Below are 55773 nucleotides of genomic sequence, written 5' to 3' on the forward strand. Positions count from 1 at the left end.
CGGCGGGGGCAACCGGATGTCGGCGCCCGGGACTGGAATACCGAAGTGGAAGGGTGTGAACTTCACGCTGACGTCCGGGATGTTCAGCACGCTCGACAGGTTTCCCGGGGCCTGGTCGGTATCGTCCGTGAGGTCGGGGCACGGATCGGTGCACGTGTCGGCGGGCAGCGCCTGCGAGACGCGGACGGGCTCCGTGACGGGAGCGGGATACGGCACCGTCGTGATCTTCGGGTACGGGATCGGGATCTCGAGCTTCTCCGGTATCAGCGAGTGCGTCTCGTTCGACACCTCGCTGGCGCAGGGACCGCTGCCGGGTATGCCGTTGGATACCGGTTCGGGTTCCGCGACGGCAGCGTTCTGGTTCGAATAGGCGATCATGCCCGAGCCGATCGCCACTGCCGCGACCGACGCGACCCACCTCTTCGACATCCCCGACCCCTCCATCAACTCCGGCCACTCCCGGCGAGGGGAACATAGCATCGGCCTTCTACGCTCGCCGGTTACCACACGCCATACCTGGCGGTAACATTTCCGTCCCGATCCGGAACCGGGGCTGTGACTCCTGCCACGCGACAGCGGAGTTACTCGTACGCGGAGTCACCGATACCGCAGGTCAACGACTTTCGACAGACGCGTTCGCCTGCCGAACATCGTCACGGGATCGGTGAACACCGGATTACATCTGTTGACGCTCCGGATCGCCCGGTATTCACTGATCGTGCGCATCCACCGGGATCGCCGGCCCGCGACGAGACCCCGAGCTCCTCGCCCTCTGCGCTGCGGGCTCGCCCGCGTTCTTCCGATCCAGCGCGAACCACCGTTCTGCACGGGTCCCGCATTCCACTGATCACCGCCGTCGTCGTCCGGCGGCGTCGACCCGTGCGAATTCCGCTGTCAACGAAAGGAATCGACATGACCGCCGTCCTGGAGCCGACCCTGTCCTATTCGTCGTCCATCCCCCGCGCGCACGTGCACCGCGCCGCGATCTGCGAGGTCTTCCTCACCGACATCATCTGCGAGAGCTACCCACAATTCCGTCTCGGCGTGCAGCTCCCCAGGGTCCACAGCTACTACAGCGATCACAATATCGTTGTACGACAGTATGATCCGCTGCTTCTGCTCGAAACGTTCCGGCAGGCGTCCATCCTGATCTCGCATCGGCACGTCGACGCTCCACTCGACGCCAAGTTCGTGTTCAACGCCGGAGCGCTCGAGGTCGTCGACCTCGACGCCGTGAGAGTGGGCCCCGCACCCGCCGCGGGGGTTCTGGATGCCACGATCACCGCCGACAAGAGGCGGGGCGCCGACATCGTCGGAACCACGCTCGCGATGACACTCGCGCTGGACGGGTCTGCCGCGGCCACCATGAGCATGACCATCCAGTGGATGCCCGGCGACGCGTGGGACCGCCTCCGGCAGAAGGGTCGAGCACCGCTGCAGCTCGATCCTGCCCGTCCGCATCCGTTGCACGAGCGGGTCGAGCCTCGGGAGGTGGCTCGACATTCGTTCGACAACGTGGTGCTGAGCCGGATCGGGGTCGACGGCGACACCGTGCGCAGCCAGGTGCTGGTCGATCAGGCCCACCCGGGCCTGTTCGATCACCCGCTCGACCACGTACCGGGCGCACTGATCTTCGAGGCGATGCGTCAGACCGCCCTCGTCGCCGCACACGAATTGTTCGGCCTGTCGCCACGAATGCTCGTGCTCGTGGGATGCGACGCCGTCTTCGAGAGCTTCGGTGAGCTGGAGTTGCCGACTGATTGCGCGGCCGTCGCGGAGGCGGAAATCTGCGCCCGCCAGGTCGTCCTGTCCGTCACTCTCGCGCAGGAGGGCCGGCAGATCGCACACGGCCGGGTCACCCTGCAACGAGTGAGCGCCTCGACCGCCGCCCTCGATCGGATCGTCCGATGACGACGCGGGACGACACCATGGTCTGGTTCGACTTCGGTGGTGTGCTCTCGCCCCCGCTCGCCGACCTCTTCACGGCGTACGAAACGAAGACGGGCATCGCCCCAGCAGCCCTGCAGGCGGCGATGCGGGCCGTCGGCGACGACCTCGGGGCGCCTCCTCTCGCCCCGATCGAATTGGCCCAGATCACCGAGCGTGATTGGGGTACGAGGCTGAGGGAGCACCTCGCCACCGCCGACCCCGGCCTGGACCTCACCCGGGCGCGGCTGGAGACGTTCGGCGAGCAGTGGTTCGACGGGATCACCGTCAACACGGCGATGGCCGCGGCGCTGCGCGGCCTGAAGGCTCACGGTCTGCGCGTCGGGGTCCTGTCGAACAACGTAGTCGAGTGGGAGCGATTCTGGAGACCGATCATCGAACCCGCCGGCCCGCTCGATGCTCTCGTCGACTCGTGCCTGGTCGGCGCGCGCAAACCGGACCCCCAGATCTTCGCGATCGCGGAGAAGACGGCGGGCGTCGACGCCGGCCAGTGCATCCTGATCGACGACCTCGAGCAGAACGTGCTTGCGGCACGCAAGAGCGGTTGGCGTGCCGTCCATTTCCGCACCAACGCCCAGGCGTCGAGTGAACTGTCCCGGCTGACCGGCGTCGCCGCCGTCCTGTGAATCCCACCAACAGAAGGAGTACGACGTGACGACCCAGATTTCGACACTCGCTCCACCCAGCCGTCGGCGCGGTGTCGCGGTGTCCATCGGCGACATTCCCCACCTCGACCCACCGGTCGCGTACACGGCGGTGACCGCGGAGGGGCCCACCGGACTACCGGAGATCACCCTGCCGAGCGGGCACACCGCCCTGCACGTCACACGATATGACGACGTCCTGAAGGTGCTGACGGATCCGACCTTCGGCCGGAAGGACACCAACGTCGAAGGCGGACCGAGTTTTCAGCCCACCACGATGCCCCCGGACCTTCTGCTGAATCTGGACACCCCGGATCACGCGCGGATGAAGAGTTTCGTCAACGCCGACTACAGTCCCGCCGGCGTCGAGAAGCTGAAGGATTCGGTCCATCGCATCCTCGACCGACGGATCGCGTTGCTGCGCAGTGAGGAAACCCCCGACCTGTTCGCCACGGTGCTCGACCGCGTGCCGGTCGAGGTGAATGCCGGCTTCCTCGGGATACCGGAATCGGACATCGACTACTTCCGCCCGTCGTCGCGGGTGGTGCAGTTGTCGCATGACACGGACATTCCCGGCCTGTTGGAGAACTTCTGGCTCGTCTACCACTACGTGACCGATCTCGTGCACGGGACGCGGCCCGTCGAACCGGGCGGGCTGATCGACCGCTTCCTCGCGGCGCGGGACGAGGCGGAACCGCCGCTGAGCGACGACGAACTCGTCGCGATCCTGCTCGGCTCCGTGCTCGGCGCCGACCAGAACGTGCTGTCCGTGCTCGCGAAGGCCGTGTACGTGCTGTTGCAGGCACCTTCGCTGTGGACGCTGATGGTGGAGGAACCGGCCGCTGCGCCGCAATTGGTCGAGGAACTGCTGCGGGTGCTTCCGCTGGGAAACATTTCGATGTTTCCCCGGATCGCCACCCGTGAAGTTCGGCTGCGGGACTCCGTGATCCCCGCGGGCGCCCTCGTCTACGCCGACGCGTTCGCCGCGAACCGGGACGCCGACACGTTTCCACACCCGGAACTCGTCGACCCGTTCCGGGACGGGAAACGCCATCTGCAGTTCGGGTACGGCATGCATCACTGCATGGGCGCGTCGCTGGCCCGGATGGAGATCACCACGACACTGGTCCGGCTGGCAGAGGAGTTCCCGACCCTCGTTCTCGCCACTGCACCGGCTGCGGTGCCGTGGGATTCGGGAGTGCTCCTTCGTCGTCCGACGTCCCTACCCGTCCGCTGGTAGGCGCTTCGCGCCCGTGCGCGGTTGACGAGTCCCTGCACTCGTCAACCGCGCACGGGCGGCGGAGCCGCCGAACGTCTCCGCGAGCCGGGTGACGAGTTCGCCGCCGTCTCCCAGCTCCCCCGACCAGGCCACTTCACCGTCCGGGCGCACGAGCACGGTGGTGGCCCCGAGGTTCCGCGCCCGAATCACCCGCACCCGTTCGGCCCAGAAGGGTTCGACGAGTGCCCGGACGGACTCCGATGCGTCCCCGCACAGGAGGAGGCCCCGGTTCCCCGCCGCGACGTGCAACCGGATCAGGTCGGAGACTCCGGTGTCCGTCTCGATCACGGTGTTCGCGGCGAAGTCGCCGCGCGCCGCGTCCTGGAGAGCGCTGGGCGCCGGCTGGCTCTGCACACTGATCGCCGAACCCAGCGCCCGGTTGCGGTCGCGATCCTCCAGCAGGACACCGAGTTCGTGTCGCAGGCGGTCCCCGTCGACGCCGATTCGCATACGTTCACGCTGATCCGCGACGTTGGCGATCACCCCGGCGGCACACGCGTGCCGCTCCCGCGAGTACACGTCCAACACCGACGGGTCGGCCTGTCCCCGCGCGACGAGGGCGAGGCGCCAGCCGAGGCCGATCGCATCGCCGATACCGAGGTTCAGACCCTGCCCGCCGAGCGGAAAGTGCACGTGCGCAGCGTCACCGACGAGAAGGACCCGGCCGAGCCGGTAGTCGTCGACCAGCCGCGAATAGTCGCTGAACCGGGACAACGACCGCGCGTTGCGGAACGGGACGGGACGGCCCGCGAATCTGTCGACCGTCACCTGCAGTTCCTCCGCAGTGAGGGGCCGGCGATGATCCTCGTGCGGACCACCGAGGTCGAACGTGATGATGCGACTGAAGCCGGTGTGATCGACGTTGAGGACGGTCCAGCCCCGTTCGGTGCGCACCCACCCCCTGGGGGCGTTCGCGGGGTCGTCGAGGACGGCGAAGCCCAGGAGTGCCGCGGCGGTCGGGGCAGTCTCCGTCGCCGTGAAACCGGCGCTGCGCCGCACGATGCTGCGGGCGCCGTCCGCGCCGACCACCCAGTCGGCCGTCACCACCCGGGTGCGTCCCTCGTGGGTGAAGGTCACCGTCGCCCCGCCGTCGTCCTGGTGGACCTCCGTGACCACCGCGGCCTTCAGCACCGGGGTGCCGAGGCCGATCAGCCGTGCGGTGAAGAGCCTTTCGAGATCGCTCTGCCCGATACCGGCGATGGCCGGTCCCTCGCCTGGTGGTGCCGTGATCTCCAGACCCCAGACCCCGGCGTAGTGAAAGGTGGTCGACGCCGCTTCGGCGTCGACGTCCGGCGCCGCGAAATACCCTCGACGAGTGAGCAGCTGAATACTGCGCGCGTGGATCGTCCCCGCCTTCGGAACGTCCGTGGTGTGCGGAGCCGCCTCGAGGACGAGGACGTCGATTCCGCCGCGCGCCAGCTCGAGTGCCGTCAGCGATCCCACCGGGCCGCCGCCGACCACCACGACCTGATGGTGCTGTCGCAGGTCGCCCGCCTCCGTCATCGCGCGCCCGCCCCGCGTCGCAACAGCACCGCGATGACACCCGACAATCCGGCGACGACAACCGCCAGAACGACCAGCGTCGTGTGGAACGCACTGTCGTAGGCATCGATCACGAGCGGCGCCACCTGGTCCCGGACGCCAGGTCCGGCCGCCGCCAGGGCCTGCTCGAGGTCACCGCTCGCGGCCCTGCCGATGACGTCCGCCGCATTGCCCACGCCGTCGACGCCGGCCAGCGCTTCCTCGCCCCTGCGGGTGACGAGACCGGTGAGCAGCGCCGCGTACACCGCGACCGCGATGGCCTCGCTGCCCAGTCGCATCGTGTTCACCACTCCCGCAGCCATACCCGCCTTCTCCTCGGGGACGAGGGCGAGCGCCTGACCGTCGACGAGACCGGCGGACAGTCCCATTCCGCAGCCCGCAAGGAGCAGCGGCACCGCGATGACCGCGACCACCGTGTCGGGGCCCGCCAGCAGAAGTCCCCAGGTCACCGGCGATCAACGCTCCCAGGCTGATCCAGATGACCACGAGCGGATTCACCCCGGCGCCGACGGCGCGGCCTGCGGCGAGCGGTCCCACCACGACCGGAATCGTGAGGAGCACGATCACCAGGCCCGCCTTCGCCGAAGACTGGCCGGCCACGAACTGGAGAAACGTCGGGAAGTAGGTGAGCAACGTGACGAAGCCGAACGACGCCGCCACCGGAACGAGGCACAGGGCCATGAACCGTGCGTGCGTGAGCAGTTCGAGGTCCAGCAGCGGAGCCGGACGTCGCGATTCGACGCGGGCGAACGCGACCAGCAGCGCGACCGCGAGGACGAAGGACGCCACGACCGCCGGGCTCCCCCAGCCCCAGGGTTCGCCCTGAACGATGCCGACCATCGCCGCGAGCAGACCCAGAACCAGGAGGACGGTGCCGAGGAGGTCGAACTTCGCGGCCGCGTCGCCCGCCGGTCGTCCCAGTCCGATCGCCGGGGTCGCCGCGAGCACCACGAGCAGCACGGCGGCCTGGACCGCGAAGATGGGTCGCCAGCCGGCGGTGTCGACGAGGAGCCCGGACAGCGTCGGTCCGAGCGCCACACCGATGCCCGCGGTCGTCCCGAACAGGGCGAACGCGCGCAATCGGGCGGGCCCGTCGAAGGCGGAGGACAGGATCGCTGCGCCGCACGAGAAGATGGCGGCGCCACCGAGACCGGCGACTCCGCGGGCGACGTCGAGGACCACGATGTTCGGGGCCAGCGTGCTGGCGACGCTCCCGACCGTGAACGTGGCGGCTCCGGCGGCGAACAGGCGGCCGCGGCCGAAACGGTCGGACAGGGACCCCCAGACCAGGGTGAAGCACGCGAACGACAGATTGAACGCGTTCACCACCCACTGCTGACCCGATGCGCCGCCGCCGATGTCGGAGGAGATGGCGGGCAGCGCCACCGCGGTTCCGGAGATCGACATCGGGACGACGAGAACGGCCAGCAGTACGGCGGCGAGAGTGAGGTTCCCGCGTCGCGGGTCGGACGGTGTTGCTTCGGGTGGTGACGTCGGTGTCGCGGCTTCCGACGTGCTCAGCTCCGAGGTCATGTCGATCCTTCCTGAAGAGTGCGGCCCCCGTGCACCAGAGGTTCGATACAATACGAACCATGCACCAGAGTTAGGTTCGATGCAAGACGAACCTTCACTCTCTGGTAGTCGACGACCCGAACCTGGAGGTGTGCCGTGCCCGACGCCGAGGGACATCCCGCGGTCGACGAGATCGAATTGGTCTCCGTCCTGGCCGCACTCGCCGATCCCCTGCGACTGGAGGTCGTGCAGAAGCTCATGGTCGAGGCGGACGGCGCGGAACGTCACTGCACGTCGTTCGGGCTGCCGGTGTCCAAATCGACCCGCAGCCACCACTTCAAGGTCCTGCGCGAAGCCGGGCTGATCACACAGGTCGACCGCGGCAATTCGCGGATGGCTCAGCTGCGCAGATCCGACATCGACTCCCGCTTCCCAGGACTCCTGGACGCCGTCGCGACCGCACCGGCCTGAACGCCGTCGCGGCGACCGTCTCGCCGAGCATCCGGATCACCGCCGTGCGATGATCGGGCGCCATGAGGGGGGGCAGTACCAGTGGAACAACGGGGAAGCGGCGACGGCTGGATTCTGGTCGAAATCCTGGGGGACGCACCGACGGTGATCGCCGAGGGCATCGAGCAACGGCAGTGCCGGCCACTCGGCAACGTCTACCGCGGCAGAATGCTGACGCTGGTGGCGGGCGCCATCGACACGGTGAAGTCGTCGGGACAACCGGTGCAGGTGACACTCGGCGAGCCGGTCGGCGATATCGATTTCGTCGTGGCGAAATCGGTACTCGGTCCGGGTGGGGACGTCCTCGCGGTGCAGATCTTCACCGGTCGTGCGGACTGTCCGGTGCCACCGCCGCACCGGGTAGCGGGATGGGAATGGAACCTGTCCGTGTCGGCGGGTCCGCGACGCACTCGATGGACCCGTGAGTTCCGGAATCTGTACGGAGTCGCGGACACCCGGCCGGAACACGGCTATTTCGGTCTCGCCGACCTGTATCGGAGGGTGCCGCGGATCTCCGACATCGCGGTGCTGATGGAACGCGTCGACAACGCGCGGGACGGCGAGTTCCTGTCCGGCGAACTCATCGCCCGCCACGACGACGGAACGCTGCGCCTCGTCCGGTTCGTGCGCCGCGCCGTCGAGACACCCGAGGGGGTGGTGCTGCGGGGCGTCGATCACGACGTCACGCACAAGACCGACGTCGGCGAACTGGCGATCCGGGTGATGGATTCGGACATCGCGTCGACCATGCACGCGGTCGCCGGGGTTCATGCGGCACTGGTCGATTCACAGCACGGGTACGCCATCAAATGGATCACGGCACCGCTGGCGGGTCTGTCTGCGGCGGCGGAGGGCGGGCAGATCGGGCTGCTGCACGGCGACGACCTCGCGGCGGTGCGGCAACGGATCCCGGCGCGTCTTCCCGGAGTCGCCCGCGTCGCCCTGTCGGACGGGTCCTGGTCCCGGCACACGGTGCGCACGTTTGCCGTCCCCGGCTACGGTTCCACACCCGTGGTGATGATGACGTTCTCAGGCGCCTGTCCCGAACAGCATGCCCAGCAGGTAGGTGGCGGCGGCTGCGCCGTACCCGATTGCCAGCTGGCGTAACGCGCGCTTTACCGGGGGTCCACCCGACAGCAACCCCACCACCAGACCGGTCCCGAGCAACGCGACGCCGACCAGCGCAGCAGCGACCACGAGCGCGGCGGTGCCTTCCATACCGAAGAGATACGGCAGCACCGGGATCACCGCACCGGACGCGAAGAAGCAGAAACTCGCGGCAGCCGCACCGAGCCCGGTGCCGATGGCCTCGTGCTCGTCGGCGTCCTCCGTACCCGAAACAGGCTCGGGCTGAACGGCTCTCCGCAGCACGTCGGCCGCACGTTTCTCGGCGTCCTCCGCGGGCATGCCCCGCGCCCGGTACACGAGTGCGAGTTCGTTCGCGTCGACGTCGAGGAGCGGCACCGCCTCACGGGCGCCCTGCCCCGGCGCCGATGCCTCGAGCAGTTCACGCTGCGACCGCACGGACACATACTCGCCCGCACCCATCGACAACGCGCCCGCGAGCAAACCGGCGAGACCGGTCAGCAGGACGATGTGATTGTCGACGCCGCTGCCACTGATGCCGAGCACGAGGGCGAGGTTGCTGACCAGGCCGTCGTTGGCACCGAACACGGCGGCACGAAACGTGCCGGACAGCCGATTTCGCCCGCGCGCCGCCAGCGCCCGCACCACCTCTTCGTGGATCCGCTCGTCCGCGCTCATGGCGTCGGTGGCGTCGACGTCGGTCGGGTACGGCGACCGGGTCTCCGCGCGCTGCGCGAGGGCGAGCACGAACACCGATCCGAACCGCCGGGCCAGCACACCGAGGATGCGTGTGCGGAGATCACCGCGCACGGGCTTGCCGACGTGTTCGCCGAGCAGCCCGCGCCAGTGCGCCTCGTGCCGCCCCTCGGCGTCGGCGAGTGCCAGCAGAATCTCGCGTTCCTCACCGGTCCGGCGTTTGGCGAGGTCGCGGTAGACGGCCGCCTCGGCGCGTTCGTCGGCGAGGTAGCGACGCCATTTCCGGATTTCACGCGGACCGGGATCCGGTCGTGCACCAACCATCGTCAGCCTCCCGATCGTCGACGGGAGAAGCGTACCGACCAGCCACTCCCCGCGCGGCGGTTCGAGGTCAGCCCTCGGCGGCGAGCGCCTTCCCGAGTGAGTCTTCAGGTTCGGAGACCACCACAGGATCGCGCCCGGACAGCAGGTCGAGGACGGCCTTCGGCCGGGCCAGCGATTCGCGCACGGTGTTCCTGGCCATCGTGATCGGGCGGCATTCGCATCCGGCGTTGACACCGGCGACGTCGATCCCGGCACCGCGGCACAGCGCGACCGCGCGGGGAACGTGGAAACCCTGCGTGACGATCAGAGCTTTGGTCACACCGTACGTCTGGACGGCGCGAGCGCACGTGTCGTAGGTGTCGAGCCCGTAGCGATCGCCGACGATCTTGCTGGGGTCGATGCCCCTCTCGACCAGGTAGTCCGTCATCGCCGCGATCTCGTCGCCGGATCTGCCCGCGCCGTCGCCGGAGACGAGGACCGCCCGAGCGCGGCCGTCCTGCACGAGACGGACGGCGACGTCGAGGCGTCCGGCCAGGTACTCCCGGGGTTTGCCGTCGCGCACCTGCGCACCGAGGACGATGACCACCGGTGCTTCGGGTGCGTCGTCGACGTCGTAGACGTGGCCGGAGGCCTCGCGCGATATCCACACCGTCGAGGCCGCGACCACGAGGACCGCGAGCGCGCCGAGGCCCGCGCCGATGCCGACCAGTCGGCGGACGATCCGTCGTTCCCCCATGCCGCCATCAAACCACAGCCTCAGGCGACGGCCGGTTCTTCCCCGGCGCGCCGCTCACGCAGTCCGGATACCAGGCACAGGCCGAGCGCGAACAGAATCCAGCAGGTCAGCACGAGCACTGCCGCACCGGCTCCGTGTCCGTCGAAGAACGCCGTCGACCGCACCATGGTTCCCGCCGCTCCGGGTGGCAGCAGCTGACCGAATGCGCCCCACCCCGACGGCAGCCACGCCGCGGACGTCGCCAGGCCGGACAGCGGATTGGCGAAGAAGATCATCGTCACCGCGCCGAGCGCGAACCCGCTGTGCCCAGCACTGATTCGAGCCCGAGAACGGTCAGCGAGATGGCGGCGATGCCGAGCACGACGGCGCCGGTGGTCGTCCAGTAGTCGCCGTCGACGCTTCCGAGACCGAACTGCAGGATTGCCGTCAGCACCACCCCGGCGCTCACGGCGAACAGCACCGCCCCGGCCACCCGCCGACCGACACTGCGCGGAAACAGCCGCACGAGCGCGAGCGCGGGGATCATGCCGCCGAAGACCAGGGGAAGCGCCAAGGCGCCGAGACCGACGCCGGCGGGGTCGTCGGCCGTCAGCGGAACGACGTCCTCGACCGGAACGGTGTGTCCCGCAGTCTTGCTCATGCCCGCCGCGATACCGTTCATCGTCTGCGCGATGGGTGCCCCGCCGGCGCCCGCGGACAGGACCTTCATGCCGTCCGGTGTCGCGACGATTCCGCCGACCACCTCCCGGTGTTCGATCGCCGTCCGGACCGCACCGGCGTCGGGAAAGCGCTCGGTGACGAACGCGCCGGGGTGCCCCGCAGCGAGCGCGGAGTCGATCCGGGTGACGGCTGCGTCGGGTCCGGCGACGCCCAGCCGGAGGTCGTGCGGGCCGCTGTTGACGGCGGGCAACGCGAACGCCAGCAGCATCAGCGCGATCACCGCGGTGAGTCCCAGCACCACAGCGGCCAATTTCACGGGATCGGACGGACCGTGTGCCGACCGCGCGGTCGGCTTCGTGCGCGCCGCGAGTGTCCCGGTATCCGAAGTGCTCATCGGACTCCCCTTCCACTAAGTGGAGGAAATCCCTCCGTTACTTGTGGATAATATTCCTCCGGTTATGCTGGGTTGTCAACGGAAGAGGTGGAACGTGCGGGCAGACGCGCTGGAACGACGCAGCACGCTGATCAAGGCTGCCCGCGCGGTGTTCGCCGACCGCGGGCACGACGCACCGCTCGACGCCATCGCCGCGAAGGCCGGCGTCGGGATCGCCACCCTCTACCGGAATTTTCCGAGTCGGGACGAACTCGCCCATGCCGTTGCCCGGACGACGCTCGCCGAAGTCCGCGAACTCGCTGTCCGGGGACTGGACGAATGCTCGGACGACCCGGAGGGAGCGTGGCGGCGGTTCGTCGACGCCGTGGTCGAACTGCGCATGGGAGCATTGGTTCCCGCGCTGGTCAACAGCCTCGACGAGCTGCCACCCGACGTCCGCGAGTCGAGGGAGCTCACGAAGTCGACGGTCACCGACTTCATTCGCCGGCTCCAGGACGGCGGGCTGGTCCGCGAGGACGTCGTGCCGCTCGAGATCATCATGGGGATCGCCATGCTCACCCGGCCCCACGTGCTGATGTTCGACGGCGCGACGGCCAATCTCGTTCCGCGGCTGATCACGGTGTTCCTCGCCGGGTTGCGCCCGGACGGGGCTCCGCTGCCGCCGCCGATCCTCCCGGATACCGCTGTACTGTGACGAGAATGCAGCCAGGGGGGCCTCTGCCACAGCCATGTAATCACCCGCGTGCGGGTGACGATCAGCCGCCGCTGAACGGCTGGGACGTGGCGGTGTCGGCGGCCGCGCTCGTCGTCGCGGTTGCCGTCGCCAGCATCTCCGCGGTCGCGGGGCTGTTCTGGCTGCTGTTCCTGGACTACTGCCCGCCCGAGACGTGCAGCGCCGAGAACGCGTGGATCGCGGTGTGTGTGGCGCTCGCGGTCGCCGCACTCGCGACCGTGATCGGCGGCCTGGTCACGATCGCACGCATCGCGCGGCGCACGATCGCGTGGCCGGTGGCGTGCGGAACCCTGATCCTCTGCGCGGGCGCGTGCGCCATCGGATTCGCCGGTTACGTCTCCGCGACGGGGATCTGAGCAGCCTCAGTCCACGTGGTGGTGGTCGGTCCGGCTGATCGCGACAGCCGAGACGATCACCCCGACCACCACACCGATGAGCGTGTCGACGATGCGGCTCACCGCGATGTCCGGGGCGACCGCCGAGCCGAGGCCCGTGAGCAGCAGAGCCATGGGTGTGATGGCGACGGACGCGAACGCGTAGTTCTTGATGACCACCAGTTCGGTCACGGTCTGCAGCACCACGATGACCACGACGGTCTGCCAGTACCCCATCGCTGCGGCGATCAGCCCGGCGGCGAGGACGGCGCCTGCCACGTTTCCGACGAGGCGTTGAATTCCCCGCTGCACGGTCTGACTGAAGTTGAAACCCTGCATCGCGGCCATCGCACCCATCGACGCCCACAGCGGGTGCTCCAATCCCAGTGCCACACAGATCCATCCGGCCAGCGCGGCCGCAGCGGCGATACGGGCCGCGTTGACGATCCCCTCTCGCGACCGCGACGCCTGGAGACCGTCCGCGAAGAAGCCGCCTGGCTTCGGGAGTACCGCGATCTCGGCTCCGAACGCCGAAAGGTCGCTGCGGCGCTTCACCTTACGCAGTTCGGACTCGTGATCGACGAGCGCGCGCAGGGTGTCGCGGTCACGTTCGTGCGCCCACCGATCGACGACCGTGTCCGCTTCGGCGAGAAGCGCGAACAATTGGTGGGAGTGCCCGTCCCGGCCCCGCCCGCTGTGTGCGATCACGTCACGCGCGTTGTCGATGGCCTTGCGTGCGGCCGCGATCGCGGAGACGTCGTGTGCATGCTCCAGTTCCGCGGTCGCGGCGAGTGCCCGCGCCACCGCCAGCCGGGCGGGACCGAGGGGAACGAACAGGCAGGGCGTCATGGCGGCGAGCCAGCCCACGACGACACCGATCGCCACGGCCACGACGGCCGGTCCGAGATCGGAGAGCCGGGTCGCGTACCCGACCGCCGCGGTCGCCGCGAAGACCAGGATGACCGGTCCGGGACCGGCGATGCGGAACGCCGCCAGCAGCCACGCGGCGACCCCCGACGCCACGGACATGACCGCTATCTGCAGCCAGAGTGACAGTCCCGCTGCACCGAGGAGCGCTCCGCCGGCGACGAAGGCGATGAGCGCGACACCGACGAGACCCGCCTTGCGGGCGAGCCGCGGGTACGGCTCGTATCGGCCGAACGCGGCGGTCAGCGCACCGAGTGCCGCGAAACCCGCGAGGTTGCCGTGCCCGAGCAGGCCACCGATGACCAGCACCAGGGCCGTCGCCGCACCCACCCGCAGTGCAGGAGCGATGGTGGCATCGGCGTTCCGGACCTCGAACGCACGACGCCACGTCGACGGCGCCACCGAATAGGCCAAAGCCCCACGGGAGTGATGGAGCCGGCTGAGGTCGGGTGCGTATCGAGGGGAAGCCTGCATGACCTCAGCGTACCGTATACTTCACTAGTAAAATAGTTCTGAATTAATGTGAAGTTGGTCGCTACGATGGATTTCATGAGCACTGCCCCACGTCCGGATGAGGATTTCACCGATCGCGTTCGACGCGAATGGGCCGAGACCCATCCCGAAGTGGACACGTCACCGATCGAAGTGATGGGTCGCATCACCCGGATCGGATCCCAGGCCCTGCAGCAACTCGACCGCGCCCTGGACGCGAGCGGGGTCTCGCGCGCCGAGTTCGACGTCCTGTGTGTACTCGCCCGCAGCGATCGGCCACTGCGAGCCAGCGAGGTCACCGCCGTGACGATGCTCAGCGGCGCATCCACCACCAAACACGTCGACCGCCTGGCCCGGCTGGGACTCGTGGAACGGCTACCGTTCGAACGCGACGGGCGCGTCGTATTGCTTCATCTGACCGAGTCCGGGCGGAAACTCGTCGACACCGAGTTCCCGCAGCGTGTCGAACGGGACCGGCAATTCCTCGCCGGACTCGACGAGGACGAATGCGCCGTCCTGGCCGGGCTGCTCCGGCGGATCGCCGCCAACGTCGAATCCGGGATTCGCCGGTAGCCCCCTCCCCCTCAGGGGATGATCTTCCGGGCTCGAAGGTCGCGGAAGATGTCGAGGAACATCCGCTCGGTCTCGACGTGACGGTGGAAACCCAGCCGGCGCGCCTTGGAACCGTCGGCGATGACGTCGTAGTCCCAGCCGAAGACGAAATCGCCGAACGCCCACGACGAGACGTCCGAGTACGGCGTGGTCTCCAGTCCGTGTTTCGCGACGAGGTCGTTCCACACCGGCTCCTTGTCGGCCATGACGACCTCCATCGACATCGGCAGCGGTGGTGCGACATCCAGCTCGAAGAAATTCGCGATCTTCGGCAGCATCTCGTCCCAGCGGAACAGATCCCCGTTGTTGATGTTGAACGCCTGATTCGCGCACTCGGGGGTGGTCGCGGCCCAGACGGTCGCCTCCGCCAGCAGTCCGGCGTCGGTCATCTCGATCAGACTCGTGTACGCGCCCGGCTTACCCGGAAACCGCAGCGGCACTCCGAGTTCCTTCGACATCGTGGCGTAGACGGCAATCACCAGTGCGAGATTCATCGGATTGCCGAGAGCGAATCCGCACACGACCGAGGGGCGGATCGCGGACCACGTCCAGCGCTTGCCGCGCTGACGGTCTTCGAGGAACCGCTGCTGGTCCACGTTGAACTCGGGCGGCATGTGGGGCGGGTCGCTCTCGCGCGCCGGCGTCTTGAACGGTCCGAGGTGGGCGCCGTAGACCTTGTAGCCCTGCATCAGACTGATGTGCTCGAGCCCGGCAGCCACGGGTTCGAGCGCGTTCACCGTGTTGACGAGCATCGCGACGTTGGGCGCGACGAGCTCCGCCCACGACGGACGGTCCTGGTAGGCGGCGTAGAAGATGTGAGTCACGTCGTGCAGTTCACCCAGCTTGTCGGCGGCGTCGCGCTCGTCGAGCAGATCGACCGCGATGTGCCGCACCCTGCCGGTGTCGGGTCCGCCCCGTCGCGACAGCCCGATGACCTCCCACTCCCCGGTCGCCTCGAGGTGGTCGATCAGATTGCCGCCGATCACCCCGCGCGCACCGACGACCACTGCCACTCTGCGTTTCGCCATCACTCACCCCTATCGACATATCGCGAAGTTGCGATATACCGAGTCAAGCACACATATCGTAAAATCGCGATATAGCGGTACGATGAGTCTGTGAGTGAGCTTCCGGACGCGACCGACCTGGCCCTGGTCTTCAAAGCGCTGTCGAACCCGACCCGCGTGCGCATCCTGCAGTGGCTGAAGGACCCCGACAGCTTTCCTCCGCAGCTCGAACCCGCCGACGAGGTGGGCGTGTGCCTGAAGCACATTCAGGCGAGGGCCGAGGTCTCCCAGTCGACGGCCTCGCAGTACATGGCCGCGCTACAGAGCGCCGGACTGGTCACCAGCCATCGGATCGGCCAGTGGACCCACTACCGCCGCAACGAGGACCGGATCACCCGGCTGGCCGATCACATCCGCACCGAACTCTGAACGAATCAGGGCATCTCGACGGTTTCGGCGCGCGCGATCTCGTCGAGAGCCCGGCGGACGTAACCGTCGGCGGGAACCTCCGCCGCACTCAGCAGATCGGCGATGACCAGGATCGCGGCCTCCACGGCACGCTCCGGTCTGCGCGGGTTCTCCTCGACATCGGCCACGCCGAGTGCACCGGTCAGCACGGTCACCAGCGAATCGACATCGACGACCGGAAACCAGAGTGCCGCCGCCCGCGCGCAGCGGGTGAGAACGTCCTGCACGTCCTCGCCCGTCAGACCGTCCGGGTGCAGCGTCTCGAGCAATTCCCGGACCACCCCCGCCAGCACCGCACCGACCTGCTCCGCGGGCAGGGCCGCCAGTTCCTCCGTCGCCTCGGTCAGCGCCGCCGAATCCGACGCACGCGCCGCGACGATGGCGGCGTCGAGCGCTTCGGCGATGTCACGCGCGACAGCAGGCCAGTGAGTGGGCCACATCCGTAGATCCTCTTCTCGTCTTCGTCGAACCGACGCTCACTGTGCCATGGGACACCGACAGTCAACGCAGCCGCTCGATCAGCCGCAGCGCGTCGAACGGCGCGTACCCCTTCATGTCGTTGTCGAAGTACGCGAAGCAGTCGAGGCCCTCCCCGAGCCACCGGTCCAGCTTGCGGGCCCACTCGTCCAGCGCCTCGTCCGTGTAGCCGCTGGCATAGAGCTCCTTGTCGCCGTGCAACCGGGCGTAGACGAAATCGCTCGTCGCCGCCTCGACGTACGGGTACCGGCCTGCCGTGTCGGCGACGACGAACGCGACGTCGTGTGCGCGGAGCAACTTCCTCGCCTCCTCCGTATCGAAACTGGGGTGCCGGACCTCGAGGGCGTGGCGGACGGGCCGATCGGCGTCCGTCTCCGTCCACGCCCTATCGTCGGTGAGCTTGTCGTCGTGTCGAGACGCGAGGGCCGCGGCGTCGGTGGTCGTCCTCGGCAGCTGGTCGAAGAATGCTGCGAGACTCGTCGAATCGAACGCGAGTGTCGGGGGCAGTTGCCACAGCAGCGGTCCGAGTTTGGGGCCCAACGCGAGCACCCCGGATGCGAAGAAGTTCGCCAGCGCCGTCTCCGCGCCGACCAGCCTCTTCATGTGCGTGATGTAGCGACCGCCCTTCACGGCGAACACGAAACCCTCCGGTGTTTCGTCACGCCACTTCGCGTAACTCGTCGGTCGCTGCAACGAATAGAAGGACCCGTTGATCTCGATCGACGTCAATCGCCCCGCGGCGTAGGCCAACTCCTTGCGATGGGCCAGACCGTCCGGGTAGAAGTCACCGCGCCAACCGGGATACGTCCAGCCGGAGATACCTACGCGGGCCTCAGCCATCTCACGACCCTAGCGCCGGAACCTATTGCATGTGGCCCGTCCCGGGAGAACCATGAGAGGACCCCACAATCGAGGAGGCACTGATGCCGAGATATCTCTGGCAGGTCACGTACTCACCCGAAGGCGCGAAGGGACTACTCGCCGAAGGCGGCACCGCACGACGCGACGCGATCACCCAGATGGTCGAAAGCGTCGGGGGCACAGTCGAATCCTGCTACTTCGCACTGGGTGGCCGGGATCTGTTCGTGATCGGTGAGGTGCCGGACGACGTCGCGGCCGCCGCGCTCGGCATCCGCACCACCGCCTCCGGTGCGGCGCGGTCCGAATCGGTGGCGCTGCTGACGCCGGAGCAGGTGGACGACGCGGTTCGCCGGGACGCCGAGTACCGGGCGCCCGGCAGTTGATCGACTACCCCTGCGGTAGCGAATATCGTTCTGCAGGATGATGTGCGGCGGCGGAGTCGGTCGATAGCGTCGAGCCATGTCAACTGACCAGGCCGACTCGACGTCGGTGAACCCGTTCACCACCGAGTCCGCTCGCCGTGCCCTGTTCGCGCTGAGGGCGTTTCCCGCCGGCCTCGTCTCGCTCGGCGCCGCGATGACCGGACGGCACCGCTGGGCCGGGCGGTGGCAACTCGCTGCCGCCGACTCGAGCGCGTCGGAGCGGATCGACGTGCGTTCGCCGTCGTGGCCGAGCGTTTTCGCCCACTCGGTGCTGTCGCTGCTGATCGGGATGGTGGCCTGGTTTTTCGCGTTCCTCAGCGGGATCGCCGCGTTCCGGGGCCTGTTCTACGGGCTGATCACCGACGGTTCCTACGAGTACAGCTGGGGTGGTCCGACGCTCGCCGGCGCCTGGCTGGTGCATCTCGTCCTCGGACTCCTGCTCGTGCCGGTCGCCGTGTGGATCCTGAAGGCCATCGCCTCTCTGCTGGCCGGACTCACTCGGCGTCTACTCGGCGACGGTGGTCCGGCGTGGGTCGTTCACGTCGCGCTCGTGCTCGCCGCCGCGGGCGCGCTACTGTTCCGCTCCTGGCTGCACCAGGCCTGAGACCACGTAGTCGAGAACACCGGAATGAATGACAACGACGGAAGGTTGCACGCCACATGACGGAGACCACAGCACCAACCCCGCAGCTCGGACAGTTCGGCGTCTGGCGTCACGCCGGCGGATTGGCGCCCGAGGTGGGTGCGGCGATCGAATCGGCAGGCTACGGCGCGATCTGGATCGGCGGCTCCCCGCCTGCCGACCTCGAGATCGCCGAACGCCTGCTCGACGCGACGTCCACGATCACCGTCGCGACCGGAATCGTGAATATCTGGACCGCGCCCGCCGACGAGATCGCGACCTCGTTCCATCGGCTCGAAGCTCGTCATCCGGGGCGCTTCCTCCTCGGCATCGGTGTCGGCCATCCCGAACAGCCCGGGCTGAACTACAGCAAGCCGTACGCCGCGCTCGTGGAGTATCTCGACGCCCTCGATGCTGCCGGTGTCCCAGCGGGACGACGCGTCCTCGCCGCACTCGGTCCGAAGGTTCTGGAATTGTCCGCAGCCCGCGCCGCCGGCGCCCATCCGTACCTGACCACTCCGCAGCACACCCGTGAAGCGCGTGAGCTGCTGGGCCCGGGTCCGGTGATCGCGCCGGAGCAGAAGGTCGTGCTGGACACCGATCCGGAACGCGCCCGCCCCATCGGACGTTCGGCTGTCGAGAATCCGTACCTGCACCTGCGCAATTACGTCAACAACCTGAAACGGCTCGGGTACACCGACGAGCAGATCGAGAACGGCGGCAGCGACGACCTGATCGACGCGCTCGTCGCCCACGGCGACACGCAGTACGTCGCCGGCCGCCTCCGGGAACACCTGGACGCGGGCGCCGATCACGTGGCCATCCAGGTACTCCCCGCCGGCGACGATCCGGTGCCTGCCCTGCGGGAACTCGCAGGCGCGCTGGGACTCTGAGTTCTGCTAACGAAATGGTGTGATGGCGGGTACCGCATACTGAAAGGGGTTCGCCGAAACGGTCGGGGTATGGTCCCCTTCTGAACGGCAGGCAGCACTGAACGCAAGGTAGGAACTGTGCAAGAGCCAACGGCACGTCCGGTCGGCCCGTACGCTTCGGGGCCGCCACCTGCAGCCCTGACCGTGCACTCCGCGAGCCTCGATCATTTCCGCGCCGCGGAGCTGTGGCGGGCGCTGGTCATCGGCGTGGTCGTCGTCGCCTACACCCTGTTCGCGCTGGTCACCTGGCCTGTCCGACGTCGCGGCCGCACCCTTGCGGACGCGGCGTCGGAGGGCCTGGTCAACGGTTTCGAGGTGCTGGGCCCGACGTTCGTCAAGGTCGGGCAGCTGATGGCGTCGTCTTCCGGCGTGTTCCCCGCCCCGTTGGCCAACGCCTGTCTGCGCTGTCTCGACGACGTGCCGCCGGTGCCCGCCGAGGAGGCCCGCCGGGTCATCGAAGCCGACCTGGGGCATCCCGTCGACGCGCTGTTCGCGTCCTTCGACGACGTCCCCCTCGCAGCCGCCTCCGTCGCGCAGGTACACGGCTGCGTTCTCCCCGACGGCAGGGAAGCCGTCATCAAGGTCCAACGCCCCGACATCTTCCGCCGCATGGTGGTGGACCTGCGCACCGCGTACTGGGGCGCGCGGATCCTCGAGAAACTGTTCGAGTTCTTCCGCATCGCCAACGCCACCGCCATCATCCGCGACCTCCACGCCGCCACGATGACCGAACTCAACAGTGCGGTCGAGGCCGACCGCCAGGCCCGGTTCCGGACGAACATCGGGGCGTTCGGCGACAACAAGGGCGTCACCACCCCCGAGGTGTACTGGGACTACTGCGGTCCGCACGTCATCTGTATGGAACGCATGTACGGGCTGCCGCTCGACCGGTTCCCCGACCTCGTCCACATGGACACCCGGATGCTGATCCGCCGCGGCGTCAAGGTGTGGATCGAGTCCGTCATCCTGCACGGCCCGTTCCACGGCGATGTGCACGCCGGGAACCTGTGGGTCCTCGACGACGGACGCATCGCGATGCTCGACTTCGGCATCGTCGGTGAGCTCCCCGAGTCGTGGCGGCAGATCCTGCGCGACATGTTCTACGCGACTCTGATCGACGGCGACTTCTCCCGGATGGCCCGCGGAATCCGGAGCCTCGGCTATGCGACCGACAACGACGCCACCGACGACGAGATCGGACTCCAGGTGGCCGCCGCGCTCGCACCCCTACTGGGCCGGGACCTCGGCGAGCTGCGGCTCAGCGAACTCATCATGGCGCTGATCGGCATCGGCAAGAAATGGGGCGTCGCCAGCCCTGAGGAACTTGTCCTGTTCGGAAAGCAACTCGGCTACTTCGAGCGCTACGCCACGGAACTCGCCCCCGGCTGGGTGATCGGGCAGGACCTGTTCCTGTTCCGCAACGTCTTCCCGGACGCCGTCGCCACGAAGGCCCTCGAACTCGGGGTCGAACTGCCCGACGAGTGACGCCAGCTCGCGGCGAGGGTTTTATCGCCCGGTCAGTGAATCCAGCACCGAGGCTCGGTGGAGGGTGTGGTCCGGGAGCCGGTCGGGTGTCAGGATCCAGTCGTTGCCCGTCCACGGGTCGGAGACGGTGAGGACCCCGGACGTCGGAACCTGCTGCGCGATGCGTTCGAGCACCGCGACTCCCGGATCCGAATCGGCGGAGGCGCTGTCGCCGACGATGATCAGCGACGTCCCGACCGCGGGACCGTGATCGGCGAGGTGCACGATCCGGGCGGCGTCCTCGGCGCCGTACCCGTGCGGGAAGTCGCCCAGGATCACCAGCCGCGGCTCCGGCAGGCTGTCGCGGATTCCGCTGCGGGCCGCCATTTCTGCGAGGTCGACGCTCTCGGACAGCGCGGTGAGGCGGGCGGTGATGTCGGAAGCGGACGACACGACGGGCGAAGCCAGCAGAGCACCGAGGGGTTGGGTGAACGTGCGCAACGAGCCGCTGAGGTCGACCACCTCCAACCGCTGTGCCGCCGCAGGGGACGCCACCAGCATGCGCGCCGCCAGCGCCGCGACCACCGGTGCGGCCTCGGCCGGATCGCCGACGATCCAGAGCGGACGCCCCAACGGGTAATGAACGCAGAACGGCACCCGCAGCTCACCGAGGTCGGGTGCGGACAACTCGCCGAGCCTCAGCCCGTCCGTCACGGCGCTGCCGGTGATCGGGCTCGTCCACGCGGCGGACTCGAAGGTGGCCAGCGACCGCGGCAGCAGCGGGTCGATGGCGCGGAGTTCGTCGGCCAATTGCGAAGTCTCGCCGTCGAATTTGCGCTGCGCCTCGGCGACAAGGGCATCACACCGATCCTGCGCCCTGGCCTGCGATTGCACGACCGCCGGACTGTTGCGTGTGGACGGGTCGGCCACCGACTCGGACAGTTCGTCGTCCAGCCGGGCCTGCGCGTAGTCGCGGGAGGATCGGAACGAGGCCGCGGACCGAGCGGCGTCCTCGAAGATCATCCACGCCCTCTCGAACGAGTGCGCCGGGTCGAGCGGGATGCCCGCAGGACCGGGTGTCGCCGGAACCTCCTCGGCGACAGGGTGCGTGGGTTCGTCCACCTCGACCCCGTGCCGGGTGACGAGCTCGGCGAGGCCGCCGTCGTATCCCTGCCCGACGGCCCGCACCTTCCACTCGGTGCCGCGGCGATAGATTTCGAGGCAGATCGCGGCCACCTCGGAACCGACCAGCGGCACGTCGAAAACGACCAGGGGAAAACCATTTTCGTCGGCGAGCGTGGCCGACAGCCCCTCGCGGGCCAGCGTCGCCGGACCGTTCGGGGACGCCGGATCGACACTGACCACGCAGAGCACGGCCACCGCAGCGGCGTCCACCGCGTCCAGCTGCAGCCGGACCGTTCCGTCCGCGTCGAGTTCCACCCCGGCGGCGCGGCGCTGGTTGTAGAACACGAAATGGTCCGAGGACAGCACGCGGAGATCGCCGTCCACGATCAGCGCGGAGACGTCGATCGGCGTCGCATCGACCGCGCGGAAACGCAGTTCGCGCGACGGCAGCGGGGCGTTCTGCCCCGGAACGAGGTGGACCGTCACCGCCGCCCCTACACGCCGAGGAAGCGGCCGAGTTGAGGCGCGGCCTCACCGGCATGCTTGGCCTGAATGCCCTCACCGATGGCCTGCAGCTTCCACTCGCCGCCCACCCGGTACACCTTGGCCATCACCATTCCCGTGAACGGCATCCCGCCCTGCAGCGTGAACCGGGCGAGTTCGGCCGACGACGTGGTGTCCACCAGGCGGCAGAAGGCGTTCTTCACCTGCTCGAACGTGTGCCCGCGGTACGACGTCACGATGAACACGATGGTCGAGATGTGCGGCGGAATGCGGGTGAGATCCACGAGGATCACCTCGTCGTCTCCGGCGCCCTCGCCGGTGAGGTTGTCGCCCTGATGCCGGATCGACCCGTCCTTCGACGTCAGCTGCCCGTAGTAGGCGACGTCGACCATGTTGTTGTCCGCGAACAGGACCGCCGACGCGTCGAGGTCGACGTTGGCGGAACGGTTCCCGAACATGCCGCGCTTCTCGATCGGATCCCAGCCGAGCCCCATCTGGATGTACGTCAGTGCGACGCCACCGTCCTTGCGGAGCGTCACCTTCTGGCCCTTGGAGAGGCTGACCGGTCGCGACTTGGTGAGACTGACCTCGGCCGGGGCGGACGGGGCGGCGGGCGCGGGGGGTGCAGCGGGAGCCGGGGTCGCAACCGGTGCGACCGGCGGCGGGTAGGCGGCTTGCGGTGCCGGTGCCGGTGCCGGTGCGGGCGGTTGCTGGACGGGGGCGGCGGCGGGTGCGGGAGCGTCGTCGACGGACACGCCGTGATCGGTGACGAGTGCGGCGAACCCGCCGGCGTATCCCTGCCCGACGGCCCGCACCTTCCAGGCGCCCTGGCGTCGGTACAGCTCGAGCGCGATAACGATCGACTCGGAGTTCAGTCCCTCGATCTTGTACTCGTACAGCGAGTTTCCGGTGCCGTCCGAGACCCGGGCGGTCGGCGGCGCCGAGCGGCCGAAGTTACTGGTGGCGTCGTCGAGGGTGATGACCGCGCGCACCTGGGCGATGTCGGCAGGCACCGCGCCGAGAGACACCTTCAGCGAGGCCGCCTGTCCGGTGGCTCCGGGGACGAGTTGCACGCCGGGACCGGCCGGCTGGTTGAAGAAGACGAAGTCGGCGTCCGAGCGGACCTTCCCCGAGTCCGTGACGAGCAGCGCGGACAGGTCGGCGGCGGCCGTCAGTTCGAGGGAGACGATGACGTCGTCGACGCTCAGCGGGCCGTTCTGACCCTTGGCTAGCGGAGTGGACACTGCGGTGGTTCCTTCACTGTGGGAGCGTCGGGTTTGTCCCGTTTGGTCTGTTTGCCTACAACCTACAAAAGAGAGCCGACGGCCGTCGTCCCCGCACCCCGCGCGACCCGGTCCGCGAACCAGCGCAGGATCTCCTCACCAGCGGCGATACCGCTGCTTCCGGTGACCGACAGGGTCGGGTGCTGCCAGTCGAGGGTTTCGAGTTCGCCGTGCCGGGGGCGGATGGCGGCGTCGGCCGCACTGAGCATGCTGGCGTCGAGAGCCCCGTCCCCGGCCGCCAGCACGGGCGCTTCCGGCTCGAGCACTCCGTCGTCGACGAGCCTTGCACGGACCTCCGCGACCGCGCGGCTCTTGCACACCGCGTCGGGCATCGTGTAGATCTTGCGGCCCTGCCGGGACACTCCCCATCCCCGATCCGCGCACCAGTCGTTCCACTCCTCGACGAAGCCGGCCGGCATCGCGTCGAGGTCCACGACCAGGTAGGAGAACAACTCGTCGGCCACCCGGGACGAACGCACCCAGCCGTCGTCGATCCGTCGGCTCAGCTCGGCGCCGACCTCCACCAGCGAGGCTCCACCGTCGGCCATCGCGATGTCGACACCCGACCGCCACCGCGCATCGGGCACCCCGTCGACGAGGATATTGCCGCCGTTGGTCGTGATCGCGTACCGCCACGGCGCCCCCGGCAGGTCGATGCGCTGGAACTGGGCGACGGTGCGCGTCGTGGTGGGCACGACCACGGCGGACGCGGTGAGCCGGCGCAGCATGGCCTCGGCGGCCGAGGTGACGTAGGACAGCGGTTTGCCGTCGTACACCTCGACGCACAGCAGGTCCTCGTCGCCAGGCCGCTCGGCCACGTCGCTCTCGGTGACGGCGAGTTCCATGGCCCCGCGCGAGTAGATCATGGTCCGGTCGAGGTCGGTCGCGATCAGCGCGGTCATGTCACATCCTTGATCAGGCCCATGCACGAATAGGCCAGGCCGGGAACCTCTTCGACGGGGACCGCACGCGCGGCGGCGAGGAGCCGGATGTGCGCGTGCTCCGGGGCGTCGAGGTCGCGGACGAGCACCCGCCACGGCACCCGGCGCAGCAGCACCCGGGTGGTCTCTCCGACACCCGGCTTCACGAAGTTCACACTCGAGATTCCGTACTGCTCCCGAACCGCCTCGACGGACTTCCAGCCGTCCCAGGTGGGGGTGCGGTCCGACCGCAGCAAGTCCTCGACGTCGCTGGGAACGTGCTCACGCACATCCCCGAAGGAGGCGCTGACGGAATCGAGGAGGTGATTGGACACGTCCTCGTCCGCCAGGTGCGCGTAGAACTTGGCGCCGTGGAAGTCGCCGGGGCCGATCAGCGTGTCGTTGAGGACGGTCCGCGACACCAGGCCCGACACAGTCGAGTTCAGACACGCCGAGGCGATCAGGAAGTCGTCGCGGGTGCCGAACGTGCGAACGCAGTGCCCGGGATCGGCGAGGACGGCGAGGTCGTCGTCGAACTCGGCGCCCCCGGCTTCGCGGTACTCGACCAGTGCCTGCGACAACTCGCGGGCGATGGCACCCTTGCCCGTCCAGCCGTCGACGAACACCACGTTCCCCGGGTCGTGATGCTGTGCAAGGTAGTCGAGCGCGACGGCGTCGATCCCCCGGTCCCGGACGATGGAGACGGCGTAGTGCGGCAGCGTCAACCCGTGGACGTCGCGCGCCCAGCGGCGCATGAGCACACCCACCGGGGTTCCCGCCCGCGCCAGGGACACGAGGGTGACGTCGCGGCCGCGCTCGGCGAGCACGAGGTCGGTGACCGTCCCCACGGCACGCGCCAGCCGGATGGAACTGTCCTGCAGCACCTTCTCGAACAGCTCGCGGTACTCCGCATCGGGCTGGTATTCGATGGGCAGCGTTTCCGCGTAGTGGGCTTCACCCGACTGGATGCGGCGCTCCCGCTCGGCGACATCGGCTTCGAGGTCGAGGTGCGACAGGTCTTTGAGCAGCCAGCCCACCTCGTCGGCGGCGTACGAACCGAACGCCGGGCCGGTCAGCGGCGCGGTCACGTCGACGCTCCCGCACGCGCGGCGCGCAGCGACCGCGGGTCGGCGCCGGACACGACGGCCAGGAGCACATCCGTTCCCGACGCGGTGAGGACGTCGAGGAGTCCGCCGGCTTCCGTGAGCCGGTCGGTGTCGGCCGCGGCGTCGATCACCGCGACCACGACGGCGTCCTCGTCCGGCCACTGCGCGTTGTAGACGAAACGCGGCTGCTCTTCCCCGATCTCGGGGGCCGTGAAGCGGAATCCGCGGCGCAGCGGGTACCCCGGCTGGTCGAGCACGTAGGCGGGCGACCGCGTGGTCGTCTGGAAACGAACCCGGACACCGGACGTGGCGAGCGCGTCCGCGATTCGCAGAGGGAGGTACATCAGCTCCTCGTGTCCGACGACGATCACCGGGCGCTGCGGGTCGAGCCGGTCACGGAGCACCGCGGCCGCCGACGCGACGGCCGCATCGAACTCCTTGGTGTCTTCCTGCAGGAACCCGTGACGCCCGCCCTCCGGAACTGTTGCGGGCCAAGGTATGTCGGCGCGCTCGACGGTCCCGGTTCGCTCACCGACGGGGTTGAGCACCGGATCAGGGAGGGCACCGACGGAGTCGATCAGTCCGTCGGGAAGCTCGGTGCGTCCCACCGCCAGACTGACGCTGTCGATCTGGACCCCCAATTCGGCGGCGGCGGCGTCGACAGCGTCCCGGTGGTCCTGCTCGCGCATGTCGACGAGCGACGCCACGACGTAACGGCTGCGCGGGTTCTGCCGGTGCAGCGCTCGGATCGCGTCGACCGCGGTGGCGCCGGTGGAGATCTCGTCGTCCACGAGGACGAGTGGACGATCGCCCGTGAACAACTCGACGGATGTCGGCTGCAGCTGGTGACTGGTCGCGTGCGAGTGCCCCTCCTCGAACCCGGCGGACGTCCCGATCTCGGGGACGCCCCGGCGCGTGGAGTGCAGGTAACACCGGGCGCGCAGCCGGGCCGCGACGCAATGCCCCAGACCTGTTGCGGTCTCGGCGAATCCGAGCACGACGGGATCTGCATCGGGGGCGAGGACGTCGGCGACCAGATCGCCGAGCCGGTCGCCTGCGCCGATCACGGCAGCCGGGTCGGTGGGCACGTGCTTGCCGAGGACCGTCGAGACGAGCAGATGGGCACGCCGCGGGTTGCGCCGCAGGCCGGGCTCGACGAGTTCGGGGATGGTCAGCCCCGTGTCCGAACCCACGTGGGCGAGCGTCAGCCCCAGGTGTTCCGTGGCCCAGGGCACCGCGCGCACGGCGGTGGGTGAGCTCATCGGACGGCCAATGCGGTCAGTAGATCCACGAACGTGATTCCCTCGTTTGTCACGCCGAACACCTTCGCCCGGACGAGTGTCTTCTCGGCCCAGCTGCGGTGCGGGCGCATTTCGTTCATCTTGTTGCGATACCCCGACGCCTGGACGCCGCCGACATTCTCGGCGCCGAGAATGTCGAGCGCATCGTGGTACTCCTCGTGCGTCACCGCGGACAGCGCGTGCACGGCCGCGACGTGCGTCGGATGGATGACGGTTTTGCCCTGGATACCGTTGGCGCGGTCGAGGGCGATCTCCCGCAGCAGGCCGTCCAGATCCCGGCTGACCAGCTGCTGGCGGAACCGCACCTCGTTGTGCTCCTCGAACGGCGTGGCGCGCAGGGTCGGCCGGAACATCCGCTCGTGGTCGGCGAAGTACTCCCACACGGGACCGGTGATGACGTGTCCGGTGTCGTCGGCGCGGCCCAGGAAGTTGACGATGCCGGCAATCGCGTCCGCGACCACCCGCACGTCGTAGATCGTCAGGTCGCGGTCGCGGCGGATGCCGAACGTGGCACACATGTCGGTGGCGCCGATGCGCACGGCGAGGATCCGCTCGCGGTGTTCGACGAGCAGTGCGCCGATCTTCGCCAGTTCGTCGTCGCGGGTCTCGCGGTGCACCAGTGCGGGCGATTCGAGCACCGGCATCGCATACAGGTGCTTGCCGAGCCGCTCCGATGCCGCGGCCAGCTCGTCGAGGAACGCTTGTCCCGTCGCACCACCGAACTTCGGAATCACGAATCCGGACAACACCTCGACGCCGGTGGTCAGCAGATCGGCGATCCGCCGAAGGTCCTCGGCCGCCCGCACCCGGACGAACAACTGCATCCGCGCACCACCGTGGACCGCGAGCCGATCGAGCGCGTCGACGGCGTTGAGCAGCGCCGCCTCCACCTGGTCGTCGGCCACCGCGTCCTCGAGGTCCAGGACCATCGAGCAGACACCGTCACCGGACCGGCGAAGGATGGTGTCCGCGAGGTCGGACCTCGTCGCAGGCACGTACAGCGTCGCGCCCAGCGCGACGGCCAGCACCGTACGATCCTCGTCCGGCCCGAGCGCCTGCGGAGCGTGCAGGAACAGCCGGCCGTGCGTCTCGGGATCGAGGTGGTGGAAGTGCCGAACGTGCTTTACTGCAGCCGGCATCATCTCTTCGCTAATGCTCATCGTCCCCCCGTGTCATCGCTGTCCTGTGTGTCCTCTCATCTTCTGAACCACCTCGGCTATGAACGCCGACACGGCATCGAGCTGGGCGACGTATGCCCAGTAGTCGGGATGCCTCCCGGTCAGTGTCCCTGCAATTCGGTCTATCCGCTCGAGCTGAGCGTCGAGGACCGACCCCCATTCCCGCACGAGCCCACGATTGACAGCCAACATCTGGGCGTCGCGGAGACGAAATCTGATCTCGTTTTCCTTGGCCCGCGGGTTTTCGCGGACCGCGCGCAGCAACCGCAGGCGATCGGTGACGCCGTCGACGTTCGCCTCGGCGTCGACCAGATGGGTCCGCGCCGCGGCGGTCAGTTCGAGCGCCCCCTCGGGATTACCCGCGGTCAGAGCCTTCTGCGCCTGCTGCAGATCGGTCTGCGCCTGCTCGATGTGCCTGTGGCTCTCGCGGTCGTTGTGGACGAGATCCGCCGAACTGTCCGCGTTGAACTCGCGCAGCAGCGCGGAGTAGGCGGGCGAGAGGCGTTCCGCCCGAGTCTGCACGGCGGCGATCCTCGTCGTCACCGACGACACCGCGTGAGCGGCGTCCTGCTCTCTGGACGGGGCCGCGGCCAGTGCCTTCTCCAGCGCCGCCGACTCCTCCCGCACGCGCGCCGCCGCTTCGCGGATCGGATTGGCGCCACGGGCGCCCTGCAGCGCCACGACCGCGGCGTCGAGTGCCGCTCCCCGGTCGCGCACCGACGGGTAGCCGGCGTACGCGGCGCCCTCGGTCTGCACCCGCTGCTGCGCGGCGGAGGCGACCTGAAGCGCCTGCTGGGCAACCTGGGGAACGGCCGCCAGCATTGCGGTCGACTCCTCGAGATGGCCGCGATGTGTGCGATAGAACTCGTCGAGGGTCTGGGTTGCCGCGACCAACTGCCGCGTCACCTGCTCGTACGCGGCGGTGGCGGCGGGTGACTGCACGTTCTCGAACTGGTCTTCGGCCGCCAGATACGCCGTCGCGGCCTGGTAGCACCCGTCGCGAACCGGTTCCCAGGCCCGCCGGATTCCGCGTTCCGGAGTCAGCTGTTCCGAGGCGTCCACGGCCGCGGCGGCGATGCTCTGCCGGTTGTCCATATCGAGAAACGCTGCGACCATCGTGTCGTGGGCGCGACGAGCCGAGTCGTCGCCCCGGGCTCTTCCTCGGAAGCGTCCCGCCCATCCGCTCGTCACGTCCTGAATCGTACTGGTCGGGCCGACACCCCCGAGTGGTCCGGAATTGCCTGTGCACAAACCTGTGGACAGTTCGCGGGATGGGACAAGTCGGACAAATTCATTATCGTGGTGTTGCACGACGAACCCGGAACTTCGACAGCTGTCGAGGGTCCACCCACCTCCTCTCGAAAGGACCCCTGAATGGGCGTCAGCTTGACCAAGGGCGGCAATGTTTCTCTCACGAAGGAGGCGCCGAACCTGACCGCGGTGGCTGTCGGACTCGGATGGGATGCCCGCTCGACCACCGGCACCGACTTCGACCTCGACGCCAGCGCCATCGGTGCGGGCGCCGACAAGAAGGTCGTGTCGGATCAGCACTTCGTGTTCTTCAACAACTTGCGCTCCCCCGACGGCTCGATCGAGCACATCGGTGACAACACCACCGGTGCGGGCGAGGGCGACGACGAGGTGATCAACGTCAACCTGGCGGCGGTCCCCGCGAACATCGAGAGCATCCTGTTCCCCGTCTCGATCTACGATGCGGAGACCCGTTCGCAGTCGTTCGGTCAGGTGCGCAACGCCTACATTCGCGTCGTCGACCAGGCCAACGGCACCGAGCTCGCCCGCTACGACCTGTCCGAGGACGCGTCGACCGAGACCGCTATGGTTTTCGGCGAGCTGTACCGCAACGGTGCGGAGTGGAAGTTCCGCGCCATCGGCCAGGGCTACGCGTCCGGGCTGGCCGGTATCGCCCGCGACTACGGCGTCAACGTCTGACAGTCGTTTCGTTCTCCAGCCGGGGGAGGGTTTCACGGCCCTGACGTGAAACCCTCCCCCGGTGTTCGTCCACCTGCAGTAGCCACCCTGCATGCCCACTAGAGAAAGGCCACGCTTCGTGGTTCTGCGAATATTCGGTCTCTCCTTCGCCGTGACGGTGATTTCCATCATCATCGCGGCGCTCTACGGAGGCCCCCAGGCCGTCCTCCTCGTGGTGATCCTGTCGATCCTCGAGATCTCGCTGTCGTTCGACAACGCCGTCATCAACGCCACCGTGCTGCGCCGGATGAGCGAGTTCTGGCAGAAGATCTTCCTCACCGTCGGCATCGTCATCGCGGTGTTCGGTATGCGTCTGGTCTTCCCGCTCGTCATCGTGTGGCTCGCGTCCGGTCTCGGCCCCGTCGCCGCCCTCGACCTGGCCCTCAACCCGCCCGCCGACGGCGCCGCGTACTTCCCCGACGGCAGCGCCAGCTACGAAACCCTGCTCACCGACGCGCACCCGCAGATCGCGGCGTTCGGCGGCATGTTCCTGCTGATGCTGTTCCTCGGCTTCATCCTCGAAGAGCGTGAGATCACCTGGCTGTCCTGGCTGGAGAAGCCCCTCGCCCGCGCGGGCAAGCTCGACCAGCTGGCCGTCATCATCGCCGGCGCCCTGCTGCTGATCACCGCCGCGTACATCGCCCCCGCGGACACGGTGTCCACGGTGATGATCGCCGGCGTCCTCGGCATGGTCACCTACATCGCCGTCAACGGTCTCGGTGAGCTGTTCAACACGCCCGAGGAAGACGAAGACGGTGAACTGGTCGAAGGGTCCAAGGGCGGACCGACCGAGCTGGCCAAGGCCACCGGTAAGGCCGGGTTCTTCCTGTTCCTCTACCTCGAGGTCCTCGACGCGTCGTTCTCCTTCGACGGTGTGATCGGCGCGTTCGCGATCACGTCCGACCCGATCATCATCGCCCTCGGCCTCGGCTTCGTCGGCGCGATGTTCGTCCGTTCCATCACCGTGTTCCTGGTCCGCAAGGGCACCCTGTCGGACTACGTGTACCTCGAGCACGGCGCCCACTGGGCCATCGGCGCACTGGCCGTGATCCTGCTGGTGTCCATCGGCTACCACGTCAACGAGAACGTCACCGGACTCGTCGGCGTCGCCCTCATCGGTGCCGCCTTCATCTCCAGCATCGTCCGCAACCGCAAGGCCGTTGCAGCGGCCGGCGCAGTGGAAGACGACGTAGACGAGCAGGACCCGGTGTCCGTCGGCTAGGTTCTGCCTGTACTCACATCCAGCGGCAGTGCTCGTGACTCGGTCACGGGCACTGCCGCTCGACACTGGAAAGGGCACCCATGGGGCGGCTGCTCGACAAGTCGAAGAAGGTGGTGGAGGCGCAGCTCGCCGGAACCACCATCCGGGCGATACAGGGTTCGATGATCGCCTACGAGGGCAATGTCAGTTTCAAGTCGGCAGGTTTCGGTGGCGGTGACGGGGTGCTCGCCGGGATGAAGCGGCGTGCCACGGGCGAGGCGCTGTCGCTGATGGAATGCTCCGGCCACGGTGTCGTGTACCTCGCGGTGGGCGGTCAGTACGTCTCCGTCGTCGACTTGGCGAACGAGACCCTGCAGGTCGAGTCGCAGCAGCTTCTCGCATTGAGCGGCAACCTGAACACCAACGTCACGTTCACCGGACTGCGCGGCGGGGTCGGCGGTCAGGGCCTGTTCACCACGACCGTCTCCGGCCAGGGACAGGTGGCACTGCTGTCGGCCGGCGGGCCGCTCATCCACCTCGAGGTGTCGCCGCAGTACCCGCTTGTGGTCGATCCCGACGCGTTCGTCTCGGCTCGCGGACAGGTGACGCAGTCGTTCGTGACCGACGTGTCGTGGCGCAACGCCGTCGGCCAGGGCAACGGTGAGGCCTTCTCCCTCAGGTGGGACGGTCACGGCGTCGTCTCCATTCAACCGGCAGAGCGATGAGCCCCATGGTCTTCTCGAAAGTGAACTCGAAGGTCGTCAAGGTCGACGTCGGCGCCGCCGGCGGTGTCGTGGCCCGCACGGGCGCGATGCTGTTCTACACGGGTCAGGTCCAGTTCTCGCCGCATCAGGTGCCGGGTTCCCAGTCGATGGCGGGCATGGGTGGATTCACCCGGATGGCCGGACGCATGATGCAGGGCGAGCACGAACGCACGATGCTCGCGCAGGGGCAGGGCGAGGTGCACTACGGCCACGCCGGGCTCGAGGTGCACGTCGTCGACATGTCGCAGGGCGGTGCGCTGTGTGTCGAGGCGTCCCGGCTGCTCGCTCACAATGCGGGACTGCAGAGTTCGGTGATCTCCGTGACGAGTCAGGGCGGCGGCGGACGCGGCATGCTCGACGCCCTGCGTGGCGCTGCGGCAGGCGCCCTCGCCGGTACCGGGATGTTCACGACGCAGCTGTCCGGGTACGGGTCGGCGGTCCTCCTCGCGCACGGCGGCTTCATCGAACTCCCTGTGGGTGGACCGAATCCGGTGTTCGTCGACCCCGACGCATTCGTCGGCACGTACGGGAGCGTCCAGGTGGAACTGAAATCCGCCGTCGGCTGGCGCGAGGCCATGGGCCGCGGCGTCGGGGAAGCGATGCAATTGCAGTGCACCGGTCAGGGCATCGTCTACGTTCAGGCTTCGGAGGAGAAACTGTGACCGCCATCCACAATCCGTCCACTCTCGGCGCCAGCGACAACATTCCCGACAACAGTTACGCGTTCTGCATCGACCTCACAGCGCCCTGGTTCATCCGCAAGGGTGCGATGATCGCCTACTACGGGCAGATGCAGTTCCAGGCACTGACCCACGGATTGCACGGCGCCGCACTGCACATGGTCGCCAACCAGTTCTCCGCGCCGCTGTACATGGGCGACTACGCGGTGGCCGAAGGATTCGGGAAGCTGATCATCGGCGACCGCGGTTACGACATCAACTCGTACGACCTCGACGACGGCAACCTCACGATCCGGGTGTCGAATCTCCTTGCGTTCGAGCCGGGTCTGGCCCTGAACCAGTCCATCGTGCCGGGCTTCCTGACGCTCATCGGGACCGGCAAGTTCCTGGCGTCGTCCAACGGCCCGGTGATGTTCGCCGAGCCGCCGCTCCGGATCGACCCCGAGGCGCTCGTCGGGTGGGCCGACTGCCCGTCCCCGAGCCACCATTACGACCAGGGGTGGATCAGCAACTTCCTCGCGGCGGGCGCCCACATGATGGGAATCAACTCCGGGGAGGAACGGCAGTTCGACTTCACCGGCGCCGGAACGGTTCTGATCCAGTCGAGCGAGAAGGTCCTCAGCGACACGCATGTCGTGCGCAGCATCGAGGGCCAGATCCACGGCCTCACCCCGAGCGGTCTGCAACGGCTCAACGGCGTGATCGCCGCCAAGCTAGCGGAGCAGCCGCGCTGACACCGAGGAGATTGACAGGCTGAGCGAAGAGTTTCAGCAGGGACGGGCAGCAATCTGGTCTGTGTCAGGAAGTTCTGACACCGCATCCGATACGTTCCAGGAGGAACCGCATGAAGTCCGTCGTGACCAAGGCCGTCGCAACCGGTGGTATCGCCCTCGCAGCCCTCGGCATCGGAGCCGGCGTCGCCAGCGCCGACCCGGTGGGCCACAACCCCGTCCCCGCCCAGCAGCAGGCTCCGCAGCCTCAGCCGCAGCAGCAGCACGCTCCGCAGCAGCAGGCACCCGCGCCGAGCCCGCACGGATTCTGGTTCTTCGGCACCTGGGTTCCCCTGCCCTGATCTGCGTTCCCCTCGCAGGACGAACGTGCCCTTCGACGCTCCCACGGCGCCGAAGGGCACGTTCGTATGTCTACCGGGTGGGTCGCATACTCGGATTCGGGCCGAGAGTGATCGTCCGCGTTCTCGGCAGGAGTCCGATTTCCTTCCACCCCGCGGTCAGCGTGATCGTTCCCGACTCCGGGTAGTCGCTGATCCAGTAATGCGGCGCGGAATGATACTCGGACGCGTCAGCGGCATCGGACTTCGACGTCGAATGCGGGTGGCGTGGATCAGCGACACCCTCCATATCGTCGACCTGCACGTTCACCGCGAGATACGACCACCGAGCCGACGGGTCGTCGGGATCGTCCAGTGGACGCGTCTCGTGGCGCGCCAGATCAGCGGATCTGCCTCTCGCCGCCAGCTCGATGCGCAGCAGCATGCCCGTCGGGTGCGCGACGACCTCCGCCAGGCGCAAGCTCAGGTCGCGGCTCGTCACGAGCTCCACCGGCCCGTGCACCACGATTCCCTCCGTGGCAGGCGGCGGTGCCGCCGGCCACCGTCTCCTGCGCATGACTCAATCGTCCCACCGGCTCGGACCGGCTGCCACAGCTACGTTCTGCACACTCAGGGCAACTGGGCCATGCCGTACACCTTCGCCGCGCGGACCCGGAGTACCTGCCGGTGCTCGGACACCATCGCGCGGCGGAACTCCTCCCAGTCGTCGTGCTCTTTTCCGGACGCGAGCCGGAACACGTCGACGAGCTCGTCCGCCACCGCGTCGTGCGGATCCGCCGCGACCGCGCTCAGTTCCGCGTCTCCCTCCACGACCGCGTAGCTCCAGAAGTCGGTCGCGCTGATGTGCAGCGACACCCGCGGGTCGCGGGCGGCGTTCCGGGTCTTGGCCCGATCCGCCGTCACCGACACCCTCGCGGTCTGCGTGCCGGGGTCCCAGGCGTAGATCACGTTGGACAATTGCGGGCGCCCGTCGCGTTTGATCGTCGCGAGGACCGCACGGTTGTGTGCGGCGACGAGGTCGAGAAGTGGGCGCCGGTCGTCATTCGCATCGAGACTCATGACTCACCCAACCACGGTCACCGCGGAGGTGTTCCCGGCACTGCGGCGATGATCTTCGACCTCCATCGTCGCGTGGCGGACGGGAGAGCGCTACCACGTTGACCGCCGCTCCGAACGGCCTGGTCTGGATCGCCGTGATCGGACTCGTCCTGGCGATACAGGGCGCCGCTCCTACCGACGAGTAGGCTGACGGTTTCGCAAAAATCATTGGCCGATAACGTGTTCCAGGACATTGCCGGCTACTCACCGGTAGGCATTCTCGTGTGGGATCTGCGGTTCTACTCGGGTACGCTCTCGTGATCCCGAGCCGGAAGGACCACACGTGAACGACTCATATCTCGTCATCGGCGAAACCACCGTGGCCCGACGGGTCTGTGCGTCCCTCCGCGAAAGGGACTTTCACGTACGCCATCTCGTCGCCCCCGACGACGACGAGCTCCGCCTGGCGATGGCGGACGAACCTTGCGGGATGGCCGTACTGGTGCGCGACGACGTCGTCGCACTGCGTTACGCGCTGGCCGCGGCGCACATCTCGGCGTCGATCCCGTTGGTGGTGACGATCTTCGACCGCACGGTCGCGGACCAGCTGTCGCAGCTCCTTCCGCAGTGCGAGGTGACGTCACCGGCAGACCTGGCCGCCCCGACGCTCGCCGGTCCGTGCCTGGAACCCGAACTCGTCGCGGCCCGGCATGCGGGCGAGCACATGCTGACGGTCCGCATGATCGACGGCCACCCCGAGGGCGCCCACGTCGACCTGCCCCGGCGGAGCTGGTGGCGCACCGCGACGACCGGCGCGACCGGACTGTTGCGCTCGCACGACATCGGCACGCGCATCCTGCTCGGTGGGCTCGCCGGGCTCCTCGCAGTGTTATTCGCCGACTGGCTGTGGCTGATGCTCGGCCAGCACGTGGCACCGCTCGACGCGTTCAACGAGGCGGTGCGCGTGGTGACCACCGTGGGTCCGGGAACCGACACCCACGGCAGCCCCGCCTACGCGGTGTTCGCCTCGGTGGCGATGCTGTTCACCGTCGTCTTCACGGCCATGTTCACCGCCGGAATCATCGAGCGCCTGCTCGGCCCCCGGCTGGTCGGCCTGGTGGGCAGCCGCGTCCTGCCCCGCTCCGGCCACGTCATCGTCGTCGGCCTCGGCCAGGTCGGGCTCCGGCTCTGCCGGGAACTACAGGCTCTCGGTGTCGCGGTGGTGGGCGTCGAACGCGACCCCCACGCCAAGAACCTGCGGCTCGTGCGGTCGATGAACATCCCGACCGTCGTGGGGCACGGTGGTGACCGTGAACTCCTCGAGCGACTGGGTGTGAGCCGAGCTCTCGCGCTGGCCGCCGTCGGCTCCGACGACCTGGACAACATCGCGGTGTCCGTGGCGGCGCAGGCCGTGTCACCCGGACTGCGGCTGGTCCTGCGGGCCGGCGAGCAGGAGGCGATCGCGGAGACGCGGTCGTTGCTGCGGCTCGGGATCATCCGCGACGTCACCAGCCTGAGCGCCACGTACGTGGTGGCCAAGCTGATCGGCCTGCAACCGCAGGGGGTCGTCGCGGACGGCAGCCACCTCTACCTGGAGGTGCCGACGGCGGACACGTCCGAGCCCGTCTTCACCGAGCTGCCCATGTCGCCGCGGATGAGCTGCCGGCACCTCGTCACCGCGTAGCGACCTAGCCGGTCACTGCCAGCGCGTCGATCTCGACGAGCATGACCTCGTGCGGGAGGTCGACGAAAACCGTGGTCCGGCACGGCAGCTGTCCGCTCGGCACGTTCTCCGCGATGAATTCTCCGTACACGTCGTTCATCGCGGCGAAGTCGTCGCGGGTGGTGAGGTAGACGCGGAACATCAGCACATCCTCCACGCTCGCGCCGCCGGCTTCGAGGATCGCCTTGACGTTCTCGAGCGTGCGACGGGTCTGCTCGCGCACGTCGCCCTCCGCGATGTACTTGTTGGTGACGGGGTCCATCGGACCCTGCCCCGACACCTGGAGCATGTTGCCCTTCTTGATGCCCTGGCTGAACGTGTGCGCGGGGGCGGGGGCGCCTTCGGTGCGGATGACGGTGGTGTCGGACATATCGATTCTCCTGTGTGTCGTTACTTTTCGGGTGGACGGGGGACGGTCAGGGCTGGGCGCGGTATCCGCAGTCGCGGGAGATCCGCGCCCCCACTGCCTGAAGGGGTTCGAGCAGGTCGAGGACGCGTTCGTAGCTGAGCACGACGTCGGGCACCGAGACGGAGACGGCGGCGACGACGCGGCCGGACGCGCCGCGGATGGGCACCCCGATGCAATTGACGGACGGCTCGTTCTCCTCCTGATCGTGCGCCCAGCCCTGCTCCCGGACCAGACGGATCTCGTCGAGGTAGCGTTCGGGCGTCGTGATCGTGTTGGCGGTGCGGGCGGAGAAGTCCATCGAGTCGACGATCGGCCGCAGTTCCGAATCCGGCAGGTCGGCGAGAATCACCTTCGCGACGGCGGTGGAATTGAGGTTGGCGCGCAGTCCGATTCGCGAGTACATCCTGATCTGATCGTGCGATTCGAGTTTGTCGATGTACACCACGTCACCTCCTTCCATCGCCGCGAGGTGTGTGGTGCGCCCGTATTCGCGGTTGAACGCGACGAGGTGCGGCGACGCGATGCGCCGCACTTCCCGTTGATCGGTGGCCTGCGCGGCGAGCTCGAAGATGCGGGACCCGAGGTGATACTGGTTGCTGTTGTCGCGAAACGTGAACCGCTCGTCGGACAGCGTTCGCAGCAACCGGAGCACGGTGGTCTTGTGGACCCCGGTGGATTCGGCCAGCTGGTCGAGATTGGCGGGACCGTTGCCGAGTTGCACCAGCAGGTGCAGGGCACGGGAGACACTCTGACTCATCCGTTCACTCCACTTCCTCGGGGGGAGAAGCCGTCGGCGGTGACGCTCGTTGCCGCCCAGTCCGATTCGGAGCACCGGAGCAGCTCGTCCAGCAGTTCGGCGGGCGGCGGGGGTGCCGAGTCCGCTGCCACCGTCAGAGTGGCGGCGGCACCGATGTGCCCGCGGCGCAGGCACCGCGCCTGATCCTCGCCGCGCACCACCCCGCTGAGATATCCGGCGGCGAAGGCATCGCCCGCTCCGACGGGTTCGACGACGTCGACGCGCAGCGCGGGAACCGCCACGCTGCGGCCACTTCGGTCGACGGCCAGCGCCCGGTGCGCTCCGTCCTTGACGACGACGGTGGCCGGGGCGGGCAGGATGAGCCGCAACTCGTGCGGATCCGCGGTGCCGAGAACGCGCAGGGCCTCGTCCGCGCCGACGAGAACCAGATCGGCGAGATTCGCCAGTTCCACGACCATCCGCGGGTCACCGTCCGGCCACAGTTGTTCACGCCAGTTGACGTCGAAGCTGACCACACCGGAGATTCCCGGCCGGTCGCGGAGCAGTCGCCGCATCAGCGCGAGGCACGAATCGGACAGGGCCGGTGTGATTCCGCTGCAGTGGACCACGGCGGCGCGGCCGAACAGGTCCGCGACGGCCGGTGTGTCGAGGAATCCGGGATCCATGGCCGACGCCGCCGAACCGGCCCGGGAATACAGGCTGTCGGTTCGCGGCTCGCCATGCTCGTCGAGGGCGGTGGATTTCGAGTAGTGCCCGGTGGGCCTGTCGGGATCGACGTCGATCGCGCGGACGTCGACACCCCGCGCCTGCAGTTCGGTGCGGATGAGGGTGCCGAACTCGTCGTCGCCGAGCCGTCCGACCCAGGCGGCGGGAACGCCCAGCGCGGCGAGTCCGGCGGCGACGTTCGCCTCGGCGCCGGCCAGGTGGAGTGTCGAGTCCGGGGCCACCAGGACCATCGCCTCACCGAGGCACGCGACACCGGACTCGGGGGTGGGGGTCGATTCCTGCACTTGTTACCTCTACGACTGCTCGGACCGGCACTGGGGTTGCGTTTCGAGAGCCCTCGCCCCGGCGATGCATGCCACACCGGACCGTTGACGATGACCCAGGCCAATGCTAGACATAGGTGACTCAAAAACGCAATCTACGTTGCATATAGCGCAACGTTGCACTTCACGGCCCTCCCGCCGATTGAAGGCCTGCCCCCCAGAACCCGAACGACAGGATCGACGATGACGATCAGCGGACCGGACACACTCGATTCCGGCGCCTTGGCGGAGCTCGACGAGCTGCGCCTGTCCGACGTGGACAAAGCCCTCCCCTCCGCGGCGAACGGCCTCACCAAGACCGAGTTCCTCGGAACGCAGCCGAGGCTGTCCGCCTTCAGCACGCCCGTCATGGTCCTCGACGAGACGGCCATCGCCGGCAATCTCGACACGATGGCGGCCTGGTGCGAGGCGCATGGGGTCGACCTCGCGCCGCACGGGAAGACGACGATGTCTCCGGTGCTGTGGGACCGGCAGATCCGCAGCGGCGCATGGGGCATCACGCTCGCGAACTTCGGTCAGCTCCGGGTGGCGGTGCGCTTCGGCGCGCGCCGGGTGCAGATCGCGAACTCGCTCGTCGACCCGACCGCGCTGCGGTGGCTGGCCGAGCAGATGGACGCGAACCCGGAACTCGAAGTCCTGATGTGGGCCGACTCCCCGCAGACGGTCGACGCGATGACCGCGGCGCTTGCGCACGTCACGGTGGTCCGTCCGCTGCCCGTGCTCGTCGAACTCGGCGGAGAGGGAGGACGCACCGGCGCACGAACCGTGGCCGAGGCAGTGGAGGTGGCCGAACGTATCGGTGAAAGCCCCGCACTGCGGTTGGCCGGTGTCTCCGGTTACGAGGGCGCCCTCGCACACGACGCGTCCGAGGAGTCCCTCACCCGGGTCCGCACGTATCTCCGGTCGATGGCCGAACTGCATCGCCGACTGGAGGCCGAGGGTCGCTACCCCGAGGGTCAGGACGTGTACGTGACCGCGGGCGGCAGCGCCTACTTCGACGTGGTCGCCGAGGTGCTCGCCGAACTTGCCGGTGGCAGAGCCAAAGTGGTGGTCCGCGCCGGCGCATACATCATCCACGACGACGGCTTCTACACCGGGATCTCACCGTTCAGCCGCAGCGAAGACAGGCAGGAACGTCGACTCACGTCGGCGATGCACACGTGGGCCCGGGTGGTGTCCCGCCCCGAGCCGGGCCTCGCCCTGCTCGACGCCGGCAAGCGCGACGTCCCGTTCGACGAAGGACTCCCCACCGCGCAGACCGTCGCCGACCAACTCGGGGCGACGCCGCGGCCCCTCGTCGGCACCGAAGTGACCGCCGTCAACGACCAGCACGCGTTCCTCCGGCTCGATCCCGCACGGCCCGAACACGATCTGCGTGTCGGGGACGTCGTCCGGCTCGGTCTCTCGCACCCGTGCACCGCGTTCGACAAGTGGCGCTGGATTCCCGTCGTCGGCGACGACTCCGACGATCCGGTCGTCGTCGACCTGATCCGCACCTTCTTCTGATCCCCGGCCGAGGACTCACATCATGACCACACTGATCCGCTCCGCCACCGTCGTCGACGGTTCGGAGGCGCCGAGGTACCGCGCAGACGTGCTCGTCGACGGAGACCGGATCGCCGAAATCTGGCCCGCGGCAGTTCACTCCGAGACCGGACGCCCTCGCGCGGATCGAGTGATCGACGCCGACGGCCTGGTGCTCGCGCCCGGTTTCATCGACATGCACGCCCACTCGGATCTGCAGATCCTGCTGAACCCCGAGCACCCGTCGCGGATCACCCAGGGCGTCACCACCGAGGTACTCGGGCAGGACGGGCTGTCCTACGCACCCGTCACCGACGACGTGCTCGCGGTGGTCCGGCGCAAGATCGCGGGGTGGAACACCGATCCCTCGGATTTCGACTTCTCCTGGCGGAGCGTCGGCGAATACCTCGACCGCCTCGACCGCGGTGTCGCCACCAACGTCGCGTATCTCGTCCCGCACGGAGTGGTCCGGGCCCTGGTGGTCGGCTGGGACGACCGGCCGGCGACACCGTCGGAGATCGAGGAGATGCAGCGGATCGTCGCGCAGTCCATGGCGGAGGGTGCCGTCGGATTGTCCGCGGGACTGACCTACACGCCGGGGATGTACGCGGACAACGAGGAGCTGCTGGCACTGTGCCGGACCGTCGCCGAGTACGACGGCTACTTCTCCCCGCACCACCGGTCCTACGGCGCCGGCGCCATGGAGGCCTACGCCGAGATGGTCGACCTGACGTCGCGGGCGGGGTGCGCACTGCATCTGGCTCACGCCACGCTGAACTTCGGACCCAACAAGGGCCGCGCCCCGGAACTGCTGACCCTACTCGACACGGCCGAATCCGCCGGCGCGGACATCAGCCTCGACACCTACCCATACCTTCCCGGCGCCACCACGCTGTCGGCGATCCTGCCCAGCTGGGCGTCGGCGGGCAGCATGGAACAGACGCTCGATCGGCTCCGGGATCCAGTTGCCCTCGAACACATCCGGGAGCATCTCGAGGTCACCGGCTCCGACGGCTGCCACGGGGTGATCGCCGAGTGGCACACGCTCGAGATCAGCGGCGTGCAGAACGCGGAACTCGACGACTACGTCGGGAAAACCGTCGCGGACATCGCCGTCGCCGAGAACCGCGACCCCTTCGACGTGTGCATCGACATCCTGATCCGCGACCAACTCGGCAGCGGAATCCTGCAACACGTCGGCCACGAGGAGAACGTGCGCGCAATCATGCAGCACCCCCGGCACACCGGCGGCAGCGACGGACTGCTGGTCGGCGCGAAACCGCACCCGCGCGGGTGGGGAACGTTCGCACGCTACCTCGGGCACTACAGCCGCGACCTCGGCCTGATGTCCCTCGAGGAGTGTGTCGGTCACCTCAGCGGCCGCGCCGCGACGCGGTTGCGGCTCGTGGATCGCGGATTCGTCCGCCGCGGATACGCCGCTGACCTCGTACTCTTCGATCCGGACACGGTCAGCGACACCGCGACCTACGCGCAGCCGCGCCAGGCGGCGGCCGGTATTTCCCACGTATTCGTCCGCGGCCGCCTCGCCCTCGAGGACGGCCGCCTCACCGGCGCGACCGCCGGAAGATCGTTGCGTCGCGAAGAAGGAGGAGCAGTTCGATGACCGAGATCGACATTTTGCGTGCCGACCGGGTGCTGACGGTGGTGCGAGCGGAAACCATCCCCGACGCCGCAGACCTGTGCCACGCACTCGCCGAGGGCGGAATCCGGACGGTCGAGCTGACGTTCACCACGCCCGACGTGCTCCATCACCTCGGTCGCGCCGCCGACGCCGCAGCCGCGGCAGGCAGCATCCTCGGCGTCGGAACCGTGCTGACCGGCGATCAGGCCGCCGCCGCGATCGACGCCGGCGCCCGTTTCCTCGTCACCCCCGGCATCCGACCCGACGTCGCGAAAGTCGCGACGGGGCGGTCGATTCCCGTCTTCCTCGGTGCGTTCACCCCCACCGAGGTGGCCATGGCCGTCGATCTCGGCTCGGCCGCGGTCAAGATCTTCCCCGCCAAGCGGCTCGGCCCCGACTACCTGTCGGACCTGCACGGCCCGTATCCCGGCGTGGAACTCCTGCCGTCGGGTGGGATCAACGATTCCAACGCCCGCCAGTTCCTCGACGCCGGCGCGCTGGCCGTGTGCGCGGGCACCAGCGTCGTCCCACCGTCCAGCGTCGCGGCAGGCAACTGGTCCGACATCACCGACCGCGCACGATCGTTCGTCGCCACGCTCTCGAACTAGTCCCACTCTCGCCCGACCCCACCACCTCCCCTGGAGACGCAATGACGTCGTTCGTCGACTGGCTGCAGCACGACACAGCCGGACTACTCACTCTCGCGGCGATATCCATCGCCGTGCTGTTGATCCTCATCATCAAGCTGAAGCTCGAGCCGTTCATCGCGCTGATCGTCGTCGGCGTCGGCGTCGCGCTCATCGCGGGAGTGTCGGTGGTCGAACTGGTCGGCACACCGACGTCGGCGGCCGACTCGATTCTGGAGAAGGGGTTCGGCGGCATCCTGGGGCACATCACGCCGATCATCGGCCTGGGCACCGTCCTCGGCGCGATGATGGAACGCTCCGGCGGTGCCGACGTCCTGACCGAACGGCTACTGAAGTTGTTCGGGCCCAAAGGCGCTCCGCTCGCGATGGGTGTCACCGGCCTCGTCCTCGGTATCCCGGTCTTCTTCGACATCGGCATCTTCATCCTCGCCCCGCTCGTGTACGTGGCGGCGAAGCGCGGCGGCAAGTCGCTGGTGATGTACGCGATGCCGATGCTCGCCGGCCTGTCCATGACCCACGCGTTCCTGCCCCCGCACCCGGGACCCGTCGCCGCGGCCGGTCTGCTGCACGTCGACATGGGCTGGATCATCATCATGGGCCTCGCCTGCGGTATCCCCGCCTGGTTCGTCAGTGGCGTCGTCTGGGGTAGCTGGATCGGCAAGCGCGTGATCATCGAGGTCCCGGACGAGTTCATCCCGGAGGAGAAGGAAGCCGACAAGAACCCGCCGCCACTATGGCTGATCTCGTTCATCATCCTCGTGCCGATGGTGCTGATCCTCGGTGCGACGGTCGGCAACGTGGTCCTCGAAGAAGGCTCGACACTACTGTCCGTCCTCATCTTCCTCGGCACACCCACGATCGCACTGACCATCGCCGTCCTGCTGGCGCTGTACCTGCTCGGGACCCGGCGCGGAATCACGGCGCAGGAGATCGGTGCGATGTCCGCGGCGGCGTTGAAGCCGGTCGGCATGATCCTGCTGGTCGTCGGTGCCGGTGCGTTCTTCGGCGCGGTGCTGCGGGCCACCGGAGTCGGGCAGGCCCTGGCCGACTCGATGGACGCACTCGGCCTCCCGGTCATCCTGTCCGCGTACCTGATCAGCTGCGCCCTCCGCATCGCCCAGGGTTCTGCGACTGTCGCCATCGTCACCACCGCAGGCGTCATCGAGCCGTCGATCGCAGCCGGAAATTATTCGTCCCCACAGATCGCCCTGATCGTGATCGCCGTGTCGGCCGGATCCATCATCGCCAGCCACGTCAACGACGGCGGATTCTGGATCGTGTCACGGTATTTCAACATGTCGGTGAAGGACACCCTGAAGACGTGGACGGTGCTCGAAACCATCCTGTCCGTGGTGGGCTTCGCGATGGCCTCGCTGATCTGGGTGCTGGTCTAGCTCCCGGAGTCCGCGTCGCGCAGCACCCGCGCCGCACCGGCGAACGTCCGCACCTGCCGGTCGTCCCAGACATGGGCAGGCACACCACCACCCAGCAGTGTGCGGACGAGTGCGGGGTCGTCGCCGATCGGCACGTCGCTGCCCGCGATCACGATGTTGCCGTAGCGGCGGCCCTTGAGCATGGCGGGATCGGCGATGACCGTGGTGTGCGGAAACACGCTGCCGATGGTCGCCGCCTCCCGGCGCGCCAGGACGAGGTCGCGGGTGTCGCCGCAATTGACCGCGTAGATCCCGCCGGGCGCCAGCACCCGGCGCACGTGCCCGGTGAACTCCGTCGTCGTCAGCGGCGTCGGAGTCGTGTTGCCGGCGAACACGTCGCGCACGATCAGGTCGCGGCTGGACTCCGTCAGCGTCTCGGTGACCGCCCGCGCCTCACCCACCCGCAGTCGCAGCAGTGGTGCCCGCGGCAGGTCGAACCATTCGCGCACCAACTCGGCGAGCCTGCCGTCGAGTTCGACCACCACCTGCCGGGCGTCCGGATACCGGGCGGCGAGATGCCGCGCGAGTGAGCAGGCACCGCCACCGAGGTGCAGGGACCGCACCCGCTGGTCCGTTCCCCAGTGCGAAGCGACCAGTTCGGCGATCCACCGCATGTACTCGAAATCGAGGTGCGTGGGATCCGACAGGTCGATGTGGGAACTCTCGACCCCGTTCACCTTCAGCACCCAGCCGTGCGGGTTGAGGTGGTCTTCGGTGAGTTCGCACGTGCCCGTGTCGATCGGGTACACGCCTGCGACGGGACCCCCGTCGGTTGTCCGGGCAGCCCGACCGCCGCGCTGCCTGCCCATCGTCCGTCTTCCCTACTGCTCGCGCCGTCCGCTCGCGTCTGCTGCGAGAATCGTCCTCCCACGATACCGGGACGAGACACGGGTGACCTACCGTGGTGACGCGCACGAGAAGGGAAGACGATGGAACCTCAGGAAGTCGACTTCGCGCACACCGAAGGCGCTGCGAAGCGACGTCGCGAGAAGGCGATGGGACTCGCGCGGTATGTCTGGGATCGCGGAATCAGCGGTCAGGAACTCCTCGACCTCACCGACGGCACGCTGCGGAAACTCGCCCGGGCGGCCGGGTCGAACCCGCCGAGCACCATGGAGACGTGGCTGACCGTGGTCGAGTTGCTCGACCAGAAGTCGGCGTGGGCGGAGCGCCACCCCGACCATCCCGCCGCCACCCCGGCGCACCGGGACGAGAAGATCATGTGGGTGAAGCCGCCGATCGTCCCCTGGACCGACTGACCTGTGAGTACTTCTTAACCGCCCGCGGTTAACAAGTACTCACGGGCGGAGCATGAGAATGCGGTCGTCGCCCTCCGCCGGATCGCCGCGCCCGTCACGGTTGCTGGTGCTGAACCAGACTGCTCCGTCCGGTGTCGCGACGACGGTGCGCAGTCGGCCGTACTCACCTTCGAACAGCGACTGCGGTTCGCCAAGCGAGCCGTCACCGCCCACGGGAATCCGCCACAGTCGTTCGCCGCGCAGCGCGGCGACCCACAGCGCGCCGTCCTGGAACGCGAGCCCGGACGGGGACGCCTCGCCGGTGGACCATTGGACCACCGGATCGACGAAGCCCGCCTCGCCCGACCGCCCCTCGACCTCCGGCCATCCGTAGTTGCCGCCGGGTTCGATCAGGTTCACCTCGTCCCAGGTGTTCGCCCCGAATTCGGTGGCCCACAGCCGGCCGTCGTCGTCCCACGCGAGGCCCTGCACGTTGCGGTGCCCGAGCGACCACACGGGTGATCCCTGCGTGGGGTTGTCGGCCGGGATCGACCCGTCGGGGTTGATCCGCAGGATCTTGCCGCCGAGCGAGGACGGGTCCTGGGCGCGTGGCCGGTCGCCGGCTTCACCGGTGGCGACGTGCAGCGTGCCGTCCGGGCCGAACGCGATCCGGCCGCCGTCGTGGATCGATCCGGCGGGGATGCCCGTCAGGATCGGGGCCGGCTCGCCGAGGCTGCGACCGTCGAACCGCAGGGCGACCACCCGGTTGTCGTCGTCGGTGGTCAGGTACCCGTAGATGGTCTGGTCCGTCGCGTAGGCCGGTGAGACGGCGAGGCCCAGCAGTCCCGATTCGCCCCGCGCCGCCACGCCGGGCACCTCGCCGATCACGGTCGTGTCGCCGTTCGCCTGCAGGTGCCGGATCGCGCCGCTGTCCCGTTCCGCGATCAGTGCCGTCCCATCCGGCAGGAGCGCGATCCCCCACGGCACGTCGAGGTCGGCGGCGATCACCGTGGGCTCGCTGCCTGCCGGTGCGGCGACCGCGGTGGTCGTCGACGGCTGCGCCGGACTCCCCTCGGACTGGCATGCCGCGCACGTGACGACCACCAGCAACGCTGCAACCGAGAAACGTCGCCGTCCCATGGGTGTCCTCCCGTCACGCGACCGCACCCTGTCCATCCTCCCCCAGTGACGGCCCCTGATCGGTCATTCGCCGCGCTTACACTGTGCTCCATGGCCACTGCGGGCGATCTGAACCTCGAGCGGTACTTCGACCGGATCGGGTACGACGGCGACCGATCCGCGACGACGGCGACGCTGAACCAGCTTGCCGCACATCACGCCTGGTCGATCCCGTTCGAGAACCTCGACCCGTTCCTCGGCACACCGAACCGGCTCGACCTGCCGTCACTGCAACAGAAATTGGTCGAATCCCGAAGGGGCGGTTACTGCTTCGAGCAGAATCTCCTGCTGCGGGCCGTCCTGCTCGAGCTCGGGTTCGACGTGACGCCACTCGCCGCCCGCGTTCTGTGGGGATCTCCGATCGATGCGGTCACTCCGCGCTCGCACATGCTGTTGCTCGTCGACGTCGCCGGCGAGCGAAGGCTCATCGACGTCGGGTTCGGCGGCATGACCCTCACCACCACCTTGCGCCTCGAACTGGACACCGTGCAGGACACTCCGCTGGAACCGTTCCGGCTGGTCGACGTCGCGGGCGACTACGCGATGCAGGCACTCGTCGGTGACGAGTGGCGGACCATCTACCGGTTCGACCTCACCAGGCAGTTCCCCGTCGACTACGAGGCCCCCAACTGGTACCTGTCGACCTGGCCCGGATCGCATTTCGTGACCGGACTCATGGCGGCGCGGGCCACGGAAGACCGCCGCTACGCCCTGGCCGGTACGCGGCTGACGGTGCACCACCTCGGCGGGACGTCCGAGCGGCGCGAACTGGCGACCGTCGACGAACTCCGCGACACTCTCGAAACCGATTTCCTCATCGACGCGAGCGGACTCGCCACACTGGACGCGGCGTTCAGCCGGCTCCGACACACCTAGTCGCCCGGTAACATGACGGCGTGTGCGAAACAGGTGGCTGCTGAGGTGGCCGAGCAGCCGGCGTCGGGGGAACGGTATTTTCTCGAGTCCCTGGACCGTGGCCTGACCGTTCTCGAATGCTTCGACGAACAGCACCGGGAACGCACGTTGAGCGAGGTGGCGCAGGCTGTCGGGATCACCCGGTCCACGGCGCGCCGTATTCTGCTCACCCTGGTGGACAAGGGTTTCCTGCGTCTCGACGGACGCAACTTCTCGCTCACACCCCGGGTGCTGCGGTTCGGCTTCTCGTACCTCGCCGCGCTGCGACTGCCGCAGGTCGCCGACCCGCACATCGAGGCTCTCGCGAAGGAACTGGGCGAGACCATCTCCGTCACCATTCTCGACGGTCCCGACGTGGTATATGTGGCGCGGGTCCGCTCGCCCCGGATCATTCGCATCTCGATCACGGTGGGCATGCGGTTCCCCGCGTACGCGACGTCCACGGGACGGGTTCTGCTGGCCGGACTTTCGGCCGACGCGCTCGACGACTACCTGAAGACCACCGAGTTCCAGGCCTTCACACCCCACACGATCTCCGACGTCGAACACCTGCGCGCAGACGTCCGGAAGGTCGCCGCCGACGGCTGGTCGATGTCGGAGAACGAGCTCGAGATCGGCATCCGCGGCGCGGCCGTTCCCATCCGGGATCGGACGGGCGCCGTGGTCGCCGCCCTCAACTCCTCGCTGCAGGGCACGCAGTACACGCGGGACGACGTCGCGGCGTCGGTGGTGCCGAAACTCGTCGCGACCGCGGAGCGGATCGGTTCCGACCTGTCCCTCGGCTGACCGCCTGAGGCGACGGCGACTCCGGCACCACCGGCCCCGATCTGCACGACGCGGTCGAGGCTCGCACCCGGCAACTCCCGGCACCGACCGCGCCGCCATGTTCAGTGCGAGTTCTCGAGCTCGGCTCGAGTGGCGGCGTCCGACGCGTCGGCACTCGCATCGGGCTGCAGTCGCCACGCGATCAGGGCGCTGACGATGCAGCCGCCGGCGAGGTACACGGCCACGAGGTGCCAGGACCCGCCGCTGGCGGTGACCAGGGCTGCCGCGATGAACGGGGTGAAGCCGCCGCCGATCGCGCTGGCCACCTGGTAGCCGACGCCCGCGCCGCTGTACCGGTACTCGGCCCCGAACATCTCGGTGAACAGGGGCTGCTGCACGCTGACGACCATGTCGTGCGAGATGTTGACGAGGAGCACGGCGAGGATGACGGTGCCGATCATCGACCCGTTCTCGAGGAAGATGAAGAACGGGAACGCGCACACCGCGCCGATCAGTGCGCCGAGGATGTAGACGCGCCGCCGGCCGTGCTTGTCGGACAGCCAGGCGAACAGCGGGATGGTGCCGATACCCACTGCACCGACGAGCAGACCGACGTTGAGCATGAAGTTGCGCTCCATCCCCAGTTCCTGGGTGGAGTAGCTCAACGCGAACGTGGTCACGATGTACATGGAGAACAGTTCGGCGAAACGCAGGCCGATGATCTGGAGGAAGGCCTTCGGGTGGTTGCGCAGTGCTTCGACCAGGGGAATCCGCTTCTTGTCCTGCGCGGTCTGCTCCTCCTCGAACTTCTCGACCTTCTCGACGAACTCGGGGCTCTCCTGCACTCCGGCGCGGATCCACAGGCCGATTCCGACCAGGACGACGCTGGCGACGAACGGAACACGCCAACCCCACTGGCTGAACGCGTCGTCGGTGGTCAGGTTGCTCATGAGCATGACGAATCCGGTGGCGAGGATGAGCCCGACCGAGTAGCCGACCTGCACTCCGCTGCTGTAGAACGCCTTCTTCTTCGGCGGGGCGCTCTCGACGGCCATCAACGCGGCCCCACCCCACTCGCCGCCGACGGCGAAGCCCTGGATGGCGCGCAGCGTGACGAGCAGGACCGGAGCCCACCAGCCGATCGACCCGAACGACGGCAGCAGTCCGATCAGGGCGGTGCTCGTTCCCATGATCAGCACGGTGAGGATCAGCATCCGTTTGCGTCCGATGCGGTCGCCGTAGTGGCCGAACACCACACCGCCGAGCGGCCGGAACAGGAATCCGACGCCGAACGTCGCGAACGCGGCGAGCGTTCCGATCGCCGGGCTGACATTCGGGAAGAACTCCGAGTTGAAGACCAGTGCGGCGACCAACCCGTAGAGCAGGAAGTCGTACCAGTCGATGACTGCGCCGACGAAACTGCTCAGCGCTGCTCTTCGCGCCTGCTTCTCGGCTGCCGGGGTGAAGGCGTGATCGCTCATTCCGATGTCCCGTCTAGGTTGGTGCCGGACAGATCCTGTTCGCATACCGAACTAATGTCCGCTGGTTGAATAGTGTGACGGTAGCCATAGCGTTTCCGCGTTGTCAAGAAGGCGCAGATGCGTGGTACTGCCGTTTCGTCCATCTCAGCCGCACCAATTTCACCGAATCGGCGATTCCGGAGCCCCCACGCCTCGTACACACTTTTCCGAATCAGCGACGCACATCACACCCGGAGTAGCGCCGAAGGGATTTCTCCATGTCAGGAACCACCGATCCGCAGCTTCAGCACACATTGAAGAAGCGGCACCTCTCGATGATCGCTATCGCGGGGGTGATCGGCGCAGGCCTCTTCGTGGGCTCCGGGGTCGCGATCCGCGAGACGGGCCCCGGCGTACTCGTGGCCTACGCACTCGCGGGCATCGTCGTCATCCTGGTGATGCGCATGCTCGGCGAAATGTCGACCGCCAACCCCGAGACGGGATCGTTCTCGGCGTACGCCGACCGCGCGATCGGCCGATGGGCCGGCTTCAGCATCGGCTGGCTCTACGCGTGGTTCTGGATCATCGTCCTCGGCATCGAGGCGACGGCAGGCGCCGTCATCATGAACCGCTGGATCCCCGACGTCCCGCAGTGGAGTTGGGCGCTGATCCTGATGGTGTTGCTCACGCTGACGAACATCGCGTCCGTGAAGTCGTTCGGCGAGTTCGAGTTCTGGTTCGCGTCGATCAAAGTCGCGGCCATCGTCATCTTCCTGGTGCTCGGCGTCCTCGCGATCTGCGGAGCCCTGCCCGGAGTCGACGCCCCCGGCCTCAGCAACCTCACCGGTCACGGCGGGTTCTTCCCCAACGGGGCAGGTGCCGTGTTCGCGGCGGTCCTAGTCGTCGTCTTCTCCTTCTTCGGCGCCGAGATCGCCACCATCGCCGCCGGTGAATCCGCCAACCCCGTGGCGGCAGTGCGCAACGCCGTGCGTTCCGTCGTGTGGCGCATCCTCATCTTCTACATCGGCTCCATCGCCGTCGTCGTGACGCTGCTCCCCTGGGACGACGCCTCCGTCGCGCTGAGCCCGTACGTCGCCGTCATCGACTCCTTCGGCATCCCGGCAGCCGGCAACATCATGGACGTCGTCGTGCTCACATCGGTGCTGTCCTGCCTGAACTCCGGCCTGTACACGGCGAGCCGCATGATCTTCTCGCTCTCCCGCCGCGGCGACGCCCCGGCCTCGTTGTCGAAGATCGGCTCGTCAGGTGTTCCCCGCCAGGCCGTGCTCGTCTCGACGGTCGTGGGATTCCTGACCGTGGGCCTCAACTACCTGTACCCGGACACCGTGTTCCTGTTCCTCGTCAACTCCTCGGGAGCGATCGCCCTGTTCGTGTGGCTCGCCATCTCGGTGTCGCAGCTGCGCATGCGGCGCAGCCTCGAGGCGGAGGGCAAGGACCTGTCGCTGAAGATGTGGCTGTTCCCGTACCTGACGTGGTGCACCATCGCCGCCATCATCGCGCTCTGCGTCGGCATGCTCGTGTTGCCGGAGACCAGGAGCCAGATGTACGTCTCGATGGGACTCGCCGTGGTCGTGGTCGGAATCGGGATCTACCGTCAGCGCACGAGCGGGCCCACCGACGAGACGCCGGATCCCTCGACCTCCGGCGAAGAGGTCGACGCCCTCCGCCCCTGAGCTCGGATCGACCGCCGCCGTTCGATCGTCGAGCAGGAGTCAGGAGTCAGGAGTCAGAGAGTCCGCTACATGATCAGCCCGCTGGGGCGACGCCGCAGCGGCGACTGTTCCTGCACGGGCATCGAATTCGGCGGGACGGGGTAGGGCGCACCGGCGTTGAGCGTCCCCGCGGCCACGTTCGGCCCGCACTGCGCGATCGCCGCCTGCAGGCGTGGCCCGGGGTCCGTCATCAGGGGAACGCCGGCGTTCGGCGCCGACGAGAAGTCGAACGCGGACGTCATGTCGCCGACGGCGCCGCGGCGCCAGTCGGTGAGATTGGGGACGGGCACGCCGAATCGCTTCTCCAGCAACCGGAGCTGCGACGTGTGGTCGAACGTGTCGGAGGCGACGAGGCCGCCGCGACTGTACGGCGAGACGATCAGCGACGGCACCCGGAAACCGAGGCCGATCGGTCCCGGATTGTTCTCGCTCTCCGACACGGTGTTCAGCGGAACCGTCAGATATTCGCCCGGGGTGCCCGGCGGCGGCGTGGGCGGGGTGACGTGGTCGAAGAAACCGCCGTTCTCGTCGTAACTGATGATCAGCGCGGTCTTCTCCCAGATCGCCGGGTTCGACGTGAGGATGTCGAGTACCTCGACGATCCCGACCGCGCCCGCGGCCGGGGGCAGCGCCGGATGCTCGCACGTGAAGATGTTGGGCACGATCCAGGACACCGCGGGCAGCGTGCCGTTCGCGACGTCGGCCCGGAAGTCGTTCGGATACGTCGGATCGAGACCACGGCGAGCGAGTTCCGAATTCGGGTCGCTGTACTGCGTGAAGCAGCCGAGCATCCCGTCGAGTGCGACACTCGACACGGGACCGAGATCCTTGTTGGCGTACACCTTCCAGCTGACGCCGGCCTCCTGCAGGTTCTCCGGATAGGTGCGCCAGGAGTAGACGAACCTGGGAATCACCGTCGGCGTCTCGACCAGCGGCCCACCGGCCAGCCCGTCCGGGTCGATCGTGCCGGTCATCCAGTACAGCCGGTTCGGGTCCGTCGGTCCCAACACCGAGCAGAAGTAGTGGTCGCAGATCGTGAAGGCGTCGGCGAGGTCGTAGTGCACCGGGATGTCGGCTCGCGTGTAGTAGCCCATCGTCGCGGGACCGTTGAGCGGCCCCTCGTGCGCGATGTGCACCGGCATCCACCGGTCCATCGCGCCACCGTTCCACGCGTCGTGCTGCGGACCCCACGAATGGGTGGGGTCGTTGATGCATTCGCCGTCGAGGTGTGTGCCCTGCGTGGTGTCGAGCCGGAACGGGTTGAGAAACCCGGTCGGGGTGGGCCCGGCACCCGGAGTCCAGCCGTACTGCTGCCACGCCGGTGACGGGTCGTCGAACCCGCGCACCCCCGACAGGGTGCCGTAATAGTGGTCGAACGAGCGGTTCTCCTGCATGAGGTAGACGAAGTGCTCAATGTCGTTCAGCGACCCACTGCCGCCCGGGTCCTGCGCGTAGGCGCGGTCGATGACCGGACCCGCCCACGAGCTGAGGAAAGCGGCGCCACCGGCCGCCGCGGCGGAGGCGAGGAACTTGCGTCGTGAGATGTCCGATGCCGGGGTCACGGATCGTGACGGTAGTCGCTGCGGACGCCGCGCGCCCGGCGAATGCGCAGGTTGCTCTATTGCGGGCCGAACGGCACGTCACCTTCCAGCGTGATGCGGTGCATGACGCGGTGCTGGGTTCCGTAGTCGCGGTTGGCGTAGTGCGCGGTGCTGCGGTTGTCCCACAGCACGAGGTCGCCGAGGCGCCAGCGGTGCCGCACGATGTGCTCGGGTTTGGTCAGGTGGGCGTAGAGGAAGTCGAGGATTCCCCGGCTCTCCTCCTCGGACACTCCGGCGATGTGGGACGTGAAGCCCGGGTTCACGAAGATGCCCTTGCGTCCCGTCTCCGGGTGCACCCGCACGACGGGATGCTCGACGGGCACGAGCGCGGTGACTTCCTCACCGTCCCAGACGTTTCCCTTGCCGCCCCGCTTCTGCGCGAGGTAGTACCCGAACTCGCGGTTGCCGTCGTGCACCGCGGTCAGCTGATCGATCATCTGCCGGATCGGCAGCGACAGCGACTCGTACGCGAGTTGACTGTCAGCCCAGTTGGTGTCGCCGCCGTGCGGTGGGAGGACGACGGGGCGGAGAATCGACCCCAGCGGCGGTCGCTTCATGAACGTCACGTCGGTGTGCCACACGTCGGCGAAACCGTTGTCCTGGCTGTCGAGTGCGTACACCTCCTGCGCGACGTTGCCGCTGTCGTGGACGGGGTGCCCCGCGGTCAGCCGGCCGAGCCGGCGACCGAACTCGATGTGACTCGTGTCTTCGAGTGACTGACCCCGCAGGACCAGCACCTTGTGCTCGGTCAACGCCGAACGGATCGCGGCGACCTCGTCGTCGGTGGCGGACGCGACGTCCAGGCCGATGATCTCGGCCCCGAAGTGGGGGCCGAACTTGTCGAGCGTCAACGACGCTGTTCTGGTTTCGAATGCAGTACTCATGGTGTCTTTCCGCGAAGGTGCTGGTGCCTGGGTACGGGCGCAACGGCCCGGACCTGCGAACGCGGAGAATGCGTGAGGAATGACCGGATGCCGGAGGCTACCGAGGAGTGGACAGCACGCGGTACGCGCGCCGGACCATCAGCAACAACAGATGTTGGCGCACGTACGGCACAGGTCGACGGTGAGGCGTCGCACCAGGTGAGTCGTATGCACGAAGCAATTCCTACCGGATGGGAGGGAAATGAGCAAGCTCGGGGCAATCGGCGGCGATCAGCTCCAGCGCGCCTGACCACCGTCGAGCGGGATGGTGGCACCCGACAGGTAGCCGGCGTCGGGACCGACAAGGAAGACGACGGCACGTCCGATGTCCTGCTCGCAGTCGCCGATCCGGCCGAGCGGGATCGACTTCACGAACTCGGCGGCCTCCTCGGGGTTGTTCTCCGTCCACCATTTCAGGCCCGGCGACAGTGCGTGCGGCGCAATCGCGTTGACGCGGATTCCGTCGGGTCCCCATTCGCTGGCCGCGGTCCGGGTGAGCGAGCGCATCGCTTCCTTGGTGGCCGCGTAGAGGCCGTAACCGCTGGTGTCCCACCGCACCGCCGAGGAGCTGACGAGGTTGATGATCGAGCCGCCGCCGCGCGCCTTCAGGTGCGGGTAGCACAGCTGCATGAGGAACAGGGTGGCCACCGGACCGACGGCCATGGCACGGTCCAATAGTTTCGGAGTGATGTCCAGGAGCGGTCCGAGCGTGCTCGCGTTGGCGTTGTTGACGAGGATGTCGATGCCACCGAATGCGTCCACGACTCGGTCGACCATCGGGCCCAGTTGATCGCGTTTGCTGACGTCGCAGACGATCGGCTCGGCGACGCCGCCGAAGTCGGCGATGGCGGCGCACGTGTCGACGAGTTTCGACTCTGTTCGCCCGACCACCGCGATCCGGGCGCCTTCCTTGGCCAGCGCGAACGCCATGCCGGCGCCCACCCCCTGACCGGCGCCGGTGATCAGTGCGACCTTGCCGTCCAGTGTCCCCATCACGAGTCTCCTTTGCCGGGTTCCGTGTCGGCTGCCCACCGGTTGGACGTCAGCCGGAAGCTGGGAATGTCGGCCAGCGACATCACCGCCTCGTATGTGCGCTCGTATCCGGTGTGGGCGATCCGCCATCGGCCGTCCGGTCCGCGGACGTAGCGGTCGGAGTAGAACGCCGCCCCGCGCAGCACCATGTCGTGCTCCGGGATCAGCACGATGTCGGAGAGGTACCAGCGTCCGGTCGCCGTGTCGCCGTCGACGTCGATCTCCGGGTGACCGCAGTGGTGTTCGGTGATGGTCTGCGGCCCCAGATTCGACTTCATGAATTCGACGAGCGCGTCCCGCGACTCGAACGCGAGATGCTCGCCGTAGTTCGCCGTTGCGTCGGGAAGAAGCGTGTCGGCGAACTCGTCCCAGCATTTCGTGTCCAGGGCCCGCAGATACGCGTACTTGAGCCTGCTGATCGCGGCGACGGCCTCGAGATCCACGGAATTCACCCTTCGTCCGCCCCCAAAACTGACACCTGTTCTACCACGGATCGTCAGGGGTGGAGGCGGACTCGGGGATTACCGGCCAACGCCGCCCGCGGCGGTCATCGGCTGACGCTGCCCGCGTCGACCGGCAGGGCGACGGACGTGATGTACCGCGCCTCGTCCGAGGCCAGGAACAGCGCGGCATTGGCCACGTCGACCGGCTCGATCCACGGAATCGACAGCATGTTCATCGTCACGGCCGCCGCCGCGAACTCTTCGCGGGTGGGGTGCTCGAGGTCGGGCCGGAACGCCCGCCGCACCATGTCGTTCTGGATCATGTCCGTGTCCACGTTCGTGGGATGCACGCTGTTGACCCGCACCCGGTGCGGCGCGAGCTCCTTGGCCAGCGACCGCATCAGGCCCACCACCCCGTGCT

At 68.1% G+C, this 55773-nt stretch carries 58 protein-coding genes and 1 pseudogene (2 of these 59 only partly in view); 28 read left to right on the forward strand and 31 right to left on the reverse strand.

The features are described from left to right. Positions 1-429, reverse strand: the beginning of a protein-coding gene (locus tag FND50_RS30420) for a DUF4185 domain-containing protein (RefSeq protein WP_144288162.1). It extends 1044 nt beyond the left edge of the window; only the first 429 of its 1473 coding nucleotides appear in the window; the start codon lies at positions 427-429; its stop codon lies off the left edge, out of view. Between the two features lie 483 nt (positions 430-912). On the opposite strand from FND50_RS30420, the gene FND50_RS30425 reads away from it, so the two are divergent. From FND50_RS30425 to FND50_RS30435, 3 genes are read left to right on the forward strand one after another with little or no spacing between them, the layout of a single operon-like run. Continuing rightward, entirely contained in the window at positions 913-1911 is a 999-nt protein-coding gene (locus tag FND50_RS30425; protein WP_144288163.1) for a ScbA/BarX family gamma-butyrolactone biosynthesis protein, read from the forward strand. Beyond that, positions 1908-2573, forward strand: a complete 666-nt coding sequence (locus tag FND50_RS30430; RefSeq protein WP_144288164.1) for an HAD family phosphatase — start codon at positions 1908-1910, stop codon at positions 2571-2573. Before FND50_RS30425 ends, FND50_RS30430 begins: the two co-directional genes overlap by 4 nt. A gap of 25 nt (positions 2574-2598) precedes the next feature. After that, on the forward strand, positions 2599-3831 hold the full coding sequence (locus FND50_RS30435) for a cytochrome P450 (protein WP_260850761.1): 1233 nt from the start codon (positions 2599-2601) through the stop codon (positions 3829-3831). On the opposite strand, the gene FND50_RS30440 is transcribed toward FND50_RS30435, so the two are convergent. The 3 genes from FND50_RS30440 to FND50_RS30445 are packed head-to-tail and all read right to left on the reverse strand — an operon-like array spanning position 3814 to position 6945. Continuing rightward, the gene (locus FND50_RS30440) at positions 3814-5373 is read right to left on the reverse strand and encodes an FAD-dependent oxidoreductase (protein ID WP_144288165.1); all 1560 of its coding nucleotides are present in this window, start codon (positions 5371-5373) and stop codon (positions 3814-3816) included. The genes FND50_RS30435 and FND50_RS30440 overlap by 18 nt on opposite strands. Then, entirely contained in the window at positions 5370-5588 is a 219-nt protein-coding gene (locus FND50_RS37240) for a hypothetical protein (RefSeq protein WP_260850762.1), read from the reverse strand. The genes FND50_RS30440 and FND50_RS37240 overlap by 4 nt, the downstream gene beginning before the upstream one ends. Next, positions 5545-6945, reverse strand: a complete 1401-nt coding sequence (locus tag FND50_RS30445) for an MFS transporter (RefSeq protein ID WP_260850763.1) — start codon at positions 6943-6945, stop codon at positions 5545-5547. The genes FND50_RS37240 and FND50_RS30445 overlap by 44 nt, the downstream gene beginning before the upstream one ends. Before the next feature lie 135 nt (positions 6946-7080). Between FND50_RS30445 and FND50_RS30450 the strand changes: the two genes are divergently transcribed. Next, complete coding sequence (locus tag FND50_RS30450) at positions 7081-7395, forward strand: helix-turn-helix transcriptional regulator (protein WP_144288166.1); 315 nt, start codon at positions 7081-7083, stop codon at positions 7393-7395. An 81-nt stretch (positions 7396-7476) separates the two neighbouring features. Beyond that, complete coding sequence (locus tag FND50_RS30455; RefSeq protein WP_144288167.1) at positions 7477-8541, forward strand: GAF domain-containing protein; 1065 nt, start codon at positions 7477-7479, stop codon at positions 8539-8541. Here FND50_RS30455 and FND50_RS30460 read toward each other — a convergent pair. From FND50_RS30460 to FND50_RS30470, 3 genes and pseudogenes are all read right to left on the reverse strand, one after another. Continuing rightward, complete coding sequence (locus FND50_RS30460; protein ID WP_144288168.1) at positions 8464-9540, reverse strand: VIT1/CCC1 family protein; 1077 nt, start codon at positions 9538-9540, stop codon at positions 8464-8466. The two genes, FND50_RS30455 and FND50_RS30460, sit on opposite strands and share 78 nt — an antisense overlap. Positions 9541-9607: 67 nt before the next feature. Continuing rightward, entirely contained in the window at positions 9608-10276 is a 669-nt protein-coding gene (locus FND50_RS30465) for a vancomycin high temperature exclusion protein (RefSeq protein ID WP_144288169.1), read from the reverse strand. A gap of 20 nt (positions 10277-10296) precedes the next feature. After that, positions 10297-11330 (reverse strand): annotated as a pseudogene (locus FND50_RS30470) (ABC transporter permease). A gap of 94 nt (positions 11331-11424) precedes the next feature. Between FND50_RS30470 and FND50_RS30475 the strand changes: the two are divergent. Together FND50_RS30475 and FND50_RS30480 are read left to right on the forward strand one after the other, a co-directional pair. Further along, positions 11425-12024 (forward strand): TetR/AcrR family transcriptional regulator, encoded by a 600-nt coding sequence (locus tag FND50_RS30475; RefSeq protein ID WP_144288170.1) that lies wholly within the window; start codon positions 11425-11427, stop codon positions 12022-12024. Between the two features lie 86 nt (positions 12025-12110). After that, positions 12111-12419, forward strand: coding sequence for a hypothetical protein (locus FND50_RS30480; protein ID WP_005258859.1), 309 nt, complete (start codon positions 12111-12113; stop codon positions 12417-12419). 6 nt (positions 12420-12425) lie between these two features. On the opposite strand, the gene FND50_RS30485 is transcribed toward FND50_RS30480, so the two are convergent. Next, a complete protein-coding gene (locus FND50_RS30485) occupies positions 12426-13838 on the reverse strand; it encodes an FUSC family protein (RefSeq protein ID WP_144288171.1) in 1413 nt (470 codons plus the stop codon). Between the two features lie 66 nt (positions 13839-13904). Here FND50_RS30485 and FND50_RS30490 point away from each other — a divergent pair, with 66 nt between their 5' ends. Then, positions 13905-14429 (forward strand): MarR family winged helix-turn-helix transcriptional regulator, encoded by a 525-nt coding sequence (locus FND50_RS30490; protein ID WP_005258862.1) that lies wholly within the window; start codon positions 13905-13907, stop codon positions 14427-14429. A gap of 11 nt (positions 14430-14440) precedes the next feature. On the opposite strand, the gene FND50_RS30495 is transcribed toward FND50_RS30490, so the two are convergent. Further along, complete coding sequence (locus tag FND50_RS30495) at positions 14441-15496, reverse strand: SDR family oxidoreductase (protein WP_397492801.1); 1056 nt, start codon at positions 15494-15496, stop codon at positions 14441-14443. Positions 15497-15586: 90 nt separating this feature from the next. Between FND50_RS30495 and FND50_RS30500 the strand changes: the two genes are divergently transcribed. Further along, complete coding sequence (locus FND50_RS30500; RefSeq protein ID WP_144288173.1) at positions 15587-15904, forward strand: helix-turn-helix transcriptional regulator; 318 nt, start codon at positions 15587-15589, stop codon at positions 15902-15904. A 5-nt stretch (positions 15905-15909) separates the two neighbouring features. On the opposite strand, the gene FND50_RS30505 is transcribed toward FND50_RS30500, so the two are convergent. Both FND50_RS30505 and FND50_RS30510 read right to left on the reverse strand, forming a co-directional pair. Further along, the gene (locus FND50_RS30505) at positions 15910-16383 is read right to left on the reverse strand and encodes a hypothetical protein (RefSeq protein ID WP_144288174.1); all 474 of its coding nucleotides are present in this window, start codon (positions 16381-16383) and stop codon (positions 15910-15912) included. Between the two features lie 61 nt (positions 16384-16444). Next, complete coding sequence (locus FND50_RS30510; protein ID WP_144288175.1) at positions 16445-17260, reverse strand: DUF72 domain-containing protein; 816 nt, start codon at positions 17258-17260, stop codon at positions 16445-16447. 83 nt (positions 17261-17343) lie between these two features. Between FND50_RS30510 and FND50_RS30515 the strand changes: the two genes are divergently transcribed. The 4 genes from FND50_RS30515 to FND50_RS30530 all read left to right on the forward strand — a co-directional run bounded on the left by FND50_RS30515 (position 17344) and on the right by FND50_RS30530 (position 20742). Beyond that, entirely contained in the window at positions 17344-17664 is a 321-nt protein-coding gene (locus tag FND50_RS30515) for a GYD domain-containing protein (RefSeq protein WP_144288176.1), read from the forward strand. Positions 17665-17740: 76 nt separating this feature from the next. Further along, the gene (locus tag FND50_RS30520; protein WP_144288177.1) at positions 17741-18307 is read left to right on the forward strand and encodes a hypothetical protein; all 567 of its coding nucleotides are present in this window, start codon (positions 17741-17743) and stop codon (positions 18305-18307) included. A gap of 56 nt (positions 18308-18363) precedes the next feature. Then, the gene (locus tag FND50_RS30525; RefSeq protein ID WP_144288178.1) at positions 18364-19218 is read left to right on the forward strand and encodes an LLM class F420-dependent oxidoreductase; all 855 of its coding nucleotides are present in this window, start codon (positions 18364-18366) and stop codon (positions 19216-19218) included. A 117-nt stretch (positions 19219-19335) separates the two neighbouring features. Continuing rightward, positions 19336-20742 carry an AarF/ABC1/UbiB kinase family protein gene (locus tag FND50_RS30530; protein WP_144288179.1) on the forward strand — a complete coding sequence of 469 codons (1407 nt, stop codon included), beginning with the start codon at positions 19336-19338 and terminating at the stop codon, positions 20740-20742. Between the two features lie 21 nt (positions 20743-20763). Here the strand turns inward: FND50_RS30530 and FND50_RS30535 are convergent, their stop codons facing one another. The 7 genes from FND50_RS30535 to FND50_RS30565 all read right to left on the reverse strand — a co-directional run bounded on the left by FND50_RS30535 (position 20764) and on the right by FND50_RS30565 (position 29254). Next, positions 20764-22332, reverse strand: coding sequence for a TerD family protein (locus FND50_RS30535; protein ID WP_144288180.1), 1569 nt, complete (start codon positions 22330-22332; stop codon positions 20764-20766). A gap of 8 nt (positions 22333-22340) precedes the next feature. Continuing rightward, the gene (locus FND50_RS30540) at positions 22341-23594 is read right to left on the reverse strand and encodes a TerD family protein (protein ID WP_144288181.1); all 1254 of its coding nucleotides are present in this window, start codon (positions 23592-23594) and stop codon (positions 22341-22343) included. Between the two features lie 62 nt (positions 23595-23656). Further along, on the reverse strand, positions 23657-24535 hold the full coding sequence (locus FND50_RS30545; protein WP_144288182.1) for an HAD family hydrolase: 879 nt from the start codon (positions 24533-24535) through the stop codon (positions 23657-23659). Continuing rightward, the gene (locus FND50_RS30550; protein ID WP_144288183.1) at positions 24532-25641 is read right to left on the reverse strand and encodes a cysteine protease StiP family protein; all 1110 of its coding nucleotides are present in this window, start codon (positions 25639-25641) and stop codon (positions 24532-24534) included. Before FND50_RS30550 ends, FND50_RS30545 begins: the two co-directional genes overlap by 4 nt. Further along, on the reverse strand, positions 25638-26921 hold the full coding sequence (locus FND50_RS30555) for a phosphoribosyltransferase family protein (RefSeq protein ID WP_144288184.1): 1284 nt from the start codon (positions 26919-26921) through the stop codon (positions 25638-25640). The genes FND50_RS30550 and FND50_RS30555 overlap by 4 nt, the downstream gene beginning before the upstream one ends. Beyond that, complete coding sequence (locus FND50_RS30560) at positions 26918-28120, reverse strand: HpcH/HpaI aldolase/citrate lyase family protein (protein ID WP_144288185.1); 1203 nt, start codon at positions 28118-28120, stop codon at positions 26918-26920. The genes FND50_RS30555 and FND50_RS30560 overlap by 4 nt, the downstream gene beginning before the upstream one ends. 12 nt (positions 28121-28132) lie before the next feature. Next, positions 28133-29254 (reverse strand): hypothetical protein, encoded by a 1122-nt coding sequence (locus FND50_RS30565; protein WP_144289201.1) that lies wholly within the window; start codon positions 29252-29254, stop codon positions 28133-28135. 258 nt (positions 29255-29512) lie between these two features. Between FND50_RS30565 and FND50_RS30570 the strand changes: the two genes are divergently transcribed. From FND50_RS30570 to FND50_RS30595, 6 genes are all read left to right on the forward strand, one after another. Further along, positions 29513-30088, forward strand: coding sequence for a TerD family protein (locus tag FND50_RS30570; protein ID WP_005251244.1), 576 nt, complete (start codon positions 29513-29515; stop codon positions 30086-30088). Between the two features lie 118 nt (positions 30089-30206). Beyond that, positions 30207-31349 (forward strand): DUF475 domain-containing protein, encoded by a 1143-nt coding sequence (locus FND50_RS30575; RefSeq protein ID WP_144289202.1) that lies wholly within the window; start codon positions 30207-30209, stop codon positions 31347-31349. Positions 31350-31429: 80 nt separating this feature from the next. Continuing rightward, on the forward strand, positions 31430-32053 hold the full coding sequence (locus FND50_RS30580) for an AIM24 family protein (RefSeq protein WP_005258894.1): 624 nt from the start codon (positions 31430-31432) through the stop codon (positions 32051-32053). A 5-nt stretch (positions 32054-32058) separates the two neighbouring features. Then, positions 32059-32754 (forward strand): AIM24 family protein, encoded by a 696-nt coding sequence (locus tag FND50_RS30585; RefSeq protein ID WP_144288186.1) that lies wholly within the window; start codon positions 32059-32061, stop codon positions 32752-32754. Then, the gene (locus tag FND50_RS30590) at positions 32751-33506 is read left to right on the forward strand and encodes an AIM24 family protein (RefSeq protein WP_144288187.1); all 756 of its coding nucleotides are present in this window, start codon (positions 32751-32753) and stop codon (positions 33504-33506) included. The genes FND50_RS30585 and FND50_RS30590 overlap by 4 nt, the downstream gene beginning before the upstream one ends. Before the next feature lie 110 nt (positions 33507-33616). Beyond that, positions 33617-33844, forward strand: coding sequence for a hypothetical protein (locus FND50_RS30595; RefSeq protein ID WP_144288188.1), 228 nt, complete (start codon positions 33617-33619; stop codon positions 33842-33844). 70 nt (positions 33845-33914) lie between these two features. On the opposite strand, the gene FND50_RS30600 is transcribed toward FND50_RS30595, so the two are convergent. Both FND50_RS30600 and FND50_RS30605 read right to left on the reverse strand, forming a co-directional pair. Then, a complete protein-coding gene (locus FND50_RS30600) occupies positions 33915-34397 on the reverse strand; it encodes a hypothetical protein (RefSeq protein ID WP_144288189.1) in 483 nt (160 codons plus the stop codon). A 53-nt stretch (positions 34398-34450) separates the two neighbouring features. Beyond that, positions 34451-34900 (reverse strand): PPOX class F420-dependent oxidoreductase, encoded by a 450-nt coding sequence (locus tag FND50_RS30605; protein WP_144288190.1) that lies wholly within the window; start codon positions 34898-34900, stop codon positions 34451-34453. A gap of 322 nt (positions 34901-35222) precedes the next feature. Here FND50_RS30605 and FND50_RS30610 point away from each other — a divergent pair, with 322 nt between their 5' ends. Next, positions 35223-36563: a TrkA family potassium uptake protein gene (locus tag FND50_RS30610; RefSeq protein ID WP_144288191.1), complete on the forward strand. Its 1341-nt coding sequence runs from the start codon at positions 35223-35225 to the stop codon at positions 36561-36563. Positions 36564-36567: 4 nt separating this feature from the next. Here the strand turns inward: FND50_RS30610 and FND50_RS30615 are convergent, their stop codons facing one another. The 3 genes from FND50_RS30615 to FND50_RS30625 are packed head-to-tail and all read right to left on the reverse strand — an operon-like array spanning position 36568 to position 38778. Beyond that, positions 36568-36972, reverse strand: coding sequence for a RidA family protein (locus FND50_RS30615; RefSeq protein ID WP_005251231.1), 405 nt, complete (start codon positions 36970-36972; stop codon positions 36568-36570). A gap of 46 nt (positions 36973-37018) precedes the next feature. Further along, positions 37019-37768, reverse strand: a complete 750-nt coding sequence (locus tag FND50_RS30620; RefSeq protein WP_005258913.1) for an IclR family transcriptional regulator — start codon at positions 37766-37768, stop codon at positions 37019-37021. Beyond that, entirely contained in the window at positions 37765-38778 is a 1014-nt protein-coding gene (locus FND50_RS30625) for a sugar kinase (RefSeq protein ID WP_144288192.1), read from the reverse strand. Before FND50_RS30625 ends, FND50_RS30620 begins: the two co-directional genes overlap by 4 nt. Before the next feature lie 222 nt (positions 38779-39000). Between FND50_RS30625 and FND50_RS30630 the strand changes: the two genes are divergently transcribed. Genes FND50_RS30630 through FND50_RS30645 form a run of 4 tightly spaced genes read left to right on the forward strand, consistent with a single transcriptional unit; the run spans position 39001 to position 44024 of the window. After that, a complete protein-coding gene (locus tag FND50_RS30630; RefSeq protein WP_144288193.1) occupies positions 39001-40323 on the forward strand; it encodes an amino acid deaminase in 1323 nt (440 codons plus the stop codon). A gap of 22 nt (positions 40324-40345) precedes the next feature. Then, positions 40346-41965 carry an amidohydrolase family protein gene (locus FND50_RS30635; RefSeq protein ID WP_144288194.1) on the forward strand — a complete coding sequence of 540 codons (1620 nt, stop codon included), beginning with the start codon at positions 40346-40348 and terminating at the stop codon, positions 41963-41965. After that, positions 41962-42591: a bifunctional 4-hydroxy-2-oxoglutarate aldolase/2-dehydro-3-deoxy-phosphogluconate aldolase gene (locus FND50_RS30640; RefSeq protein WP_144288195.1), complete on the forward strand. Its 630-nt coding sequence runs from the start codon at positions 41962-41964 to the stop codon at positions 42589-42591. Before FND50_RS30635 ends, FND50_RS30640 begins: the two co-directional genes overlap by 4 nt. A 41-nt stretch (positions 42592-42632) precedes the next feature. Further along, positions 42633-44024, forward strand: a complete 1392-nt coding sequence (locus FND50_RS30645; RefSeq protein WP_005258920.1) for a GntP family permease — start codon at positions 42633-42635, stop codon at positions 44022-44024. Here the strand turns inward: FND50_RS30645 and FND50_RS30650 are convergent. After that, positions 44021-44872, reverse strand: coding sequence for a spermidine synthase (locus FND50_RS30650; RefSeq protein ID WP_005258922.1), 852 nt, complete (start codon positions 44870-44872; stop codon positions 44021-44023). The genes FND50_RS30645 and FND50_RS30650 overlap by 4 nt on opposite strands. Positions 44873-44992: 120 nt before the next feature. Here FND50_RS30650 and FND50_RS30655 point away from each other — a divergent pair, with 120 nt between their 5' ends. Next, positions 44993-45322, forward strand: coding sequence for a hypothetical protein (locus tag FND50_RS30655; protein ID WP_005251221.1), 330 nt, complete (start codon positions 44993-44995; stop codon positions 45320-45322). Positions 45323-45361: 39 nt separating this feature from the next. Here the strand turns inward: FND50_RS30655 and FND50_RS30660 are convergent, their stop codons facing one another. Next, positions 45362-46441, reverse strand: a complete 1080-nt coding sequence (locus tag FND50_RS30660; RefSeq protein ID WP_144288196.1) for a sorbosone dehydrogenase family protein — start codon at positions 46439-46441, stop codon at positions 45362-45364. A 90-nt stretch (positions 46442-46531) separates the two neighbouring features. On the opposite strand from FND50_RS30660, the gene FND50_RS30665 reads away from it, so the two are divergent. Then, the gene (locus FND50_RS30665) at positions 46532-47356 is read left to right on the forward strand and encodes an arylamine N-acetyltransferase (RefSeq protein ID WP_144288197.1); all 825 of its coding nucleotides are present in this window, start codon (positions 46532-46534) and stop codon (positions 47354-47356) included. Between the two features lie 45 nt (positions 47357-47401). After that, positions 47402-48181: an IclR family transcriptional regulator C-terminal domain-containing protein gene (locus FND50_RS30670; RefSeq protein WP_061041231.1), complete on the forward strand. Its 780-nt coding sequence runs from the start codon at positions 47402-47404 to the stop codon at positions 48179-48181. A 101-nt stretch (positions 48182-48282) separates the two neighbouring features. On the opposite strand, the gene shiA is transcribed toward FND50_RS30670, so the two are convergent. Beyond that, positions 48283-49641 (reverse strand): shikimate transporter, encoded by a 1359-nt coding sequence (shiA, locus tag FND50_RS30675; protein WP_144288198.1) that lies wholly within the window; start codon positions 49639-49641, stop codon positions 48283-48285. Between the two features lie 257 nt (positions 49642-49898). On the opposite strand from shiA, the gene FND50_RS30680 reads away from it, so the two are divergent. Beyond that, a complete protein-coding gene (locus FND50_RS30680) occupies positions 49899-51314 on the forward strand; it encodes an amino acid permease (RefSeq protein ID WP_144288199.1) in 1416 nt (471 codons plus the stop codon). A gap of 65 nt (positions 51315-51379) precedes the next feature. Here FND50_RS30680 and FND50_RS30685 read toward each other — a convergent pair whose 3' ends face one another. The 5 genes from FND50_RS30685 to FND50_RS30705 all read right to left on the reverse strand — a co-directional run. After that, positions 51380-52915 carry a phospholipase C gene (locus tag FND50_RS30685; RefSeq protein ID WP_144288200.1) on the reverse strand — a complete coding sequence of 512 codons (1536 nt, stop codon included), beginning with the start codon at positions 52913-52915 and terminating at the stop codon, positions 51380-51382. 56 nt (positions 52916-52971) lie between these two features. Continuing rightward, the gene (locus tag FND50_RS30690) at positions 52972-53838 is read right to left on the reverse strand and encodes a TauD/TfdA family dioxygenase (protein WP_144288201.1); all 867 of its coding nucleotides are present in this window, start codon (positions 53836-53838) and stop codon (positions 52972-52974) included. 270 nt (positions 53839-54108) lie between these two features. Beyond that, positions 54109-54870, reverse strand: a complete 762-nt coding sequence (locus FND50_RS30695; protein WP_144288202.1) for an SDR family NAD(P)-dependent oxidoreductase — start codon at positions 54868-54870, stop codon at positions 54109-54111. Then, the gene (locus FND50_RS30700) at positions 54870-55352 is read right to left on the reverse strand and encodes a nuclear transport factor 2 family protein (protein WP_005258953.1); all 483 of its coding nucleotides are present in this window, start codon (positions 55350-55352) and stop codon (positions 54870-54872) included. Before FND50_RS30700 ends, FND50_RS30695 begins: the two co-directional genes overlap by 1 nt. A 104-nt stretch (positions 55353-55456) precedes the next feature. Next, on the reverse strand, positions 55457-55773 hold the 3' portion of the coding sequence (locus FND50_RS30705; RefSeq protein WP_144288203.1) for a mycofactocin-coupled SDR family oxidoreductase. 514 nt of this gene lie beyond the right edge of the window; only the last 317 of its 831 coding nucleotides appear in the window; its start codon lies beyond the right edge, outside the window; the stop codon is at positions 55457-55459.

This window comes from Rhodococcus sp. WB9 (assembly GCF_007558985.1).
Taxonomy (GTDB): domain Bacteria; phylum Actinomycetota; class Actinomycetes; order Mycobacteriales; family Mycobacteriaceae; genus Rhodococcus_F; species Rhodococcus_F opacus.

Excerpts from the sequence above, each read along its gene's own strand:
- FND50_RS30695 (WP_144288202.1), bottom strand. The coding sequence starts at position 54,870 with ATGGGGACACTGGACGGCAAGGTCGCACTGATCACCGGCGCCGGTCAG.
- FND50_RS30630 (WP_144288193.1), top strand. The coding sequence starts at position 39,001 with ATGACGATCAGCGGACCGGACACACTCGATTCCGGCGCCTTGGCGGAG.
- FND50_RS30425 (WP_144288163.1), top strand. The coding sequence starts at position 913 with ATGACCGCCGTCCTGGAGCCGACCCTGTCCTATTCGTCGTCCATCCCC.
- FND50_RS30440 (WP_144288165.1), bottom strand. The coding sequence starts at position 5,373 with ATGACGGAGGCGGGCGACCTGCGACAGCACCATCAGGTCGTGGTGGTC.
- FND50_RS30495 (WP_397492801.1), bottom strand. The coding sequence starts at position 15,496 with ATGGCGAAACGCAGAGTGGCAGTGGTCGTCGGTGCGCGCGGGGTGATC.
- FND50_RS30680 (WP_144288199.1), top strand. The coding sequence starts at position 49,899 with ATGTCAGGAACCACCGATCCGCAGCTTCAGCACACATTGAAGAAGCGG.
- FND50_RS30620 (WP_005258913.1), bottom strand. The coding sequence starts at position 37,768 with ATGAGTCAGAGTGTCTCCCGTGCCCTGCACCTGCTGGTGCAACTCGGC.
- FND50_RS30615 (WP_005251231.1), bottom strand. The coding sequence starts at position 36,972 with ATGTCCGACACCACCGTCATCCGCACCGAAGGCGCCCCCGCCCCCGCG.
- FND50_RS30645 (WP_005258920.1), top strand. The coding sequence starts at position 42,633 with ATGACGTCGTTCGTCGACTGGCTGCAGCACGACACAGCCGGACTACTC.
- FND50_RS30460 (WP_144288168.1), bottom strand. The coding sequence starts at position 9,540 with ATGGTTGGTGCACGACCGGATCCCGGTCCGCGTGAAATCCGGAAATGG.
- FND50_RS30660 (WP_144288196.1), bottom strand. The coding sequence starts at position 46,441 with ATGGGACGGCGACGTTTCTCGGTTGCAGCGTTGCTGGTGGTCGTCACG.
- FND50_RS30585 (WP_144288186.1), top strand. The coding sequence starts at position 32,059 with ATGGTCTTCTCGAAAGTGAACTCGAAGGTCGTCAAGGTCGACGTCGGC.
- FND50_RS30505 (WP_144288174.1), bottom strand. The coding sequence starts at position 16,383 with ATGTGGCCCACTCACTGGCCTGCTGTCGCGCGTGACATCGCCGAAGCG.
- FND50_RS30595 (WP_144288188.1), top strand. The coding sequence starts at position 33,617 with ATGAAGTCCGTCGTGACCAAGGCCGTCGCAACCGGTGGTATCGCCCTC.
- FND50_RS30485 (WP_144288171.1), bottom strand. The coding sequence starts at position 13,838 with ATGCAGGCTTCCCCTCGATACGCACCCGACCTCAGCCGGCTCCATCAC.
- FND50_RS30655 (WP_005251221.1), top strand. The coding sequence starts at position 44,993 with ATGGAACCTCAGGAAGTCGACTTCGCGCACACCGAAGGCGCTGCGAAG.
- FND50_RS30665 (WP_144288197.1), top strand. The coding sequence starts at position 46,532 with ATGGCCACTGCGGGCGATCTGAACCTCGAGCGGTACTTCGACCGGATC.
- FND50_RS30690 (WP_144288201.1), bottom strand. The coding sequence starts at position 53,838 with ATGAGTACTGCATTCGAAACCAGAACAGCGTCGTTGACGCTCGACAAG.
- FND50_RS30635 (WP_144288194.1), top strand. The coding sequence starts at position 40,346 with ATGACCACACTGATCCGCTCCGCCACCGTCGTCGACGGTTCGGAGGCG.
- FND50_RS30515 (WP_144288176.1), top strand. The coding sequence starts at position 17,344 with ATGCCGAGATATCTCTGGCAGGTCACGTACTCACCCGAAGGCGCGAAG.
- FND50_RS30465 (WP_144288169.1), bottom strand. The coding sequence starts at position 10,276 with ATGGGGGAACGACGGATCGTCCGCCGACTGGTCGGCATCGGCGCGGGC.
- shiA (WP_144288198.1), bottom strand. The coding sequence starts at position 49,641 with ATGAGCGATCACGCCTTCACCCCGGCAGCCGAGAAGCAGGCGCGAAGA.
- FND50_RS30510 (WP_144288175.1), bottom strand. The coding sequence starts at position 17,260 with ATGGCTGAGGCCCGCGTAGGTATCTCCGGCTGGACGTATCCCGGTTGG.
- FND50_RS30490 (WP_005258862.1), top strand. The coding sequence starts at position 13,905 with ATGGATTTCATGAGCACTGCCCCACGTCCGGATGAGGATTTCACCGAT.
- FND50_RS30605 (WP_144288190.1), bottom strand. The coding sequence starts at position 34,900 with ATGAGTCTCGATGCGAATGACGACCGGCGCCCACTTCTCGACCTCGTC.
- FND50_RS30650 (WP_005258922.1), bottom strand. The coding sequence starts at position 44,872 with ATGGGCAGGCAGCGCGGCGGTCGGGCTGCCCGGACAACCGACGGGGGT.
- FND50_RS30600 (WP_144288189.1), bottom strand. The coding sequence starts at position 34,397 with ATGCGCAGGAGACGGTGGCCGGCGGCACCGCCGCCTGCCACGGAGGGA.
- FND50_RS30445 (WP_260850763.1), bottom strand. The coding sequence starts at position 6,945 with ATGACCTCGGAGCTGAGCACGTCGGAAGCCGCGACACCGACGTCACCA.
- FND50_RS30545 (WP_144288182.1), bottom strand. The coding sequence starts at position 24,535 with ATGACCGCGCTGATCGCGACCGACCTCGACCGGACCATGATCTACTCG.
- FND50_RS30640 (WP_144288195.1), top strand. The coding sequence starts at position 41,962 with ATGACCGAGATCGACATTTTGCGTGCCGACCGGGTGCTGACGGTGGTG.
- FND50_RS30430 (WP_144288164.1), top strand. The coding sequence starts at position 1,908 with ATGACGACGCGGGACGACACCATGGTCTGGTTCGACTTCGGTGGTGTG.
- FND50_RS30525 (WP_144288178.1), top strand. The coding sequence starts at position 18,364 with ATGACGGAGACCACAGCACCAACCCCGCAGCTCGGACAGTTCGGCGTC.
- FND50_RS30580 (WP_005258894.1), top strand. The coding sequence starts at position 31,430 with ATGGGGCGGCTGCTCGACAAGTCGAAGAAGGTGGTGGAGGCGCAGCTC.
- FND50_RS30520 (WP_144288177.1), top strand. The coding sequence starts at position 17,741 with ATGTCAACTGACCAGGCCGACTCGACGTCGGTGAACCCGTTCACCACC.
- FND50_RS30565 (WP_144289201.1), bottom strand. The coding sequence starts at position 29,254 with ATGGTCGCAGCGTTTCTCGATATGGACAACCGGCAGAGCATCGCCGCC.
- FND50_RS30560 (WP_144288185.1), bottom strand. The coding sequence starts at position 28,120 with ATGAGCATTAGCGAAGAGATGATGCCGGCTGCAGTAAAGCACGTTCGG.
- FND50_RS30555 (WP_144288184.1), bottom strand. The coding sequence starts at position 26,921 with ATGAGCTCACCCACCGCCGTGCGCGCGGTGCCCTGGGCCACGGAACAC.
- FND50_RS30570 (WP_005251244.1), top strand. The coding sequence starts at position 29,513 with ATGGGCGTCAGCTTGACCAAGGGCGGCAATGTTTCTCTCACGAAGGAG.